Raw genomic sequence first — 56,544 nt, 5'->3', positions numbered from 1 at the left:
AAGGTTGTGTAATACTGGGGCAGTTTCGGAGTTCATTGTCGAAGAGATCAGAAAGTGGTTCAGGAGGGATTATAGATGGAATGATACAATCACCATGGGGTATCCAGAAAGACCGAAATTGAGGATAACAGTTCAACCAAAAAAAGGAAAAGTAACTATTAAATTTAAACAGCGAGATTTTGACCAATTGAGCGTGTTGGCCTTCGCTCTTGATATAACACCAACCACTACTGCAGCTGTACTAATTAGGGTGACGCTAGGAAATAGAAAGTTCATGCAATGGTACTTGTCCACTTATCTTTTGCATTTAGACCAAATGAAGATACGACAGATTTATAGGTTACTCAAATTATAAGGAGATGAATCATGGATATAATTAATTTTGTTGGCTGTGTGGTAAGTGGTGGGATAATTATTTTGTATGTTATGGAGAAAACCGAAAGAGTAGTGTGTATCATAAAGCTGATGTTTGAGGAGCAGATTGACGAGGCTATAACCGTTGTAAAGAAAGTTGTTCCCAAAAAGAAAAAACATGATGAGTTAGAGGTTTAATAAAAATAGACCAGGTGCTCTAAATTTAGCCCTGGCAATTTTTTATATAACTAGTAATTAACTCTTCAACCTTTGTTTTAAGCGCTGGATTAGCATACTGGAGCATTACATCTTCTCCTAAAGTTTTGATTGTTACCTCACTAAAAACTTCATCTATTTTAACCCATTTCACTACACTTATGCCTTTTTGGCTCAACGATCGCTTTTTATTATAGAAATCATTGCGCATGGTTTTTAATAGTCCATCCACAATTGAAATATATATATTAGACATTTTCAATTTTTCAAGTGATGAATAGTCTTGCTGTAATGACCTAATGGCCATATCCAAAATTATATATTCATGTAAAATACTACGCTCCTCAGGTTTAATCATCAATGTCCACCATCTTTGCGTTTTGAATATTGTTAAAAGCAATACGTTTAATTGATAAATCTGTATCCAGTAGCAATTCTTTTTTGTGAGGATCCATTCCAGTTACTAATCCAATTTTGTCATGTAAATGATTGTTGCTCCACAGCGTAAGAGTAATTAGTTTTTTCGATTTAAAAGCACGTTGTATCGTTTGTTCAATCTCCTCTAGTTCCCACTCGGTTAATTCTCGTTTTTTATCATGAAATTGCTCTTCTTTCCACTTTTTAATCTCGACTAGATGTTCCGGTAACATCATAGCTGTCCATTTCATATTTCCACGGTCTTTTATCATATTATCGCCCCCATCAAGAACGTTTGTTTGTGTATATTATAGAACTAACGTTCTGTTTATGGCAATAAAAAAAATGCCCAGGCTCAAAATTAATTGAGTACCTGGGCTTTAATATTATGCTTGAATTGCTTCAGCATACGATAAAATGCCAAGACGTTTCATTTCAGTTATAGCATTATTAGCTACTACCATTGTTGCGTATGTGCCGGTAATAAATCTCCAATTACCTCCATCTTGAACTACTCGCACGTAATCGGCGTTTGCAATTTTATACTTACCTAATGCCTGTTTAGCTGCATTCACTTGAGCCTGAGTTGTATAAGTACCAGATTGAACACGATACAATTTACCGTCATTAATACCCTCAACAGCTTCACCTTTGTCGTTAACAATAAGTTGAACTTTTATTTTGCTATTGCTAGGGACAATAACTGTGCCCTCTAACTTGTAGCCTGAAGGGGCTTTCCAATTAGTAGGGATTTCAAAATGTGGCGCGTCGTAGCTACTGATCGGCCAATATCCTCCCCAAGTGATACCAAGTTTTTTAGCAATTGCTCCTACTTTTGATAAAGTGGCTATATTGTATAAATCCTTTGGAGGTGCTATAGCAATATCCCAAGCTCTACGTGAAGTATGATTGCTAGAAAGCGTCCATGTAACTACTGATCCAGGACGTGTTCGACCTTGTGAATATAAATAATTCTGTCGTTCCTGTGATCTATATGTTTCTGTAATGAAGATATCATCAATCCCAGCTTTTACACACTCCTGAAATAAGAGTCGACATGCTAATTGTGCAGCTGTAGTTAATTCGTTTAAATCTCGACATGTTTCTGTTATGCTTGTCATTTCTTTGCACCGTCCTTTTTATTTTCTAATTCTTTATCAACGTTTTTACCTGCAAATTCATCAAGTACTTCACTAGTTAATCTTTCTTCCGATTGAGTCTCGATAACCTTTAATTTTTCAGCCAACTGCTGAGGTACTAATACGCCTAGTTGTGCCATGTTTTCAATGATACTCAAAGCTTCATTTGCGATATAAAAAAGTACTGTCGCAAATGTGAGTGTGCCACTCAACGACAGTACTTGATCGATTATATTTGCTGTGATGATAACGATTAAAACTAGTAACTTACGAGCGTAGCCAAATAGTGATTTACGACTCCACAGGTTACCGTTATTAACAGCCTTAAAGATTCCTGTTAAAATATCCAATCCCATTAACAAAAGCAATAGGTGTAAGAATTTCACTCCACCAAATAAATATAAATGTGCTACTTCTAAATACTCCAAATCTAAACCTCCCATACTGTACACTCCTCTTGAATTGCATAATAAAAAGCTATGAGAGTAATCAAGAATCAGTAACATATACCGTTACTAGTCTCGATTACTCTCATAGCGCATGACACTCGCATCTCAAATTACTCCATCATATATTCTATAATAGGAATTTTGTCAAAAGTGATTTCTATATCATTATCAATCATATATTTTTTTAGTTCTTCGAATAATTGCACATACTCAAGAATACCTTCTGTCAAGACTATTCCAGAAACACCACCCCTTTCATCTACAGATAGTGAATAAAAATATCGCTGTTCTTCTAACGCTTCGTTATAGTCAGAATATTTTATTTTATCCAAGATCATTAATAAATCAAAATCTACATTAGGTAGTATATTAACTTGATCAACTAATCTATTACAATTGGCTAAAAATGAGAGTAAATATTCTATTACCTTCTCGTCTCGCCAATCATCAAAGAAATATTTAGAATTTCTATCATTGAATAAATCAATTTCGGAGAGCAATTCTTCTAAGTCTTCCTTTGAAAGGGAAACTATTCTATTAATAGTAATATTACTCTTAGGAGATAAAATTAATAATCCTATCAATGGAGCAATCATGTTTACTAGTATTTTATTTAAAGGCTTAGATAAGCGTAACTTCAAAATATCTTGCTTTTCCTTATTCGGTAACCAAATGTCTAGTAAATAAAACAAAAACGCTGCAACGAAGCTAGTTGATAACGTAAATAGTAAAATTCCCGTTTCTTCACCATATTCCCAAAATTCAGGAACGTCGACCAAGATATAATTCACAAGAATAATACATATTATTGAGGTTGCTAATAAATACAGAAGATATTTATTAATGATAATTCTCTCCCTTTATGTCTAATTTATAAAAATCTCTTACTTAATTCGACAAAAGGAAAGGATTACCTTCTATTTTAGACATAAAAAATAACGCTAAGCTTATGCTTGCGTTTCTGTACTCTCAACTGGAATCACACTTATGATAATGTGCTTATTTATGATTGCCCCACCAATATTTACGAAGTTAACTTTTTGTTCATTCAATGTTGCTGTAAATGTTGCTGCATCAAATTCAGCATTTTTTAAATTAATTACATTTCCGTTGTTTAGTTGTACTTGATAATCCATACTTATCAATCTCCATTCCTTATTTTTTTAATTCATTGTTAGATACCCAATATCTGAACCGTTTTTTCTAACAACTAAAGTTTTAGGACTGTTAGTGCTTTGGAAGAAACTAATTCCACCACCGTTATCGAGACCTATTACATTGGCGTTACTAAAATCTACGTTACCCCAAAATTTAGTTTTGGAAGCTTGAATGTCTAAATCACTCCATAAATCAATCGCTAATCCTCCATACCCATCGGAAGATATATAGGACATATCAGCAAATCTTATTATATTTTGACCACTACCCTGGAAAGTTAAGTTTCTGCCTATCGAAACATCTCTAGAAACGTTAATATCTGTAGACCCACTGATACTTCCGTTGACCATCACAGCGCCGTTTAAGTTGATTCTTTGAGCATCGATAGTATACGACCATGCGTCTTGATTTATCTTTGAAACTATTGTATTGCCGTCATAATCAGTGATTGACACCTTTTGACTGATTTGCCATGCCTGTTGTGTAATCGTAGATTCAGCGTTCGCTACTTTTGTATCAAGCCCATGAAGTTGCGCTCCTTGCGAACTTACAGTAGATTGGATTTGATCAGCTCGAATATTGATAGAAGCTACTTCATTCGTGATACGGTTATTTACAGAAAGACTAATATTATCAGCCTTTACATCAATCATTGCAATTGATTTATTTAATTGTTCAACTTCAATCGTTATACGGCTATCCGTTTGAGTAATAGCTGATCTAAATTCCTTTTTACTTTCGTCAATTACTTCTTCTAACTCTTCCTTTGTATCAGCAAGCTCCTCTTCTGAATCGAGTTCACTATCAGACATAGAGCGAGGTAACGAGTTGCCAAGTGTTACTTCAATCGTCTTTAATTCATCTGTGAGTTCATCCACTACACAAATTCGTTTAAGTATCCTAGTTTGTAGCTCTAACCCTTCAATTGGCTCATAAATCAGCCATACTTTTTCGCCTAATGCCTTATCTAACAATTCGAGCGTATCGAGTTCGATGTTTACTTCCGGATAATCAATCAAGGAATCCTTGGCTTTTTTCAACAGGTTATCAGGATTTGTGAAACGTTCATCACTGATTGGATCAGCTACACGAATCCCCCATATCGTGTGATTAGGAGATGTATAAGTAACTGTTAAATCCTCTTTGCCTGTAGCCGTTACTTTGGTGCGAAGATGTGTCGTATCAATCTTTCGACTAAGAGTCTTGATGTTATAGCCATATCGGTACTGTGCTCCGTTATCAGGACCAAGCGACTTACTGAAATGTACTCGCTTATTTGGTAGAATCTCAAACTCGCAGTCAAAAGCATTACATATTTGGTTAACGCATTGGATAATGTTCTTTGAACCAAACTTATCGATTGTTGCTGTTTCAGTAAAATCACATGTTACAGTCCATCCAGTACTAGCAAACAGGTAGTTAACAAACTCTTGACTTGAGTGAGTACCGCCATAAGTCTTGTCTTTAAACTGATAAGCTAAATCAAAGAATGTCGAGATAGCAAGGATTGTTTTACGCCCTGGTTTATCGTCGATGATCTGTTTTACACGAAAATCGTAGTTTGCTGCAGTGACAATTGTTTCTTCTTGAAGAAGGTTAAATCCAGACTCGTTATTTGTTTTATTGACTGTAAATTCAAGTGTTGTATTGCCTAACGTATCCTGTTCAAACAAAGGTGCAGACGTTGTAAAAAATGGCTCTGTGCGTGTACCAGCGTAGTTTGTAACGATTAGCATACCTTATCACCAACTAACTTAATTTTCGGTGCTTTAATTTTAATGCAATGACCGTAATCAATAACTTTTGTTTTACCAAGCTTAGTAGTAATTTTCATTTGATCACATCCTTTCAAGCAAAAGAAAAAAGCATCCTCAAAAAGAGGACACTTCATTAAATATTTGATAGTAAAATTTTTTCTTACTGAACAATATGGAACTATCCTTCATCATCAATATTATATTCTTCATTAGTTAATTCTTTATATTGTTCTGGTGAAATTGCGCTTAATTGAACATATCTTCGTAATTGGTCTTTCCTACACCAATTTTTCTCATATCTTTCTTTCAACGACTCGAATATTGTCATTACTATTTCGCTCCTTCTATTAGTAGCATTCTCAATTCTAAGTCTGTGATTTGTTGACCTTGTTCCATCGATTCAATTTCTCGCTCAGTCATTTGTTGACCTAAAATTTCAGTGTCTGTAGGTTTTATGAATTGACTTTTTATATCAATTAACCCATTAGGCAAAATATCTCCACGGTTGTAGATGTTCTCTTGGTTGTCTACTAAATATTTTTCTTGACCATCTAAATTAATAAACAGTGTGTCAACAACAATGACACCTATTTTATCTTCGTTCCAACCTTCAACATTTCCACCCATAAAATCTATCCTAGATGGCTTTAAGCTAGTTACATTGCCATAAAAATCATGAATTTTATTAGTTTCCTTAAAGTATAAAATAGCTACTGTCATTTACCTACCTCCGTTTATAGTACTTGACTACCGCTTGTTAATGACTGTGGCGTAGTTCCTGTAAGAGTTGTATTGGAAGACTTTCTAAATGTTGAAAAATAACCTTCTAAGCCTATTGCGTTACCTGAACCAGAGACATTTTGAAGCATTACACTTGAGCATTTAGAAGCATATATAGCCGAACCTTTAGCATTTGCTATAACAACACTATTGAACTCAACCAATGTACTTCCATATATAGACACTTTATTAGAATCTGTTGCTTTAGTTATGTCAACATTCAAGAATGTTACATAGTGACAGTTCTGGACGGTTATTCCGTTTTTTATTATTTGTAATCTACTTGAAGCGCTTCTTCCTTGTACAGTAACAGCACTAAAACAGTCCACCACAGTTATACTACCGACACTATCGTCCGTCTCGAATGATAATGTTAAATTTTTCCCTGAAAATCCGTTTATATTTACGTAGTCTCCGTGATAACTACCTGTATTATTTATTGTAATACTTGTATTGAAAGGTAGTGATTTACCTAATGCGCGTAAAGTAAAATCTAAAGTCTTTAGTGGCTGTTGCGCAGAGCCGTCTCTAGACAAATCATCAATTCCGTTTATAGTATCAACACGTACAGAAGAAGCTAAAGCATTACCTTGGAATATATGATATCCGTCTACAGTTGACCATCTAGTCCATTTATTAAAATATGAATCATTGTATAGTCTTGTTAATTTCAACTCAATGCCTAATGAAGCATAACTAAGCTCTTGTTTTTTGAAAAAAGCTCCATCTCCATTTTTAACTGCACTTACTGTAATAAGACCTATTTCTTTCTTAGATATAGTACTGATATCAACAACATCAGGAGGTAGACCTGTACATTTTTCCCACACGAATGTATATGTTCCGTTGTCAGAAAGTGTATCTAAGTTACCTTCGAAGTACTCAGATTTTCCTCCTCCAGTCTCGACAATTTCCCACTGATCTTTGTTGTCTTTTACCGCTAGTTTACCATTGAAATAACGGATTCCATGCGCACCATTTTCGGATAACACCTTTTGTGCCAAATGTTCAGTAACTTCATTTTTTAAATCGCCAACTTCTTGATTGATTTCTGTTAAATCTGCTGGCGGTCCTTGTTCACCTTGTGGCCCCTCTGGCCCTTGTGGTCCTTCAGGTCCCTGAATCTTTCCGACGTTCTCCCAACCAGAGCCATTCCATACATATAGATAGCCATTAATTAGATAAGCATCTCCTAAATGACCATCAGATGGAAGATCACCTTCGCTTGGCAGACTACCGATGATAGTTACTCCTGTACCATCTGATCCCCTTTCACCCTTGTCGCCCTTATCACCTTTAGCTCCTCTTTCAGCTAAAAGTGACCAATAAACATTGCTCTGAGTAGGTAATGTCGGAGGTGTCTTACCAACACTATCTTGTAAAGCAATAAATGAGGAACCATTAAAAACAACCATGTTGTTTTTAAAATACTGAGTTGTGTTTGACCAAACACCTTGATGCTTCATATTGTTAATGAGCGATTGCATTGTATTAATAGCTGTTTGAGCTTGTGTTGTTGCATCCAAGGCACCTTGTCTAGCTGCATTGGCTTCAGTTGTGGCTGTATTTGCTTTTATAATAGCTTCATTTAACTGTTCTAAAGTTTGTGTGACTGTATTTAGAGCTGTTTCCAATGCTTTGTCATTTGCATCAATAGCCTCTTGTACAGCTACGTTTGCGTTGTCTATAGCGTCATTTAATCGCTGTATCAACTCATCAACTTCCGCACCACCAGCTAACACTTTGATTTGCTGTTGAAGATATGAATACCCTGACATAATCCGTTGCCAGTTCTCATTGATCTTTAACCTTTCGACATTGCTAATCGGGTTTTCTGTATTATGCAATTCTAATGCCAATTCCCTCACTCCCTTTCTATTTGTACAGGAATCTAAAATCAAATTCGATAGATTGAATGTTACCGCCTGTTACAGTAAAAATATTGTTTCCTGGAGCAAGCGTTAATAGCTTTTTATTTGTATTCAAAATGGCATTCACCCCGTTTTTATAAGAGTGAATGCCATTCAAAATTAAAGTATCTGAAGTTGATAAAGTACCATTAAACCTAAACACTTCGCCTGTAGTTACATTTTTTATTTCTAAGTAACTAGAGGTTGTTGCCTTAATGGTTATTTTCAGTTCGCTTTCACGTGGATCAACCTTTACATTTCCAAAATTCTTTAATGTGAAACTGTTGGACGTAAATCTGTACTGTAAGTCATCATCCCATGTTAAGCCTTGATTCCATTCCCACTTATTAATGTCCCAAAGCTTTAACTCTTTAAGAGTTGCTGCGCTTTCACCGTATGGAAGCAGATAAGTCTCAAGTTCGACTGTAAATTTCCCTGTGAGCCCTTTCTGTTCAACCTCAGACATATCACTATTGATAACGAAGTATCGTTTGCCATGTAAAAAAGCAACCTCACTAGGCATAAAATCGAGTTCTCTACCCCATTCCTTACCTGGTAGTTCAAACTCATACATAGTGGATTGCTTTGTTGGTATGGCTTTATATAAATAATACGGTTCTAGGTCAGTAAACAAATCAAACGCTCTATGTTCGAGTGTTTCAAAATCTGAATGGTCTTTTGCAATAAACATGAGGTGTAGCTGTATTCTGCGAGTACCATGTTTGATTAGTTCGTTGATAGCTCCGGCCCGTCTTTCGACATCAGCTACATCACGTTTAATATCGATAGGAGAAACTTTAATGTCCTGCGTAATAAAACGCTCAATAGACAAAATAATTTCCTCTCCATTTACTTTTACTAATTTGGCATCCATTCAATTTCACCCTCTCATAGAACGTTTTAAATCTGTTTTTCTTGCAGTGTTTTCATCTACATAGTTTGTTAACAGGCGACCATCAAGCTCCAATGATAAATCTTTATCAGCAATGATTTTAAGTAGTTGAACCACTTTATCAAACATCGATAAATCAAGTACGGACTCATTTGTAATACTTGTGTCGTGTGCGCTACTAATAGCGCTTCTTACAGACAATCCATCAGTTAAGATATCTAAATCAGCTTTAGCTGCATCAGCTAAACTTGCAGCTGCTTGTGCTACTTTTGCACGCATACTTGCAATACCATTTGTAAGGCCCTTACCAAAGAACACACCAAGCTTATCTGCAACTCGCGATGGTGAGTGAATATCCAATGTTTTACGAATCGTTTTTTCAATTTCGCTAGACATAGCTTTTACTTCTGACAACATTGCAGGGACTTCAGATTTCATACCATTGCGTAAGCCTTGGATAACATTTGTACCAATTTGATACATAGAAGAAGTCATGGCATTAAACTCACCTGTCGTGCCTGTTTTAATAGCCTTGATTTGTTTCAACCATTCATCTTTATAAGATTCCAGTTGTTTCTTGGTATCGGTCTTAAGAGCATCAATCTGTTTATTGGTATCCTCTCTTAAATCCACTAACTCTGCCTGAGCTTGGCTTCTTGCAAGGGCTGTTTTCGTTTTCCAGATGTCATTGTAGTAATTTAATTCCGTAGCTGTCATACTGTTTAACGCTTCTATTTCAGCGTACGCACTTGGTCCCATTGCTTGTAATTCAGCAAGTAACCCTTTATCGATACCTTTACTAGCAAGCTCCTGAATATTTCTCGACCAACTAGCCATTACACTTACTTGATCTTGTAAGTTTTTAATAAGTTGCTGACTAGTAATTTCAGCTTTATCACCAATCTCGTCAAAAAGATTTTTCCATGAGTAGATATCTTTTGTCCGATTAGCTACAGCATCTGCATAAGCTTTTTCAAGCTCTTGAATACCATCAAGCTCTTTTTGCTGAGCATCTTTAATTTTCGAGATGTACTCATCATTAAGTGACGTTAACTTTTCATGAATGGCCTGTTTAGTTTCAGCGATTTTATCTTCATAGTAGATACGCTCTTCGCTACCTGCTTTGTATTGTTGTAGGTATTTTTGATAAGCTGCAAGTTCTTGAGTAAGAGACATTTGATTATATTTCTTCTTACGGTCAATATAATCTTTTTCCTTATCAAACTTCTCTTGTGTAAGCTCAGCCATGGCTTTGTTGTAGTTGATTTGAGCTTCAATGCGTTCGTCTGTGCCTTCTTTGAACGCTGTAGCAGCATATCTCCAATACTCAGCTTGTTGTTTCGTAGACCATTTTTCTAAACCGATTTGCTTGTCAGCGAAGTCTTTCAACGCATCGAATGTTTCTTTTTGCGATTTTACTTTGATTTTATCAATTGCTTGAGCTTCTGCTTTAGCAAGTTTTTCTCGATTAGCTTTAGCATCCTCTTGAATCTTAGTTATCTGACGCTCTTGTGCAGCAGTTAACTTTTTGTTTTTATCTGCAGCTTTAGCCTTTATTTCTTTGATTTTGGCATCTGCTTTTTTCGTAGCTTCAGCACGTTTGGCTTCGTAATCCTTCTGGATAGCTAGGATTTCTTTGCTGTTATCTTTTGCTGCATTACTAACAATTCTTTGAGTTTGTTGCATCATATCTTTAGTGATTGATAGATTCTGAGTGAAATCAGGAATAGCACTTCTAACCATCATGTTTGTAGCTTTTTGTACAACATTTGTCGTACTTTCAATACCTTTAGCTACACCAATTGGAATCCACTTAGCGATGGCAATCATTACGCGTGATGGTGAATGGATACCTAAAGCTGACTTAACCCAAGAAGGAATCTTGTCAGTTAAACTACTTAATGCCGACGCAACAGCACCGAATGAATCCGTGATACCTTTGATTAAACCATTTATGATGTCCTTACCTATACTTAATAGGTTAATCCCTTCCAAAAATGATTTCGCAGCATTCCACCCATTCTCGATTGCTGAGCGAACACCATCCATTAAGTTTTCAACTGTACTTTTTATGTTCTCCCAGACTTTAGTAATGGTTGTCTTAATACCATTTACAATCTCTGATACAACATTTTTTATTCCATTCCAAATCGATGATACAACACTCTTGATGCCGTTTAACACACTCGAAATTACACTTTTGATTGCGTTCCATACTGACGAGACGGTACTCTTGGTGCTATTTAAAACCGAAGAAATAACGCTCTTTATACCATTCCAAATTGTAGTAACAACAGATTTTATAGCATTTAGAACTGTCGTAATAACCGATTTGATTGCATTCCAAACTGTTGAAATTGTTGACTTTATAGAATTTGAAACGCTTTGAATCGTTGATTTTATCCCGTTAAAAATTGTTGTTACAACTGTCTTTATCGCATTTAGTGTATTAGTGAAAATACCTTTAATTACATTCCAAACAGTTTGTAAAAGTGTTTTAGCAGTACTACCAAATGCCTTTAACGGACCAAGCAACTTTCCTACAAAGTAAAGGTTAATTACACCCCAAACAGCTTGTACTGCACCACTTAATATTTGCTTAACACCATCCCAAACGCCTTGCCAATCTCCTTGGAATAAAGATGAAAATGTTTTGATGATGCCGAGAATAATATCAATTGCACCTTGAATAACGTTTTTAATAGCTTCCCAAGTTGAAACAATTAACGCCTTAACAACCGGCCATATAAATTGCATGATAGAACCAATTGCTGACATTACTGTTGTAACAACTGTACCGATAGCATTCCAAACAGTTGATGCTGTAGCCATAATGCTTGCTTGGTTTTCATTCCAGAATGCTGTAATTTGCGTCCAGACTGACGTAATTAAGTCACTTACAACAGTTACTGCTGTAGAAATTGCGATTTTAATCGCTTCCCATACAGCTTGTACTTGAGCTCTGAAAGTTTCGTTTGTTTGATACAATCCTGCAAACACAGCAATCAATCCTGCTATAGCTGCAGCAACTAATGCAACAGGGGCAGTAATGAATCCAAATGCTCCGCCCACCGACTCTAACATCGGTGTAATTTTAGCAAGAGTGCCACCAAAATCCGAAATTAAAGATTTAACACCTTTGAAAGATTTCCCCCATATACCAACAACTTTTCCGACACCTTTAAATAAAGTACCGAAGGCAATAATGTTAGGTACGATTGCAAGTAAAGCTCCACCAAACGAAATCAAACCAGCGATAATAATACCAATAGTTCGATCGCCTTCCATCATTGAATTAACAAATTCTAATACCTTATTCGCTACATCAATAATCTTTGCACCAAGGGGAGCCATTCCGATACCAAGGTTAACTAAAAACTCTGTTAGATTTCCGATTAATCTTAAAACACTAGGCGCTGTTTGATGTACATAATCAAGAAACTGTTGGAAACCTTGATTTTGACTTAAAGTCGCTGACCATTCTTTAAATCTAGCCATCATCGAAACTAGACCATCCATCATGTCTGATGAAGATCCTGCAAATGCACTAAAGAAATAAATAACTCCAGCTGTTGCATCTCTGAAAATAGCTCGAACTTTTGGCATATTAGTATTAACATAATCCACGAAAGCTTGGAACTTCGCACTACCACTTAATCCATTTGCCCACTCTGCAAATCTAGCTGTCATTTCCTCAAAGCCTTTTGCAGTACTTGCACTTAATGGAGCAAATGCAGTTAACATGGACAACAAACCTTTAAATACATTTCCAAAGGCACGTCCAAACGTCTCAAGCATTGGAGCTCCAGTTGTATTTAGATATTCTAAAAACTTTTGAACTGGAGGTGTACCTATAGCTGTATTAAGCTGCGTCATCAAGTTAGCAACTGCTTTTGCAGATGAAATAAATAGAGGTTGCAAGGCTTTTAATAAAGTGTTAGAAGCCTTCATAGCCTCACGAAATGCAATCAACACCGGTTTTTCGGTTTCTTTTACAAGTGAACGATATGTTGCTTTTACACTTTCAAAGGCATTCCATGCTTCCTTTTGTAAAGCTGTAAAAGGTTTGCCTGTTTCAGTAAATAAATCTTTTAAGGTTGGAATAGCAACAGCTGCAAAAGCACCAACTGCTGCACCAGCACTCACAAATGCTCCAGCTAATGCAAATGTAGAGCCAGCGACAACACCAATCATTGGACCTAAATTCGCAATAGCTACAGCGACATTAGCTAATAACGGTGATATTGCTGGGAACACAGTCATCATTGTACCCATTACAGTGTGTTGCATTAACTCACCGAAGGCACGAATATTTACTGCAATCCGTTGAATTTTTCTTTGAAAGTCCTCAATACGAGCTTCAATTTTTATCACAACTTTATCTCGTGATAGAGCGAGCATTTTCGCTTTTACTTCAGCAGTTTTACGTTTGAACTGTGCAACATCAGCACCGATGTCAACTCGTACATCATTAGCCGATTTTTTAATTGTGCTCTGTACTTGTTTCATCTTTGCCATGAACTCAGTGATTCGAGCACCAATTTTAGCCGTAAAGTTACCATTCATTTATGCTCACCTCATTCCATAGTTAAATTTCGAGCCCAAACTTTCATATCTGCTTGTGCTTTTTTGTAAAGTGTTGTGTCCATCTCCTTCGATTCTTTCCAGTCCTTATCACCTTCAAGAATACGTTTGCGAGCTTTTTCAGCATCGAATAGATCGGTAATCTTGAGTCGTTTTGCATTCTCTGCTTTACGGTTATACATAGCTTGAATAGCAAGGTTTTCGTAATCACTCACCATTCGCATTTGTGCACCTTTTAAGAGTGCTTTGTACTCATTTGGAGTCCATGACATGATTAACTCAACATCACAAACTCCCAAGTATTCAGCAGCGTTTGATGTGACATCTAGCCACTCTAATCCTTCTACTCGGTTTCTGTCTCCGACTCCAACTCTGCTTTCGTGTCGAGTAACATTTGTACTGCTTTCGCATTCTCTGCTTGTTCTTGCTCTGTACCCATTTCTTTGAACATGTCTAAGTTCTTCCAGAACGTCTTCGCATCTTTTTTGAAAAAACCTGAAGCGTTAATCTCCTGAAATGCTTCTTTAAATAGCTTTTCTGTATCCCCGTCTTCTTCGATACGCTCTTCTAAAGCAGCCTCAATTTGTGCCATTGAAGGACGTTTTTTTAGATGAGCTAAACCACAGTCCCAAAATGCTTTTAATGCATCTAAGTTAAATTGCAATAAACCCTGATAGATTGAGATAAAACCGCCAGTTTCGTTGCCCTCTCTATCTGTTTCGTTATAGTTTTTATCTGCAAGATTCTTGAAAGCGAATCCGTATTTTGCGTCGTGTTGATCTTTGCCAATTGTTAATGTAGCCATATTTTAATAGCCCTCCTAGTAATTTAAATTCAATAGAAAAAAGCACCCATAAAGAGTGCTTTGATTATGAAGTTGTAACAGTTACTGAAACTGTCGCTGTTTTACCACCACTTGCAGACGTAACAGTTATTGTAGCTGAACCCTCAGCAACACCTGTGATAAGCCCTGTAGATGTGACAGTAGCAATTGAATTGTCGCTTGAAGTAAAGGTAACATTTTTATTAGCTGCATCTGCAGGAAGTACTGTAACTGTTAACTGACGTGTACTACCTACTACAACTGATGTAGTTTGTGGTGATACTGATACGTTTGTAACAGCAACCCCAGATGTTTGGTCCTTACCAAATTCACCTGTTTTTTCACCAGGAGCTTCAAATCCGTAAGTAGCAAATTCGATTACTGAATCAGGCAACTTAGGTAACTGCCCTTCTTTAGATTCACCAATTACTTGTAGAGTCCCCGAAATCTCTTGGAAGTTATCTCCCGGATTAGATTTCTCTACAGACTCAACCAGTGTGTAAGCAAAGATTGCATCGTGCACTTCTTCATCAGCTTCATTTTTCACTGTATTCAAGTCGACTTCCCAAACTTTCAGCTGCACTTTTTTACGAATCGCATCTAAGATTGCTTTTTGACCTGGATCGTTTTTATCACCAAACATCGTTACTTCAAACGATTCACTTGATTGACCATAGGCTACGATACGCCCAAATTTCGTTTGTTCATCTACTAGCTCATTCTCCATTGAGTGGCTATTCTCAGTTAAGTGGCCAATAAGAAAGCCATCTTCACCTAATGCATTTGTAGCAAGCTGTACAAGTAAGACTGTATCTTTACCGTTTTGCATATTTGTTTTCCCTCCTAAAATAAAAACAGCCCAAAAGGACTGTTAGATGTTTTGTACTTTGTATTGAATTGTTAAAATGCCATGCTTTACACTTGGGCTATTATCGTCTATCACGCGAGATTCACGTCTTGTGATACTTAATACCTTTACTCCTGGTATCAAGTAATTACGAGCCATTAGAGTGCTCTGGCAAGCCGATAACATCTCATATACCTTACGTTTACCACTGTAATCATCGTTATCCTTCCACCAAGCATGGATTGTAAATGTGATTGTTTCGATATTGCTTGTTTTGGTGTCAAACGGTGATGAATACGGCTTTGAGATTGTTACGTAAGGATATGGCGTGTTTTCATCAACAGCATCATATATACCTAGATCTTCATCATCTTTACGAGTGATGGTTGTTAAGGCCTCACAAGCTGTTAACTTCTGAAAAATCACTTTCTGTAAATCAAAGTAAGGCAAGGCATAATAATTTGTCATAAGCCTAATCGCCTCATTTCTTTCATGAAATAATCTCGACCTGTATCTACAGCAGGACCCCAGAAAGGTTGTGCCTTCATACCTTCAGTAGTAACATAACGACCTAGCTTTGTACTGTAGTAAGTCCATGGTGTTTTACGACCATTTCCTTTCTCCGCATAAATCCCGGTACCGTATTCAACGTATATAGCATAGTGAGCTCCTACTGTAACAACAGCGTTATATTTTCCTATCATTTTCATTTCGATAGAATCTCGTAAACTACCGTCATCAACTGGTGCAAGTGCTTTCGCTTCAGTTTGAATAAGTCTAGCTGTCTCGTAAACTACGTCCGAAACATCATCAAGCAAACCATTTTCAAATTGTTTAGCTGCTTTTAACAGTTGGCGTCCACTAAATGTAATTTTAGCCATTATTCCGTCACCAACTTTAAGGCAACGCGCATAATTTCATGTTGCCCACCTTGATCTTCTGGACGTCCAGCGAAGGCATATATCTCACCTTCATAGCGCAGTCGCATACTAGATGTAAGGTCTGTTCGATATTCGTAGTACATGTAGCGCTCTAACGGATTATCCAATTGCTGTGCGTAATAACGATCCTTGCTCGTTGGTGTGTCTACGAAACATTCTATAGTATCAATAGGAAACCACTTAGTTTCAAACCCTCCGGCACCATCAGATGCCTTACGTTTCTGGACTACTTCAACTTCATGCGGAAATTCATCAACCATACTACCACCTCAATTTCCGATAAGGCTTTAATGGCTTATAAACGGTTGCTGGTATCTCATCTGAGTAAGAATAAGCAACAGTACCCATCGAACGACTTACAAGCCCTATTTTTAATTCGAAGTACTGACATGCCTTTGCGATAAACAGCTTCATAGCACTTTGCTTTTGCCTTTCAGCGTCTTCTGACATGTCAAATATGTTATTGGTCCATGTACAGCCAACGTCGTATAAAACAGGCACTAACGCTGTGTAATGGTCCACACGTTTTGTTGTAGCTTTATCGCCATTTAGAACAATGATTCCGTTGATTTCATCACTTGTCGGTTTCCACACGTTTTACACCTTCCTTTTTTACAGGTTGTTTACGTGTAGGTGTTGCTTTAGGCTTTTCTTTTTCAGGTGTTGGTTGTTCACGATTGTGATAGCGTCGCAATAACATAATCAAGCACCTCCTTATGCACCTGTGAATTTAACGACACCTGCATCATTTTTCAGATTTACAACATAGTGTGAGTTAGCAGCAACTACTACTGTACGCGCCAAAATATCTCCATCACGATTAATTGCAACATCTTTTTTCATCACAATTTCCATTGCCGATGACTGATCTTCTGATTGCTCTGGTTCTTGTGTTGCGTAAACTTGTAAATAACCTTTGCCTTCCGCAACGCGGCGAGAACGTTCAATTGCTTTAACTCCAACTAGTTCCGCAACTTGCCCTGTTGTAATTGCACGTTCTTGCGTAGTTCCTCCAGCAGTTAATAATGAGCCTACTAATTTTGTGTAGTCTTTAGGATTAATAAATAACACTAAATTCAAATCTGATTCAGAGTTGAACAACGCAATCCCTTCTAAAATTTTTGCAACTGTAGTAGGAGATCCAGCAACTGTTTGCTTCGCTGTTTCTAGTGCAACAATATATTCTGTATCTACTTTATCAGCCATTGCTAAAGCTAATTGACGCTCCGCCTCACCTACAGTGCCACCTACGTTTGTAATGATTGCTGTTTCTGTAACTTCAATCGCCTTACCTGTTTCCTTTACAGTCACTTGTGTAGTTGTCATAGACATTTTAGATGTATCCATTGGTACACCTTCTTGTAAATCATCAGCAGGTCCTACATAACCATACTTAGGCCGAGTAATCGTACTACCCGGAACACCTACTAATGTGCGATCAATATCAGCGTAATTACGGAATTTGAGCGCATTTTCTAATTTACCTGAAACAGCTAATGCCATTACTTCAGGATCCACTAAATCAGCAGCCTTCGTTTGTGCGAAATATTGGATATTTAATTCTAATAACAATTTAAATTTCTCCATGTTGTATTCTCCTTTTTTACTGTAGTTCGCTTAATAGCGATGGGTTATCTTGCATGAGTTTTAATCGTTCCTCGTATGGTTTCTTCGCAAAGTCAGCACGAGTTAACGTTTGCGGTTTTGGCGGTGTCCCCGCTGGCGGTGTCTTACCTTTCAGACCATCAGCAACAAATAAAAACGACTTTGATTCTTTTAAAGTCGTTAGTTGGTCATCAAGGCCAGCCTTTACATTACCTTGTTCATCTAATTCAATTTTGGTTTGGTCTAGTTGACTTAGAACAATATCAACATCATGCACCTTACCAGTTAAACCAAGTTTCATAGCGCTGACTAAACGCGTTTTAGCGAGGTCTGCATCATATTGTTCTTTAGCTGTTTGGTTAGCTTGTTGCAGATTAGTAATTTCATTTTGCAAACTTTCATGACCTGCGGCTTTCGGAATTAAATCAGCAATTTGATTATCACGTTCTCCGATTGTTTCGTTAGCTACTCTTAGTTCCTCGATTTTTTCATTAAGACGTGATTTTGGAATCATCTGACCATAACCTTCAATTACTTTATCTGCTTGTTCTTCACTTAAACCTAATGCAATTAAATCTTCTTTTTTCATGTCTAGCTCCTCCTATTTCGTGTTTTACGTGCAACGGCACGGATAGGGTTAGAAACTTGTTCTTTAACGTCTACAAGCTCGAAAAAGACGAAAAAAGGCATAATAAAAAGCCGTATTACTACGACTTTCATTCACCACTAAATTGTTTTCTCCACTCTTCATAACTCATGAACGGCACAGTAACACTTGGCGGTTTAACCTGTTTGTACGCTTTGTTAAAGGCTTGCTTGTAAGTTAGCCCTAAGTCAGACATGTAAGCATCAATCCGAGCAGCTAATTGCTTTTGGTACGTATCGTCCATATAGTCTCGACCTCTTCGATATTCAGGCAACTTGCCATTGACCATATAAATCGTATGACACCGACACTGTATATCCATCGATGCAACGCCCCACAACCTCGGAGCTTTTGATTTCCACTTGCCATAACGGAAGTATCCATCTTCATCGGCTTTCTGACCGTCTAGCTTTCTATGAGACTTGCGAACCCTAGTATCAAGTGATGACATCCATACCTTAGTTAGCCTTGCTGTTTCACTTGCCTGTTCTTCTACAGCTAAATCAGCTTGTGACCTTACTCGACCACCCTCTGTACGAGCAACAAGGATAGCTTTCTTCCTTGTCCATCCCATAGCGTTCTCAATCCTTATAGCCATGTCAGTGTAGCTTTCACCAGCTTGTAAGCTTTGTGCTATCTCGATATTCAAACGCCTAATAATATCGTTCCGATGTACCTCAAATACTTTCGGTAATGTTAGAAACTCAACAGGATTCGTTAACGCTTCCTGAATCACTTCGAGTGATGGTATTTTAAAGCCCATTTCCTCACCTGTAGACTGTTGTAAGAGGTAAGCCGTCATTAAGTACTTCTCGATGTAAAGACGTTCCTCTGATGCTTGTATGAGCTTGATAATCTCTTTGTAATCGGCATTGAGCTGTTGTGCTATCAACTTCATTTCTTGATTGAAGCGATTGTACTTATTAACATCAGTCCAAGTAGCTTGACCGTTCTTACCAAACTTACGATGCATCTCAAACATTTGAGCGATAATAGATTTCAAACGCTTGTTAAAGACTTTCTCAATGTCCTTCTGAGCCTTTGTTTCCATCTCATCTAAGATATTATCAATCTCTTGTTGATTCATGTCTCATCAACTTCTTCTGGATCGTTATTTTTCTTAGGATCAGTCCCATCTTCGTCCAATGGCTCTAAATCTTTACCGTACAACTTAGCATCACTTTCTAATCTTTTAAGCTCCTGTGCTACATCTTTCACCCAAGGATGGTTTTCAAGAATCGTTGTTTGCGAGATCATTCCCATTGATTTTTGTGCCATGTCTATAATTTCTGATTCGTTAGTAAGGAGCAATTTGTTGAATGTGAACGTTACATCTCGATAATCAAATTCACCTTTGTTAGCTTGGTTGCAAAACTCCCCAACAAACCACATGAACTCACGTAATGCTAAAGTAAACTTACGCTCCAAGATGCTTGCTTTCATGTCTAATAACGAATACAAATTATCCAGCGCAACACCACTTGGAGCATTACCAATAATGTCTGGGGATGGATTTACGCCCTGCCCAAACATAAAGATATTCTCCTTTAAGATGTTGCTTTGAGTTTTATAAGCTTCTACAGGCACATCTATTGTGATAGGTTTTACATCATGACCTTCACCAGCCTCTAGGTTTATAGCTTTGTAGCGTCTTAGGTTTGTAACAAATTCACTTAAGCTTTCACCTTCATAGCCGATTAGAGCCAGAATGACTGACTGCATATCATTTAATGTGTTTTGAGCATCACTAACAAGCTCATCATAGGAATCTATTTCTGACTTATAGAAATGTAAATCGCTCAGTCGTTCCTCGTTATTCGCAAACTCAATAAACGGAACCATTCCCCATGACTTACCTTCTAATTCTTCAGTATCTGTAAAATGTGGTCCAGGATTAACCTCTACTTTAGCATCCAAGTGTACTTGGCCATCAATCATTTCGTAGTAGGTAACAGTTTCATCTGTCCATAATTCCAAATTGATGATGTTTTCCTCTAGTTGATAAAACCTTATGGCAGCAATCAATTGTTTTCGTCTGCTGTAGTCATAAATAGGTATAAGGTTCTCAGCGGGAATAACCATGTAATCAAAAGCCCCATCTTCATTCACAAAAGGATGAAGCCACTCTAAACCTTTGTTAGAAGCTCCTTTTATTAGTTCTGTAATGGTATCTTCCCAACGCTCGCCAATGGTTTCAGTTAATAATTCTAATTGGCTATGGTTATCTGAGCGACTACCAAATACCATTGGTTCACCTACGAGATAAGCAGTCTTTTGATCTACTAAAATCTTGTGAAATCCAGAGGCAATCTTTTTGTTAGTTGCATCGTTATCAACTGTTTTCACATCATCTACATACTTGAATATTTGTCTTTCAGTAATTTTAGAATCACCTTTGTAATAGCGTACCCCTTCAACCATCTTAGAAGTATCAAATGCATCATAAAGATCTTTAATTTCCTTTGTAGTCTTAGGAGCGTTATTGTTGATGTGCTCGTTTAATTCCTCTGTGTGCGTCTTATCAAACATTGTTTCACCTTCTTCTATTTCAAGATTCTCATGCCTTTTTTGTTTTTCATATCATCTTCAAATGCATAACGCGTTGCATCAATCGTGTGGTTATCTTTATCTTCTAAGCGAGGTATTGGATTGCCATCTTTGTCCGTTTGATAGTCGATATTTTCAAATTCTCTCGCAATGTTCGGCGTACGCAATGGGTCAATATAAATGGCGTCTAAATCATCTAACCATTCCTCACCATATTCAACGCTGTCCGGCCCTTTCTTTACGGCATAGAGCTTTTTAATATCTAACTCATTTTTTAACTCTGCATTGGATTTCGGCTCAGCACTTTCTGCTGCAATACGGTCATTTTCATAACCCTTGGCATGTAATTTTTTCGATAACTCACGATTACTTATCTTCACTCCGTATACTTCATCAACGGCGTAGATGGAATTTTTCTTTTTATCATAATGCCAACGTACAAATGCTAATGGATCCGTAGCATAACCGTAGTCGATACCGTTTCGGATGTTATCGAACGAAGCAACCATTTCATCAGTAATAGAACCTTTTTCAATTTGTAAGTTATCGAACGGTACAACACCACTGCCTATCGCTTCACCAAGGTATTCCCAACGATAACGTAATTCATTACGCTGTTTAGCAGCCTCAGCTTCCTCGATAAACTGTTTTGAGATAAATGGGTTATCAAGGTAAGTGGACTTATGAACAAACGCGTTATCAGGCTGAAATGAGCTCTCATACTTCTTATTCACCCAAGACTGTTTACGTTTCGGTGGGTTGTATGTGTAAAAGAACTTATAAAAAAGACCATCGCCAAGCTCACCACGTAGTAATGAGTTGGTAATGGTCGTTACTTCTTCTTCACTCTTAAACTCTGCTAATTCCTCTAGCCATGCCAGCGCAAATGGAAAGTTAGCACTCTTTAATGATTTGATACGCGTAGGATCTTGAGCACCACGGAAAATCATGTAGTTGCATCTCGGAATATAAGTTATCCGCATTGGCGACTTATTGATTTTGAACAGGTGTGATACTCCTTGTTCGTTAATAGCCCACTTCATTTGCTCGAATATGGATGTTTCAATTGTATTGTCTACTTTACGTATCCCTACAGCGTTAACAGCGTATCTCATAAGTAATTGTACAATGATATGCGCTACGTCAGATGATTTACCTGAACCACGTCCACCCTTGCAAACAACGTTTAATATATCTGGATTAATCGATGCTCTCCACACTGAATGAAATGCTGACGGTATTAACTCTGATAGCTTTTTAACTGCCATCGCTTTCACCACCTATGTCATCAATAAATTGAACAGCACCTGTAACTTCTGTTTCGACTTTATCGGTCCACAGTTTATAACGTTTACCAAGTAGTTCTGCAGCTCTAATTTTTTCGGTTACAGTGGGTTCAACTTGGTCAACTGATTGTTCACCCATACCCAGACCAACTAATGCAGTACCTCTTTTCTCGCCTCGTAAGATAGCAGTAAGTGTTTCTAATACTTCTTCTTGGCTTGCTATTCGTTTTGATTGTATGTCTTTCATACGATTTTCTATATAAGAGGCAATGTTAGTATTTTTTAGTAATTTGTCTGTATTAGTTGCTGCGTATTTTTTGCTATATCCAGCTTCAATAGCTGCTTGAGTTGCATTCCCTAACTCAATATACAAGTCTGCGAATGCTTGTTGTTTAAGATTTAATTTACGTTCAATCAATGGCATCACCCCATTATGTTAATCACTATATATATTTCACTCTCAAAAGTAAGTACCGTTGCCCTAGCAGTCACAGGGGAGGAATCTGCTCGATACTCACTTTTCAAGGCAAAATAAAAACATCCCGAAGGATGTTTTAGTATAACTCTTTTATTTCCAATGAGATGCTTTTTGCTTTGCGGTTAAGTTCACCTTCATGATTTTCTTTAATTACTTCAAAAGCATCAGCAAAAGAATATTGACTAATTTCTTTTTCAACTACAGAGCCATCACCATAAGTTATAGTTGCTTTGTATAAAGACCCAGCCATTTTTTCATCATCTTGTAACTCATTGATATAACCTTTTTTCATGAATATCACCTCCCACCTAATAATAAATCAGAAGATGAAAAATATGTAATAACTTTTTGCTCTCAAAACCACACCAAACTCTGCCCTCTCAACTCATAGCGTTTTGGCTGTTTGATGCAGTTTTCAAAGCAAAAGAAAAAGCCTCCATCCTAAGATGAAAGCTTTGCTATTGAGGTAATTGTCGAGTTAGCTCACTTGTGAAACCGTGGTAGAGCTGCACCACGTTATATCGTAAAGCAAATTGTGTTTTGTTTATAGTGCATTTCCGTGCACTTGTAGCTCAGTAAGTTTGTTTTAGTAAGTTTGACTGAATTATGGAAAGTGGACGTAGTTCACATAAAAACCACTCCTTCAGCAATTTTTAGCCTTTTATATTAATTAAGATACCTAATCTCTTAAAAAATACGGGCCGGCCGTGTTTGTCTTGCCTCGAACAAGTTTATGAGGCGCTGGTCGGTCGTCGGTCTGTCTTTCCCTAATAATTAGTATTTTAGAAATACCAAGGGAAGAAACAATTACCTGTCCGACCTCCCCTCCATTTTACACTGCTAATTTTTCGTAGGTCAAAATAGTACTTATTTGGCTATTTTGGCTAATTTGGCTAAAGATGATTTGCTTCTTCAATCTCACATAATCCTTTGATGCTGATAGGTGTTCTGCAATTTGTCGGTACGTCATCCCATCTAGTAAGCAATCATAAATCGTTGTAAGTTGTTCATCCTCAATTAAATTGTAAGCTACCTCAAGTGCGTATACATAAGTACGTAGCTTTTCTAATCGTGCTATTTGACCACGCTCGCGTACATCCATTCTTTTAAGTTCTTCAGCACTTCGAATAGAACTTCCTTTCGGCATTGCTGCATCTATTCCATATTGTGCTACACCCCATGAACCCATTGAACTTGATCCACCATATAAGACTCTTTCTAACCGATTGATTTCTTTCTTCCAGAAACGATAGTTTTTCACTAGATAATCAATATCTTCCTCTGACCATACTTCTTTAACTGTTTGCCCTTTTAACATAGGTTTGCCCTCCTAGGTTGTGGTATAATTACTTATCTGACTAGCCTAAAAGGGCATAAACCAATTCTGAGCTGTAGCGTCTGCAAACACTGCGGCTTTTTCTTTTTTATTTACTGCGTAATTTCCTCATATTATTCAGTATTAAGTAAAAACAGCTACCAAAGAAAATCCACCCATGACCAGCATTCCTATGAATGTAAAAAACAAATCTCTTCCAGTCATGTAAACACCTCGTTTTATCATTACAAATGGAATACATATAACTATCAACATAAATAGAAACCAAATGACCATTATTAATTTAGTAATTAATCTCATTCCTCTCCTGTACATTTTCCTCAAAATGTTCAGCAACTAAATTAAGCTACCGTCAATCAACACAAGACCATTTTCGATTGATTCAAATTTAGCTATCGCATCAGCAACTGCATAGCCCTTATTATCACTAGCAAGTAACCACTTCAACAGTGCCTCTGATTTCGAAACTTCTTTCGGATAGCTTTCGATTGCCTCAATCGCTTCTTCGTCATCTCCGCATATCGTTTCAATGTATGTCTGAATAGCAACCTTCCAAGCTGGATCACCTGATAATTTAAATGGGTTGTTTTCAGGACTGAAGTCTTTACGAACTGCAATTAATCCGTAATACTCTGATTTATTAAACTCGAAATACATCACTGGCGAACCTGCATTAATGTAATCATCTATTTTAAAATATTTCTTAACTTCAAATTCAACTTCTCGCTGTTCCATTTCCTTCACCCTTTCTGTACAATATCTTTCAACTAACCACTTTCTGTTTCCCTAACAACCCACCGGCTCGTGGCCCAATCTTACCTGTCATTTCTAAATCCATAACAATCAACGCAGCACTAACCTTACTTGTATTAAGTTTTCGAGCTATTGTGTTGATTGAATGCCCTTGATTCCACATGATTATGAAGGTTCCAATTTGCTGTGTTGTAAAATCAAACTTAACCGTTTCATGAACTTCACCAGTGAATAAAATGTACCTACTATCTACTTTTCTGCCCATTCAATCGTCACCTCGGCTCTAGGATTATCTGAATACCACTTACGAGCAACCAACTCTGTTACTTGGCTATCGTCATGCCACACGACCTTCGAGAGTCCATCCTTTATGCCTTTAGCCAAGTTGTCGATATCTGGCTTCGTCGTCGGTCGTAACTTACCTGCATGTATTAAAGCCATTTTAGGCTTTGTATGATACTTTTTAGGGATTTTTAGATAAACATCTATACTTAACCTTATTTCCTCGGTAATAAGTGATTCTGGCGCATGCTCGGCAGCTACCAATCTCACAAATGATTTATAATCCTTGGATTCTTTTGGATCACGTACAGACACATTATTTCCGAAACTACTAAACTTCGGTCTTTGCTGTGCCTGTACATCACCTGGTATTTCTATTTTGAGTACGTTCATGTTTACCCTCCTAAACAATTTCAAAAAGCGATTCTTGTATATAGCCTCTATCGATGATTTGAGGATTCAACCACAAGCTTTCACATTTCTCTTGTGCTGCCTCAGTAGTGGCCATCTTCGAAATCCTTGTCCATCCTTGCAAAATATCGTTATACATTTCGTTGTTATAGCCACTAATCATGGCGTAGCCTTTGTGGTTCATTAGTGCGTTTAATAACGTTTCGTGCTGCCCATCTGTCATTTCATGTGCATAGTGTCGTTTTGTACGAGTGCTTAATAGATACGGTGGATCACTATAAATCAAGCAATCTTCTTTGTTGTATCGGCCTATTAATGTTGCAGCATCTTGATTTTCGATTTGGACATTCTGTAATCGCTCAGTAGCTTCTAAAACTACAGCTGGTAGCTTGCGCCAATCAGGTAAAGCACTGAATGTTGTTGAGTCTACGTTATGCCGCCATCCTGTACGGTCACTTGTTTTACCTCCACGAGCCATCCAACAACGAACAAGAAATACTCTAGCTCTCTCTAAATCACTTAATTGGCCCTTTAATGTCTCAAATGACTTGTTGTATTCTTGACGTGAATACGGAGTAAGTTGTATATGTTTAGCCAGCTGTTCAGGTTTTTCTCGAATTACTTTGAACAGATTCACGATGTTGCCATCAATATCATTCACTGTCTCGATTTTTGACGGTTGCTTGTTGAATAACACTGCGCCACTACCGAAGTGTGTTTCGAGATATACATTGTGTTCAGGCATTTGGCTAACAATCCAATCGGCCAAGTTCCACTTACTGCCCACGTAATTTAAAATCCTTTTCATTTCTTCACATCCTTAATGTCGTTCTAACAGCAACGTTTATTTGTTATAAACTCACTCGTTCATTTTCAGTATCGAATGTCATTAATATTTGATACGGTCTTGAATGATAAGGAAAATGATTTACTTTACTAGCTACGTTCCAACCTCTTTCCTCATCATCAGCAATCAATCGTTCTAATTCTCGTGATGTCCTAGCCTTGGTGATTTTCTTTAGTGGTACCATTTTCATCACCTCAATTATTTATTTAGAAGGGGAGTTCATCTTCTGAAACTTCTGGTGCCTTTGTATTTGCAAATGGATCTTCATCCACTCTTGTATAATTTAATTGGTTGTTATTACCACCAAAATTGCCCTGTGAACTGCCTTGATACGTTCCACCCGTATTTGTACTAGATTGGTAGCTCGATGTGCCCTGTGAGCCTCCTGTGCTGTTTCTCGGCTCTAAGAATTGGATGCTGTCTGCTACAACATTCGTAAAGTAGATTCTTTGCCCATCTCTCTCATACGAACCAGACTGTAGTTTTCCATCAATTCCAACTAGCGACCCTTTCTTTAGAAAGTTAGCTGCATTCTCTGCCTGTTTACGCCACACTTGAATATTTATAAAATCTGCCTCTCGTTCACCACTCTGATTAGCAAATGCTCTGTTAACCGCTAATGTAAATTGAGCTTTTGCAATTCCTTGAGGTGTATATGATAGGTCAACGTCTTTTGTAAGCCGACCAGTTAAAACAACTCGGTTAATCATTCTGTTTCCTCCATTAGTTCAGGGTTATTGTAGATGTTGCCGATAACAGTGCAATAACCTTGTAATTCGCAAAAGGCACTGAACCCTACTCTTTCTGTATAAATACCGAAAGCTCCGAAATTGAACATTACTAGAGAATTAATGCCAACAAAACAATTTACAATATCACCCTCAAAAATCCCTTTGCCGTGTTTATCCTTTATGCCCGTATATTCACCCATAGATTTCATTTCACAAACAATTGGATGTCCATCTGTATATAACATTGCTTGTTTTTCAATACCTTTTTCGAGCAAATAATCTTCTGTATAGTCAATTTCGAACCATCCATGACCGTAATGCCAATTGTTAGTTTCGTTTGAAAATCCTCTGAATTTTGGCCCTCTCATGCTGACTCCTCCTCATATTCACCTTCATATAGAATGTCAAAAGCCATACTTCCATCTTCGTTTTCTGTTTCTCCCAAAGGCTCTCCGTCCAACATTGCGTAATATCCTGTTGGATAAAGATCTACGCAATCTTTGTGGTATATTTCATCGTTTACAAGAACTACATCATCTTTCCAACTAAATGTTTCTTCACAAGCTTCACATCGTTTTAAATTTTCACTCATGCTGCAATCGCCCCTTCCAATGTTCCGATATAGTAGTCAGTACCTTCCTCACGGTCCTTTAACCCTTTCATAGCGATTAATTGATCTAGTCGCTTATATGCCATTATTTCATTGTGTTTACCACCAAATTCTTTATATTGACCTAGATAAAAAGTGATTTGATCAATTAGGAATTGTTCAGTCATTTGTTTCACCACCTAATGCCTGACAAGCAATTTCATAAGCACGTGTTTCCCAACCTTCCGTACCTTCCATGATAGGTGCTTCAACTTCAGCGATTTTAGCTAATGCTTCACGAAGCTTTTGATTTTCTTCTTCTGCTCGCTTCAACTCAATGAACCTTTCCATTTCTAACTGCATATAAATTTCTCCCATTTTCTTCACCCTCCAATCAAGGGGCTGTGCGCCCCTCTATCTATTTTCAAAAACCTTGCGTAATCGATAGTTCACTTTCATGTCTTTTGGAATAGTTACCGTGAAATCTTGAGCCATTTCAAACAGCCTGCTAGTTAATGCCTCGTCGATATAAAGCATGTCATCTAGTGATAATTCACTGGATATCAACAATGGCTTGTTGTTGAGATAACGATAATTGACCACTTCAAAGATGGATTCAGCCTGCCATGGTTTCACATCAACCTTTCCACCAATCGGCTTGAATAGATCATCGATAAACAGAACATCAATTTCTTTCATTCGGTCCATAATTTCGTTTTTTCGTTCAAAGTTATTGGCAGCAAGATTGTTCATCCCATCCTTGTAAGGGAAATAGAGAACAGGTACTTGCTTTGTGTGAATCAAGTAATTTGAGATAGCCGTTAACAGGTGTGTTTTGCCACAACCAGGTTGTCCAATTAACATGATGCTGTTTTGTCTAAAACCTTTAATCTGCTCAAATGCTGCGTAATACTGATTGGCCTTACTTTTCATTTCCGCGACCTTTGGATGTACACCCTCGGTCGAGAAGTTTTTAAAACTCATCTTCTGAAACTCTTCTGTTATTTCACTAGATTTGATTAAGCGATTGAGTTGACGCATTTTAGCGCATTCACATTGTTGCCATTCATCAGTGTCATACTTCAAAGTTCTTTCTACTAACTGGTCACCATCACGAACTAGCGTGGTTTCACCAGCTTTCTTTCGAACAAGATAACCACCTTCATCCTTACACTTAGGACAGTTATAATCAGGTTCCTCAGCTACTGTAGTCTCCGAACACAATTGGCTTCGAGCTCTTAACTCCTCCAATACTGCTGCCATTCGGTCGCCCATTCTTTCCATCTATCTTCACCTGCCAATCTGCGTATGATTTAACTCCTTTTTCAGTAGACCAATTATGAAGAATACCTTTTACATACTCGACACTTGATTTACCTAAGTCGGCAGTAAGCTTGATAGCTTCGATAATTAGTAAGTAGTCAGGATACAGTTCTAGGAGCATGTCCATTTTTCGATGATCCGTAAAATTACTGATTCGAATTATTGAATCAAATGAATTTTTAATCTCCAAGAACGGATTGACCGACTGACTCTCTTCTCTCTCTTTCAGTACTTGGTTATTATCAGTATTTGGTTTATTCAATACTTGGTTATTATCAGTACTTAGTAGTGGCGGATTTTCCACTAGTGGTTTTTCCATCACCGGGTTTTCCACTGGTGGAATTTCCACTAGTGGCTTTTCCGTTTGTGGAAAAGGTACTTCATGAACTATAGTTTCCCAAGATACAATTCGTTTAGTGTTTTCATCCTTAATTGATTTGCGTTCAACATAACCGTTATCTTTGAGCTCTTTAAATCCACTCTTGAAAGAATCTTTGCCATCTGTTGAATGAGTAATTAATTCGTCCATATAAAACACCCAATCATCTGGCATTGAAAGCATGTATGCCATTATGCCTTTAGCTTTCCAAGATAGCCGGTTGTCATTCAATGCCGTTCGATTCATCACTACATAGTTGCTGTTCTTAGCCACTCGGATGATGCCCATTTGCCCTCACCTCTCCTAAAATGGCAGTGGTGTGCCATTGATAAATAAATCACTGACTTTCTTATCATGAATCGCAGCTTCTACTGCTAGAGATTGTATATCTTTATAAGTCGCATTATTGATGTCTTGAATAAATTTAAAAGCCGTGTTTGTATCTAGTTGCTGAATAGTTTTTTGAGCGATAATTTCGCAGATGATTTCTTTTCGAATTAGTTCAAGTTTTAATTTTAAGGATTTGTTCATACCTCAACCCTCCATATTTTCAATATTCAAATTTTTAATCACAGTTTTATTTACAAAATCCACAAATACTAGGTTTTTCAGTGCCTTTTCGTATGCTTGTTGTAGTTGTTCAAGCATAGTTTTAACCTCCTATAACAGTCCTTGTTCACGCTCACAAACTGCGAAACTACCACTAACTTTGAGCACCCTATAATTCGGATATCTTGTCATGTATTGCAGCACCAGGCGTCTAATTTCATCGTTATCCTTCGCCTGTTGGAATATCCAAGCAGGTAATAAAACTTTTGACGGTACACCGTTCATTCATTAGCACCACCTAATCTAGTAGATACTCAATTTCAAATGTGCCTTCTAACTTCTTTGAAGCCCGGCAATATTCGCACTTATCACATCGATGTGGCTTTTTGCGTCCTTGCTTCGCTGCTATGATGCTTGGTAGCATCGTTTGAACATATTCCTTCTCAAAGTCGAAACGTCCTGAATCGAAATGTAAAACTGCTTTATCTGGCGGCGATTCTTTCGTTACTGCTACAATGTACGGATCGTAGTAACGCCCTGTATTTTGAAATATGATTTCTTGATACACCCACATCTGCAGCACATAATCAAAGGCTTGTACAAATGAAACCCATGTATTATATTTCTCGCTCCAGTAACGTTTTCGAAGCTCCTGGGTGCTTTTTATATCACTGAAAAATCCACGTTCATGATTTATGTTGTCGACTTTGATTTTCCACTCTACACCGAATAATTCACCTGTATAGATGACCTCTTTCTCACCTTGTAGAGCGAACATGCAAAACTTGTCATTTTTAATAGTCTCAATCATGTCATCAGCTTTTTCGTAGTCCTTATACTTGTTACCACGATTGTTGTAAATACTGTGGCGATTTAGTTCTTTAAATTCAGTAAATGCATCATCACTTTCAAACGCTGCATGTAAATAAGAACCAACCATTAATGCTGTAGAGGGAGGACGAGTGAACTCGCCCCTTACCTCTGCAAACGCTCTAGCTTCACACTCCATAGCACTTTTAAACTGTGACACCGACATATAATGTTGGTTGGCCTCATTCGAGTGGTAATTCTGGCTGTTCAATTGGAATGTCGTTTGGTGCATCTTGTTTCACCTCTGTTTTTGGTTCTGCTTGAGCTTTGAAATCATCACCTAAGCCACTAGATTGCTTTTTGGCATCTTCTTTATTAAACCAATCCTCAACCTTACTCAAGCCGTCTCTTAAGCTGTTAAATATGTTTATTAACTCTACATAGTCATATTCAGTAAATGAATTAGCATTATAACCAAACTTTGCTTCTATCATTTCTTGTGTGACACGATGCTCCTCTTTGTATCTAAGCAATGCATTTGCGATACGATCTTTTAATGGACCTTGACTATTACCAGCTAGTGTTTCATGACATTGACCAATTGCTTTATCAATAATGTCACCTGGTATTACACCTAAAATGCATGAACGTAATCGACGTGCTCCATCATTTGCTACTTTTTCATAAATATCACGTGGATCTTCTAACTTTTTGATAGTCCCTTTAGCTTTCATAGAGTGCTTGACGGTAAATACCTTTTCTTGACGGACATTCGTTTCAAGGTCCCAACAGAATGCTTTTGCAACTGATTCACCTTCACGTTGCTCTAGTTCTTGAATGCCGTAGGATAAGTTGCCCCAGTTTTGTGCAATTGCTTCAGCTAATCGAATCGATGGACCTGTTACACGTTGTCCACCACGAGGATATTGATACATAGCAACTTGTGCTAGTGCTGGACGTTTACACGTATCCAATACACGTTGTTCAGCTTGGAATACGTTACGTGGAAACTGTTTTGCCATGAATATTTGTCCTTTAACTTCTTCCATTTCACGAGAGGCACTAGCTTGCGCTAGAGCTCCTCCTTGAAATTGAGGTTGTCCCATTTGAGGATTATGAAACTGTTCTGCTAAGTTACTCATTGAAATTCCTCCTGTAGTGCGCTATAATTGCGCTAAATATTTGATTTGTAAGCCACTCTGCCAAGTGGTTTATTTTTTTGTACAAAATTCCGCATTGTAATGATCCTCAAGATACGTATGAATGTTATCCATATGGACAACATCACCGTTCGAAAACTCCATGTAATCGTCATTGAATACGATTAAACTGCCGTAAACATCTCGAAAATCTCTTTTCATTTCTACATAATGAAATGTTGGTACATTATTTACTGGCTCAATTGTTCCTAAAACCATTGGATTTTCTAAAAGTAAGTTCATGCAATTGCCTCCTTCTGCTTTCGTAATACTTCTGCATAAGATGCTGTTACAAAGCTTGTGAAACGCACATTGTCCTCAACGGCTACTAGTGTATGGATTATTCCAGTAAATTCACTGATGATGTCATACTCAGCAAAACGTTCCTCAAATACTTCCGTGTCTAGGTGGACCGTCTGCATTTTTGGTTTAAATGGTGCGATACTCATGTTCTCACCTTCTTTCTGATGGCATCCCATCAAGCAGCTCATAATGTTTGGCTAACCAGACCAATGATATGAGGAGGATTATGAACTGCTTGACGAGAGCGAGATAACACTCGCAAACGTCTGATTTTGTGGTATAATTGATTTGTATATGTTGTCGCTGTTTAATCTCTCGCTAAGATTAAGCAGCTTTTTTATATTCATCTAGCTTTGTTAACTCACTCTTATCACAAATGAAGTGCAAATAAATTAACCTCTGCTTTAATGTCATGTATTTCCACGCCCTAGGCTTGATTCGCATATTCCTTAATCACCTCACCAAGTAATCCTTTATCCTGCGCATCCTTGATAACCCACATGAAATTTTGTAGATCTTGTAAACGTACTTTTAATCTTTTGATTTCACGAGTCGTTTTATTGATTTTTCGCATACACTCTGCTGATAAGTGATACTCGCCGCGTTTGTTGTGTACTCCAATCGCTACTAATAAATCCTCATTGCAAGCCTCTAACATTGCTATTTTCAGCTTTAATTTTTCTACAATATCCATGTGAAGAACCCTCCAATCATTTGATATACCCTTCCTCTTGTAGATCCTGATAATGACTTGTCCAAACGCCTGTGTAACTAATACCAAGATGGTCTGTAGTTATAGCTATGAAGTTCGCAAGTGCTGTTGCTGCCTCTACAGCTTCCTCAATCATGTCCATCATGTTTTTCTTTTCATAAGGATTGATAGCTTCTTTCGGTTTAGCTAGACTTGTTTGTTTTATAGAAACAATGGCTTCCTCTAGTTCTTCGATTGTCTTATCACGCACACTACAACGATGAAGGTCTACGTTTGGTCCATTTAAGTAAATCGGACCAGTACCTGTATATTGATGTTGTACTGCTAATGCGAACTTTGGATCATCGAATTTATCTACGATGTTTTTACTTATATCCGCTGGAACCTTGGCACGACCATTTTCAACTCTTGATACTGTTTCTCTCACTACCCCTAACTCCATGCTGAGTTGTAATTGTGTTTTCTCACCTCTTAATCCCCTTAATGCTTCACCGACAAGATTTCCGGTAGCAGTCATATTCCCATTCCTTTCCGGTTGAAATTAGTCACATATCACATTAAAGTTAACTTGTATGCAACCATCATTTATATAAATTGTGTGTATAATAATAGTTAAGAGGTAGATTTGCCCCTACCTCTTAGATTTCTACTAGATTGGTAGTTTGATATTTTATTGAGGCCATTTGCCCTGGCCTCTCCTATGCTTTTATAAGTAACGAATGTAAGTACACCTGTCCGTGTGTTATTTTTTATTGCCATTCGTATTCAATGATTTCATCCATTATTGGAATCACTTTTTCAGCTATCCAGTAGCGCTTGCCTTTACCCCGGCGGCGCTCAAATAGTTTTATACGCGGATCTCTAAAGAATGCTTCTTCTAGAGCATCACGCTCCATGCTGTACATCCCAGCTAACTGTTTTACAGTTACTAGCTTTTTTCTTGCAACTACATGTTTTTCGAAAATAGCATCGTATTTCGCATCTAAAGCATCGTTGTCTGTTTTGACTTCGAGTTGTAAAATTGCGTTCATGCAATCACCGCCTTATTTAAAAACTTATTGATGAAATAGGCTTGTCCTTTACCAGTGATTTTCGATGTTCTACTGATGCTTATTTCACCGCTGTTATGATGAATTGGTGTTTCTTTTATTTCAAACAATCCTAGTTCCATTGACTTTTGTGTTGGTGAGTTATAATCAGACCCTTTACGTTTGATTAAGTAACCATTTTCTCTAAACCATTCGAATAGACGTTTTTGCCCAACATCTACACCGTTTTGCTTTAGAATTTTGGCGAACTCACCTATTAATATTGATGTGTGACTTGCTTGTACAGCATCTGCAAACAGTACTTTGGGTTTTTGAGCATCAATAATTAGTTGTTGCTCAACTATTTTTTTCTTGGTATTTTCGATTGTTTTATTCGCAATAAGCAAAGCTTTTGCCATGATAGATGCTTCATCGTCGTTTTCATCAGTTGTGATGTAACCACCGTTGAGGCGAATTTCTTTTAAAATATTTTTAACCTGCTTTTTGAATTGTCTAGCAATATGTTTCCGTGATTGCATTAGCAATTCATACAACCCGTCTTCTGTTAAAAACCATGTTTCTTGTATGCCTCCAAGGGTACGAACATTGTTCTTAACCTTTTCATCTTCATCTACTGAACGGATCATTTTAGATGTGTCACTATGTTCAATCCAATCAGCCACATCTTTCGCTAGAAACAATGGGTTTTCAAATGTCCCATATACTTTGAATTTTTTTGATAACACAACTTGTTCGTGAATAACTTGTAATTGATTCAAGATAAAACCTCCTATGCTAATTGTTTTTTACTCGAAATGTGTAACTTATCTTCAAAAAAAAGTTCATCTAAAGACATATCGAGTAAATTAGCTATTTTTACAGCGTTTTCTAATGATGCTTTTGTTGTACCGTACTCAATATTCGCATATCCAGAAACACTTTTATAACCTAATTTACGTGCCATGTATGTCATTGAAAGACCTTTAGATTTCCTAGCATCACGTAGATTTAGTTTCATACAACCTCACCACCTTTTACTCGTTTCGTGTAACTCTATATCTGTATTATAGTTACTCATTTAGAGTAAGTCAACAGTTTTTTATTCTTTTTGTGTAACTTTTTACATGCAACGTGTAAGAGATGGTAAAATCCAAGCAAGAGGTGAATAAAATGAACAATTTAGGGGATCGCCTTACCTATTTAAGGGAGAAAAAAGGTTGGACTAAAACGTATGTAGCAAAAAAGTTAGGTATAAAAACTATGTCTACTTACGCTAACTGGGAATACAGCCTAAGACAGCCAGATAATGAAATGCTTTTAAAAATCGCTGGTTTATATGAAGTATCTGTTGATTATTTGTTAACTGGAGAATTTGATGAAAATACTACTGGAAAAGAAACAACAACCAAAGAGATAACTTCTAAAGATGAACGTGACATCGCAAAGCGCATGGACGAATTACGTGACGATTTATCATCTGCAACAGGTTTACTATTCAATGGTGAACCAATGTCAGAAGAAGCAAAAGAATCTTTGTTAGAAGCGATGGAGTTCGGTATCAGACTTGCGAAGAAAAATAACAAAAAATTCATTCCTAAAAAATATAGAGATAAAGAAGAATAACCGATTCGAGGGATGCAAATGGATTTTATTCAATCTAAGGTCGATGATTTAAGCAAAAAATACGGTACTAGAAATCCATTTGAGTTAGCAGAGTTTCTGAATATTAACGTAATACATTGGGATTTACATGATGAAATAAATGGCTTTTATCAGTACGAAAAACGGAATCAAATCATTTTTTTAAATAACAATCTTTCAAACGATAATCAATGTATAGTTTGCGCGCACGAACTAGGTCACGCTGTTTTACATAGACGTTCTAGTGTGCCATTTATGCGTGCTAACACTCTTTTTTCTATTGATAAAATAGAAGTAGAAGCAAATAAATTCGCTGCTTATCTATTAATTCCAGACGAAAGTTTGTTTGATTCATATGAACAGACGACAATCTATGATATAGCTACCTTATATAATGTTCCTGTTGAATTAGCAGAACTAAAATTTAAGGGGCTATTTTAATATATAAAAAAAGAACGTATATTCTGTTTATTGAAAGGAGTGGTGCCAAGACAGTAACCCAAAAGTACACCTGTCCGTGTTAAGTTCTTGGGGGAATGTCAAATGAGTTTTAAACCAAAAATGAATAAATCAAAAAAAGATAATGATTTATATTGGTACATTGATGCCGATGGTTCAAAGAAATATGCTTATCGACATCGTTACTATGATGTATTGGGCAAACGTAAAGAAAAAAGTGGTCAAGGTTTCACGACAGAAACTGCTGCTTTCAGAAAGTTATTAGAAGTGAAATCGCAACTATTGAACGGAAATTCTATTCAGGTCGAACATGAAAATATGACTGTTGGTGCTTGGGTAGATATTTGGTACGAATCAAATGAACGTGAATGGGAAATTACTACACGAAAACAACGGATAAACATTATTCGGCACCAGATAAAACCGCTAATCGGAAAATTGAAACTTTCTTCACTGGATAAAGAGACGTATAAACGTAAATTCATTACGCCTTTATTAAAGCAGTATAAACCATCTACTGTGCGACTTTTTCATCGTGTTTTTAAAGTTGCGGTTAATGCTGCAGTAGATGCCGAAATTATTCCTCGTAATCGATTCACTAAAGTTGTTATTAATGACGAGGAACTTGAAAAGCCAAACGTTTTAAATATCCAACAATTAAATCGAATGCTTGAAATTGCAGAATCGGATGAACCACTCACTTCTTATGCAATTATTAGAACTATTGCTTTTACCGGTATTCGTCGAGGTGAAGCTTTAGCGTTGAAGTGGAAAAATGTCGATTTAAATAACGGTACTATCACTATAGAAGGAACTCGTGATAGAAATGGTCATCGAACACCTAAAACTAAGAATAGTTACCGCACTATCGCTATTGACGATCAGTTAATCAAACTTTTGAAAAAGTATCGCTTATGGTGTTTAGAAATCCTTTTAGAGGATGGCGAACAATTACAAAAAGATGACTATGTATTTATTTCTTCACAAACAAGAGAGCCTTATGCAGATAACAGTTTATTTTATGCATTCAAACGTTTATCAGAAAAAATGGGTACTTTAGTAAAACCACACACACTGAGACATACTCATGCCTCTATTTTATTATATAGTGGTGAAGATGTGGCAACCGTTGCTGAACGACTTGGAAATACCCCAAAAGTAATTTGGGAAACGTATGCCCATGTCATTGAAGAGGATAAAAAGAAGGTTACGGATGTGTTTGTTGAAGCTCTAAAAAATGGATGAAATCCACCTTATTTTTGGGGTTTTGGGGGAAGAATTGGGGGAGCGCTTTTAGAAAGTGCCTCTCACCCCTAGAGCCATCTAGGTTTAAGAATTTGTAGAGTACTTCTCTCGTTAATAAAACTTCGTTGCATTTAGCAACATTAAAAGCCTTAGAAACCTTGTTAATTCAAGGATTCCGAGGCTTTTTTCTTTTGCAAAATTAAAAATTTTACTAAAGAACCCCGTTAGCGACAGAAGGATAGACACGGAATTCGTCTGAAAGAAAGATCGTGCATAATCGTTGAAAGATCCATTTTATCGTGCATAATAGTTAAAGGATTCTTTTCGATGTATGGAACACCATACTATCGGAGAAAACATCAAGATCCAGGAGGTATATAATGAAAGATACGCTTGAACTATTTCGTTACCATGTTTGGGCTAATAAAAGAGTTTTTGATCATTTAAGGAAACTTCCTGGTGATCTGTACCGTAAACCACTAAATAGTGTATTTCCTACCATTGGCGATGCATTAGCACATATCTATTCTGTGGATAACACTTGGCTCAGCATAATGTCCCATGAAAGTCCTGAGGACATCTATGCTGCAATGACGAGCTCACTTGAAGAGATAAAAGATGCCACGCTCAACTCATTTGAAGCTCACTTTGCTGAAATTGCAGCTAGATATGAAGAGTTTATCTTAAACCACCAAGATGATTTAGAGGAAATATCTGAGTATCCGCTTAAATTCGGTGAGTTGCGGGCTAATTACAACGATCTCGTTAGGCACGTAGTTAATCACGGTACATATCACCGTGGTAATATTACCGCGATGCTCCGGCAATTGGGTTATTCCGGCGTTTCTACAGACTATGGATTTTACCTTTTTGAACTAAAGCGGTGAGCACTCCTTCTGAAGTATTTTTTAAAGATCGTTTTCGATTTGTTGCCGACAAGGTTTTTTCTAGGGTTCTTGCTTTTATCGGCAATGCTCAATATTATGGGGGTTTCTTCTTACTAGAGAATGGCAATAAAATTTAACATTCTCACAAAATACAAACACTCTCGACTAATCATATAGTTGAAAGTGTTTGTTTTGGCCATAATAAAAAGCAGCGCAGCGAAAGCTACAATTATGCAACGGAAATTGATTCATCGCTAAAACTTCCAAATTTAAACGATAGCTCTTGTAGTTGATTTTGATACAATTTCCCTCTCCAACTTTTTTCGTTTAGTTCGCAATAAAAGCCCTACCATTAGGTAAAGGATTGTAGTAATAATGCCTGCTGTTGGAGAAACAAGAAATTCTTTTCCCTGAGCAATTTTGATATAGCCATCAAGAATAAGTGGATTCACAAGCGCATCTTCTGTCATATGCATAAGGACAAGCGGCCAAATACTTTTTGTCATTAAATAAATTTCTGTATACATTACTGTCCAGCAAATCATCGTCACAATACCTATCAACGCAAATAGCAACCTATCTACAGGGAGTACACTGAAGATATCCCTATCTGATAAGAACACTAAAAAATACGGAATATGCCACGCTCCCCAAACACCACCAACAATAAAATACAACCAAAAATCTTTTACCTTTAACGTCAAAAGTTTACTTGTCAAATAACCTCTCCAAACGGATTCCTCAAAAAAGTTTTTAACAAATTGGATCAGTAAACCACCAACAAAAACTGAAATTAATGCATCTAAATTAAAATCCGAAAAATCCATCCAGCCAAATATATAGCTTACTAACAAAACTATAAAAGTGATGACAGGATAGACTAGGAGCGAGACAATATACCATTTTATGTTGCCTTTCAAGTTTGATAATAAGCCTATATCTCGCCACCCATCTCCTGCAAAGACACGTAACAGTATAGTTGTCAGCAGCGGAAATACTAGCCAAATTCCCATCCCAAGCGTGTCACCTTTAGGCTGTTCAGGGATGAAGCGATCTACAAAAACACCAAGCCAACCACATAGTAAAACAACAACTATAAAGATTATTAAGTTCCGTTTAGTTTTCACTTTCAATCTGCCCCCTGTTTTCAAGGATTGAAATAACCCACATTGAATTGGGACAAGGAGTTTCGGGATGCAGCGCAATATATTGGGCGATTCCTTGTATAGAACACCAAAATGCTACCGCAAGTGACTCAGCATTTCCCTGTTTAATTTCACCTAGTAATTGCCCCTTCTCTATTAATGAAATACTCTTTTTTATTAATTTATCTGCTTCCGTAAGCATTTCTTTTAAATCTTCCGACAAGGAATCAAGATGTTGTGCATTTTCCATTAGCACAAACATTTTTGCAGCAGACGGGTTTGTACGGATCATGTCAAACAAACCCTTAGCAGTCGTTGTAAAAATTGCCAATGGCGATTCATTCATAAAATTAAAATCCATCTTGAGTCTTTCACAGCCTATGCGAATTAACTCCTCATATAGCTTTTCCTTAGAGTCAAAATAATGAAAAAGTAACCCCATGCTCATATCAGCAGCTTTAGCAATATCAGCAACTTTCGTTTCACTATACCCCTTCCGAATAAACAAATCTAATGCAGATTGTAATATTAAAGCTCTTCGTTGTTCTTTTTGTTCATGTCTAATCGACATTTCCCCCACCCTTTCATTGAAAATATTTTCATTGAAATAGTATTCAATAAAATTGCAAGTATGCCCGAAAAGTGCCCAAAAAATAAAAATTTTAATAAGTTTTCATTCCCGTTTGTAAATCTATAAAAAAGGAATCTTTTTCTTTGCGGAAGTCTAAATACAAAATATCGGAATAAAGGAGGAAATAATGGGGGTTTCTGTACTTACTGTGATGGTTTTAATTTATAGTGGGATCTTGATATTTTTCTTAGTACCCTTTAAAATGCATCAAAGCCAGGAAATTAAGCATCCAATTACTTTTAAAGAAAGTCTACTGCATATCACTTTTCATAAAAAGGCTACACTAGCTCTCCTATTATTAGGCTTTTTGCTAGTAGCTATTTGGTTCGGATATGAGCAGGAGGTATATCATTTTAATGCTCACAGTGGTCATCCCCCTATAAGTTTAGATTCAAAAGCAACTTTCTATATGTGCGCATTACTTGGATATACGGTCATTCTTTATTTACTGCTTGCATTATGGCCCTCCTTAAACATTTCAAAAAGAAAAAGAATTTAATTTTAAATATTCAGTAAATTACGTTGATTTTATGTACTTTAAAATAGTAATTACTCAATAAAAAAACAACTTTATCACTACTATTTATTAAAAACAAATTATCAGTTATTTACTATTCAAAGCTTCTTTAAAATAGAACACATTTCCAAAAAATATATTTCATTTTCATAGGAAAACAATTTTCAAACTGTTTTAAAATCAATAATCCTAGACAATACAACCTTCCTTTAGCAAAAAAACAAACTTAACTTTTTTGTAAAATAATAACACGATTAAAATTAACAATTTTAATAAAAATACGAGTTGAACTTTTACAAAGAATAGAATACTATGAATTTCGAAAGGTGGTTCACCATCATTCAAGCAATAACAATTTTTTTAAAGGGGTTGGAAATATGTCAGACGTTCTAAAGCAATTTGTTATGCCGAAAACAAACTTATTTGGACCTGGAGCAATTCAAGAGGTTGGTAAACGCTTAAATGATTTAGAAGTGAAAAAGACATTAATCGTAACAGATGAGGGCTTACACAAACTAGGTCTCTCTGAACAAATTGCTAACATCATTACAGCTGCTGGAATTGATGTAGCAATTTTCCCGAAAGCAGAACCAAATCCAACAGATCAAAACATTGAAGACGGGATTGCAGTGTATCATGCTGAAAACTGTGATTCAATCGTTTCTCTTGGAGGAGGTAGTGCACACGATGCAGCGAAAGGTATCGGACTTATTGCTTCGAATGGTGGACGCATTCATGATTACGAGGGCGTTGACAAATCACAAAACCCATTGGTGCCATTAATCGCTATTAACACAACTGCTGGTACAGCGAGTGAAATGACTCGCTTCACAATTATCACGGATACAGCCCGTAAAGTGAAGATGGCCATTGTGGACAAACATGTTACTCCACTACTATCAATTAATGACCCAGAGCTAATGATTGGCTTACCTCCTGCTCTAACTGCGGCAACTGGTTTAGATGCATTAACACATGCAATCGAATCATTTGTATCGACAAACGCAACACCAATTACTGATGCTTGCGCTGAAAAGGTACTTCAATTAGTTCCTGAATATTTACCACGTGCCTATGCAAACGGTGCAGATTTAGAAGCACGTGAGCAAATGGTTTACGCACAATTTTTAGCAGGCATGGCGTTTAATAATGCATCACTTGGCTATGTACATGCAATTGCACATCAATTAGGTGGCTTCTATAACCTACCACATGGTGTGTGTAATGCTATTTTATTGCCTCACGTTTGCCGCTTTAACTTAACAGCACGTACTGAGCGTTTTGCAAAAATCGCTGAATTATTAGGTGAAAACGTTGAAGGATTAAGTAAACGTGATGCTGCTGAGAGAGCAATTGTAGCAATTGAAAATCTTTCTAAAGATTTGAACATTCCAAGTGGCTTCCGCGAATTAGGTGCGAAGGATGAGGATATTGAAATCTTAGCGAAAAATGCAATGTTAGATGTATGTGCTGCAACAAACCCACGTAAAGCAACTTTAGAAGACATTAAACAAATTATTACAAATGCGATGGGCCCTGTAGCGGAAAAAGAAGAATCACTCGAAGCTATCGCACTTTCTTAATAAGAATCGAAAGGCATGTCTCTTGGCATGTCTTTTTTATGGAGAAAAACATTCTCTCATTGTATGTGATTCCAACACTCGCTATACTTTTCTTAAAAAGAATTGGAGATAAGAAGATGCGTTTAATCTCAATTTGTCCTAGTAACACCGAGCTTGTTGCTTATTTAGGCCTGACTGATCAACTTGTTGGTGTCGATGATTTTTCAGATTGGCCATTAGCAGTAAAAGACTTACCTCAGCTTGGCCCAGATTTATCAATTGATATGGATGCTTTAGAGGCGTTGCAGCCTAATCTTGTACTCGCATCCTTAAGTGTCCCTGGCATGGAAAAAAATATTGAAGCGTTACAAGCTAGAAATATTCCCCACATTGTTTTTAATGCCAATTCATTAGAGGAAATCGCACAAGATCTCCATACTTTGGGTAAAGCTTGTGGAGTTGAAGAGCGTGCAAAAGAAATTTCTAAGGAATATTTACAATGTATCGATCGTCTTCGCACAGTTGCTCAAACAATTCCTAAAAAACCTACTCTCTATTGGGAGTGGTGGCCAAACCCTATCTTTACACCTGGTAAAATTAATTGGCTTACTGAAATTAGTGCCATTGCTGGTGGAGAAAATCTGTTTAAAGATGTAGAACTAGCAAGCGTGCAAACTGATTGGGCTGATGTAGTAAGTCGCGACCCAGACTACATTATGATGGCTTGGGTAGGAGTTGCCTATGAACGTATTCAACCAGCTAATTTATTAAAACGTGCACATGCACAGGAGCTTCAAGCCGTTAAAATGAAACAGCTTCACGTAATGGAGGAATGGCTTTATTGTCGCCCATCACCACGTCTCATAGAGGGTGCATTAAAGCTAGCGAATATGCTTCACCCCAAAGAATATAAGCACGTAAAGCTTCCCAGTTTTTTAATTAGTTAAAACGAAACAATATGTCAGTGGCATTGTCGTACTAAATAAAGTGTGGCTATTCAGCAAAGCGCGGGGTTGATTTCCGTTCCGGCTGGGCACTTTGTTGTTGCTGTCGCTACGCTTTCTCACAGAAAACATCCGCTGCGCTGCAGGGTCTCGGGTCAACAGATGTTTTTTGAGCGAAAGCGTAGTGCTAACGCAGCTTCAGCAAAGTGTTTTTGTCTGTGCGAAAGCGTAGTGCAACGTAGCGACAGCAACAGCACCGATGTTGGTCACGAAGGCGTTATCACAGGATGTGATGGTTTTATCCTTCGTTCCTCTATTGCTAATCCCCAAGGAGTCGCCCAGCCTTCACTCCAATCCACCAATTTATTTAGCGTGTATTTTCTGGCATGTTATTTATAATGATAAAACGCAGCATCAGCGCATGCAAAGCTAAGGTAGCAGCTAAACGTTCGCCCACAGGAGAGTGCATAAAGATTTCCTTGACCATTTTTCAACCAAAAGAAACATCCCCTCAAATTTCGAGGGGATGTTTGACATGTTTGTTCGGATTAAACAAACTTCACCATATGGTATTTTTTCTTACCGCGACGAACAATGCTGAATGCATCTTCTAAACGATCTTTGCCGTCGATTACATATTCTAATTCAGTGACCTTTTCACCGTTCACGCTAATCGCACCATTCGTTACGTCTTCACGAGCTTGACGTTTTGAAGGTGAAATACCGGCTTCCACTAGTAAGTCCACGATGTTTTTATCTTCTTTCGCCAATTCAATAGAAGGAACATCTTTAAACGCATCCTTCATTTCATCAGCAGAAAGTGCTTTTAAGTCACCAGAGAATAAAGCAGCTGTAATACGGATTGCTTGGTCTAATGCTTCTTGACCATGAATTAATCGAGTCATTTCTTCAGCTAGCGCTTTTTGTGCTTTACGTAAATGTGGTTCCTCTTCTACAGATACTGCTAAAGCTTCAATTTCTTCACGAGAAAGGAATGTGAAGATTTTTAAGTATTTTACAACATCAGCATCTGCAGCGTTAATCCAGAATTGGTAGAACTCGTATGGAGATGTTTTCTTACTATCTAACCATACAGCACCGCCTGCTGTTTTACCAAATTTCGTACCGTCTGCTTTCGTTACTAAAGGAATTGTTATACCAAAAGCTTTCGTTTCTTCCTCATGTGTTTTACGAATAACTTCTAAACCTGTAGTAATATTCCCCCACTGGTCAGAGCCACCTACTTGAATTCGACAGTTGTAATGGTTGTATAAATGATTGTAATCAATACCTTGAATTAAAGTATACGCAAACTCAGTAAACGAAATCCCTGTATCAAGGCGTGATGCAATCGTATCCTTTGCTAACATGTAGTTCACGTTAATTAATTTCCCATAATCACGTAAAAATTCAATCGTATTTATATTGCCAATCCAGTCACGGTTATTAACTAACTGAGCACCATTACCATCTTCTGCAAAATCAAAAATACGCTCTAATTGACTACGGATACCTTGAACATTTTTATCAATTTGCTCAACTGTTTGTAATTGGCGTTCTTCAGAGCGACCCGATGGATCTCCAATCATACCAGTCGCACCCCCAACTAATAAAATTGGACGGTGACCTGCTTTTTGGAATCGACGTAGCGTTAAAAGAGGCACAATATGCCCAATATGCATAGAATCCGCAGTTGGATCAACACCACAGTATAAAGAAACGGATTGTTCATCTAATAATTTAGTCATACCTTCAGCATCAGTTTGTTGGTATAACAATCCGCGCCATTCTAAGTCTTGTAATAATTCGTTTGTCATTTTTATTCCTCCTAAGTGTTTAATATTTCGTGTAGGGAGAATTATTTTAGAAACAAAAAAGCCCCTACACGCAAAAACATTGCATGCAGGGACGTTAATAACTAACGCGGTACCACCCGGCTTGAAGATGTCATCCATCTTCCTCTTCATTCAATCGCCTTTATCGCAGGCGCGCACGTCTAAGCTCCAAGCACGTAATTCGTCTCTACATTATGACCAGCTTTCACCAACCGCTGGCTCTCTAAACAGGGAATATAGATACTACTGCAAGCTCTTCATCACTAGAAAACTATAAGCATTATTCTAAACGATTCTTTTTCATTGTCAATAACTATGTTCGACCTAAATCAATATGTGCTATAATAGACAAGATTTTAGGAGGTCGATACATTGAAAGATTGGATTGAGAAAATCAATGCAAAGATCGATGAATTAATTCAGCAAAAATGGATGAAGAAATTACGTATTTCAGGTAGTGTTACCTGGAACTTATTTTTACTATTTTTAGTCTTTGCATTGGTAGGTACTGTATTTGCCGGTTCAGTTGGCGCTGGCTATTTTGCGTCACTTGTAAAAGAAGAGCCACTACGCTCAAAGCAAGAATTACGAAATGAAATTTTCAACTACGATTCAACAAGTGAGATTTATTTTACCAACGATATTTATATCGGAAAATTACGTACAGATTTAGACCGTCGAACAACAACATTAAACAACGTCGCACCTGATGTTATTAATGCAGTATTAGCGACAGAGGATGAGTATTTCCGTGAACATAACGGAATAGTTCCGAAGGCCGTCATCCGCGGACTACTTCAAGACGTAACAAACTCTTCCACACAAACTGGTGGTTCTACATTAACACAGCAGCTTATTAAAAACCAAGTATTAACAAACGAAGTGTCTTATGAACGAAAAGCAAAAGAACTTTTACTTGCTATGCGTATAGAGCACTTTATGTCTAAGGAAGAAATTTTAGAGGCCTATTTAAACATCATTCCTTATGGCCGTAACGCTTCCGGTCGAAATATTGCAGGTGTTGAAACAGCTGCTGAAGGTATTTTCAATGTAAAAGCAAAGGATTTAACGCTTCCTCAAGCAGCGTATATAGCTGGTATTCCTCAAGCACCTTTTACTTACACACCTTTCACAAATACAGGTGTACTTAAAAGTAAAGAAGCTCTTCAACCGGGTATTGATCGTATGAAAACTGTACTTTATCGTATGAAAGACGCAGGTTATATTAATGAAGCTCAATATAAAGAAGCACTTGCGTATGATATTACTGCTGACTTCAGTTCACCAGAGATGCGCGCGGAAGATCGCTACCCATGGCTAACATATGAACTTGAAAGTCGCGCGAAAGATATTATTGCTGAAAAACTAGCAGAAGAAGATGGTATTGATCCAGAACGCTTAAAAAATGAAAAAAAATTAAAAGATAAGTATACGATCCTAGCAGATCGTGATGTCCGCTCAAAAGGTTATCGCATCTATTCAACTATTAATAAGGATATGTACGATGCGATGCAAAAAACAGCGGAAAACTTTAAAAATTACGGTTATACTTACACCGTTAAAGACAAGGATCCTGCAACAGGTGAAGTAGTTGATGTTCAAATGCCTGTACAGGTTGGTAGTGTTTTAATTGAAAATTCTACTGGACGTATTTTAAGTTTTGTCGGTGGTCGTGACTTTGAATTAAAAAGTTATAACTATGCTACACAGGCAAAACGCTCGAATGGCTCGACAATGAAACCACTACTCGTATATGCACCTGCAGTAGAATACGGTGTAATCGGTGCAGGTAGCCCCTTAGTAGACGTAAAATTCTCTGTTGGCGGTTGGAGTCCTAGTAACTATATTACTAGTGATGAACGAGGAATTATCCCTGCTCGTGAAGCATTAGCCGATTCACAAAACTTATCTGCTTTACGTCTATATAATGATATTCTTAACAGACGTCCTGCCGATTATTTAGTAAAAATGGGGATCTCAAGCTTGCAGCCTGATGACTTCACAAACCTTGCAGCAGGGATTGGAGGAGTAAAAGATGGTATTACTGTTGAAGAGAACACTAATGCCTATGCAACCTTCGCAAATGACGGACAATTCATTGACGCTTATATGATTGATAGAATTGAAGATCAAAATGGAAATATCATATATAAACACGAAGTCAAACCTGAACAAGTATTTAGTCCTGAAACTTCTTATATCGTTACAGATATGTTACGAGATGTGTTAACAAAAGGTACTGGTACAGTTGCAAGAAATACGCTGAAATTTTCTGCTGACTTTGCCGCTAAAACAGGTACTTCACAAAATTATAAAGATGTTTGGCTAGTTGGCTATAACCCGAATGTTTCTCTTGGTGTATGGATGGGTTATGATAACAATCAATCACTGTATACATTTAATAATACGTATCAGCAGCCTAGTGTACGAATTAACAAACTATGGGGCACATTAATGAATTCTGTGTATGATGTCGATCCACAATTAATTGCCCCTAAAACTAGATTTAAGCAACCGAAAAACGTTGTCACTGCATCATTCTGTGGTATTTCTGGTTTAGCGCCTTCTGCAGCATGTGCTAATGCTGGTCTCGTGCGCTCGGACTTGTTTAACGCAAAAGTATTTTTACCTTCACAGCCGGATGATAGCTTAGCTTCCGCAAGCGTCGTTACGATTAAAGGTAAAACCTATAATGCACTTCCTAACACACCATCAGAATTTGTAAAACCAGGTGGTGCAGGTATTAATCAAGCATTTATCAAACGAATGCTAGGCAGACTTGGCGGTAACCCAGCCAGCCTATTACCAAAAAATTCGACATTATCGAATTCATCGGTTTCAGGTGTTGATTTCCCGGCAGATAACAATCCGCCAGCAGCAGTAACTGCTTCAATTAATGGTAATACATTATCCTGGACAGGCTCTTCAAATGATGTAGTCGGTTACCGAGTTTATAAAGTAACAAACGGCGGTAGAACGCTTGTCGGATCAGTGCTTGAATCATCACAAAGCATGACTGTAGCAAGTGGGCAAGCCTATGTTGTTGTCGCTGTAGATATTACAGGTTTAACTTCATCGCAATCCAATGTCGTTTCTACTGGTGGTAGCGCGGATGAAAAACAACCTGAAAAAGATAATCAAGAAAAAGATCCACCAACTACCCCACCAACTAACGGGAACGGCTCAAACAACGGAAATGGCTCTAATGGCGGCAATGGGTCCGGAAATAACAGTAACGGCTCGAATAACGGCAATGGGTCCGGAAATAACGGAAACGGCTCGAATAACGGCAATGGATCTGGAAATAACGGAAACGGCTCGAATAACGGCAATGGGTCCGGAAATAACGGAAATGGCTCGAATAACGGCAACGGTTCCGGAAATACCGGGAATGGCTCTAATGGAGGAGATAACGGGAATACAACTCCACCAACTGATCCACCTACCCAGCAATAAACAGGCAGGCATACTACAAAGTGATTGTAGTATGCCTGTTTTTTTGCCATTATAAAGGAGACTACTAATTTGAAGGGGTGGAAATAATATGAACATTTTAGTTTTAGGAGGCACTCGCTTTTTTGGTAAAAAGCTTGTTGAACTCTGTCTTCAAAATGGGCATAGCGTAACTATTTTAACACGTGGACAAAGCGGAAATCCTTTTGGTACAAAGGTGAAGCAGCTAATTGTTAACCGAGATGATGCAGATTCGTTGTCACAGGCACTATCAAGTTCAACATGGGATATTGTCTATGATAATATTTGCTACTCTCCCAATGAAGCATATAAAATATGTGAAATTTTAGAAGGTAAAACGAAAAAGCTCGTTTTTACATCTACTCTATCAACCTACGAAATAGATGGCAATGTCAAAACTGAGGAAGATTTTAATCCATATGATTATGAAGTTCGGATGGGGAACCGTGAAGATTTTTCATATGGTGAAGGTAAGCGTCAAGCGGAGGCAGTTCTTTTCAAAGAGGCTACTTTCCCTGTAGTCGCTGTACGTTTCCCTATTGTCATGGGTGAGAACGACTATACACGCCGTTTACATTTTCATATTGAACGAGTTTTACAGGAACAGCCTATTTCATTACCAAATATCGAAGCAAAGATGAGCTTTATTACGGATGACGAAGCAGCTGCATTTTTATATTTTGCTGGCATTACACCAATTGAAGGACCTTATAACGCAACAGCTGCAGGTGCTATTTCATTAAAAGATTTACTGGGGCTTATTGAAGAAACAACCGGAAAGCACGCAAAAATTTCTCTAGTAGGTGGCGATGAAAAATCACAATCGCCATATGGGGTTCCAGCAGATTGGTATATGTCAACTACAAAGGCAGAAGCTACAGGCTTTACATTTAGTCAACTCCATGATTGGCTCCCTACTCTAGTGAAAACAATAGTAAAAGAGTTACAATAGGTTAGGCAATTAAAAATCTGCTAGACTTCTCACCAAAGGAAGTCTAGCAGATTCATTTTCATCGTATTTAACTGACCAGATACTATAACAGTATCGTTTTTAATATTGCAACTGCTTCATCGATTTCTGCTTTTGAAACGGTTAATGGTGGCAGTAGACGAATAACGTTTGGTCCTGCACCTACTAATAATAAGCCGTTTTCCTCCGCCGCCGCTATATACGAGGCTACCTCAGTATCGCCACAGCCTATGCCAAGAAGTAAGCCCTGGCCCTGTATCGTATACGTAGACGGTAAATTCACTTTTAACTGGTTAACAAAATAAGTAGATAGCTCCTGTACATTTTGTAAAAATGTAGATTCAAAGACATGATCAAGTACGGTTTCAGCAACACTCATCGCAAGCGGGTTCCCACCGAATGTTGTTCCATGCGTCCCAGGACTAAATGTTTCATATAGTTCAGCTGTTCCAAGCATCCCACCGACTGGGAAACCACCTCCTAGCCCTTTTGCCAACGTCACGATATTTGGTTTTAAAATCGTTTGCTCATAAGCATATCTTGTTCCTGCTCGTCCAATCCCTGTTTGAACCTCATCGATAATTAGTAATATGCCTTTATCGTCACAGGCTTTAGCTATTGCTGCTGCGAATTCGGGTGATACGCTGTTAACACCACCCTCACCTTGAATCACTTCTAGCATTATTGCTGCGACAGAATCATCAATCGTTGCTTCAAGTGCTGCCACATCATTAAAAGGAAGAATCGTAAATTTTTCAACAAGTGGTCCGAAGCCATTATGTATCTTGCCCTGACCTGTTGCAGACATCGCTCCAAAAGTTCGCCCATGAAAGGATTTTTCAAAAGTAATAATATGATTTTTCCCTGTATGCTTACGTGCAAGCTTGATGGCCGCTTCATTCGCTTCCGCACCACTATTACAGAAAAATGCATAAGAAAAATGTGTATCGGCTATTAATTTTTGCGCAACTTTTTCCTGACCAGGAATATCAAACAAATTAGAAATATGCCAAAGCTTTTGACTTTGATCATGAATAGCCTTTACAATCGCAGGATGTGCATGACCAAGACTCACTACAGCAATCCCACTTGTAAAATCTAAATATTTTCTCCCGGCAGAATCTTCTACAACAGTTCCTTGCCCTTTGATAATTTGGGCGCGGCGTTTGCCATAGTTTCCAAATAAAGCACTCATTTTATCAACTCCTACTAATTTTGGCTCTAACAATCATCTTCTCTAAACAACTATATTGCTACCTCTATACCATTAGAACGGCCACTCTTATATATGAAGAAAAATGACTGTTACTGAGTGAAGGGAAAAGGGAGACTTTATTCCATTCGTTTTTTTCATCCCCCGGATAAAATCGTTGTACCTACTAGCGATTCCCCAACAATTTGCACAGATGGAATACCTGCACTTAAACATTCAAGGGCTCCTTGAACTTTAGGTATCATACCACCATAAATATGGCCCTCCTCAATCCATTGATTGATGAATGCAGGTGTTACTTTCGATTGATATTCATCGTTAATGCGAATACCACTTACGTCCGTTACAAGTAATAAACTGTCTGCATCTATAGCTAGTGCTATTTCACTTGCTACCGTATCTCCATTAATATTTAATGCCTGACCATGTTCATTTGCTCCAACGCAAGCAATAACCGGAACAATCCCCACACCAATTAATGCTTCTAGCAAAGATGTATTGACGGTTTTTACCTCACCAACAAAACCGTATACATCTTTGTCTAGATAATCCGCTACAATTAGCTGACCATCAAAGCCATTTAAACCTATTGCAGCAATGCCAGCCGTTGTTAATTCATGAACAAGCGCAGGATTGACCTTTCCTATTAACGTTGACTGTACAATATCAATTGCAGCTTCGCTCGTTACTCGAATACCGTTTAAAGCATGTGATTCTATTCCGCACACTGCTAGTTCACGGTTAATAGCTGGGCCACCACCATGGGTAATAATAAGCTCTACTCCACTCTCTTGGAGTTTTTTAAAATTCTCAAAAAAAGACTCATTTAAGCCTTCAAGTGTACTACCACCAAGCTTAATAACCATTCGTTTACGAGCGGTATGAGGCATTGATTTGAACGTAGTCATAAGTTAGATCACATCCCCAAGCATGCCCCTTGCCTACTCCAATACCAAGTGACACATAGATTTTCACTTCATGCATTTTTAAAATTTGAATTAACTCATCTTCTGAAAACGGAACTGGTTCACCGTTTTCAACCATTGTTACACCACCAATTTGAATCGTGATTCTTTCTGGATCAACCGTTGCGCCACTATAGCCTACAGCGGCAATAATACGTCCCCAGTTTGCATCACAGCCAAATACTGCCGTTTTCACAAGCGGTGAACCAACTACTGTTTTAGCAATTTTACGTGCCTCTTCATCTGAAATTGCCCCTTCTACTTCAGCCTCAATTAGCTTCGTCGCACCTTCACCATCTTTGGCAATCATTTTGGCTAAGTCTTGAGCTACTGTTTTCAATGTATAGTAGAAGTTTTGCCAATCTGGATGATTAGGAGTTAAAGCTTCATTACCCGCTAAACCGTTTGCCATCACAACTACTGTGTCATTTGTAGATGTATCCCCATCTACTGTAATTGCATTAAAAGTCAAATTTGTTATATCAGATAATGTAGCCTGTAGTACATCTGATTCAATTTGTGCATCCGTTGTAATAAAACCTAGCATCGTTGCCATATTTGGTTCAATCATACCTGAACCTTTTGCAACCCCAGCGATAATAACCTCTTTACCATCGACAATAGTGCTGTAGCTAGTGTTTTTCATAACTGTATCTGTTGTCATAATTGCTTGTGCAAAATCAATAGCACTTTCTAAACTATCTTTTGGCTCTAATTGATTAATCCCATTTGCCACTGGCTCCATATTCATAATTTCACCGATAACACCCGTTGAGCACACACCTACTAAATTTGCCTCGATACCAAGCTTATCCGCCATGAGGGCTTGCATTGTTTGTGCATCCTTCGCCCCTTGCTTTCCTGTACATGCATTAGCATTTCCAGAGTTGACAATCATCGCCTGCATTTTCTTCGTTGTGTACACAACTTCTTTCGTTACTTTTAAAGGTGCTGCCTGCACAGCGTTTGTTGTAAAGACACCTGCTACACTTGCGGGTACTTCACTAACTAACACAGCTAAGTCTTTTTTCTTATGCTTTAAACCACAATGTAAACCCGCAGCTTTAAAGCCCTTTGGTGAAACAACATTTTTACTTGATAATTTTTTCATAATACTTGCGGATGCTATCAATGTCATAAAATCTTTCCTCCTTGGTTAATTAATTTTCTATTGCATAAGAGTAGCTGACGTTCTGCTTTCTCTAAATAAAAAAGTTAAATAAATAATGGAACGACATCTAATCCTGTCGTTTGTGGTAAATCAAATTGAACGTTCATATTTTGAATGGCTTGCCCTGCAGCCCCTTTGACTAAATTATCGATAACGCCAACAATTGTGGCACGATTCGTACGGTTATCTACCTTCACAAAAATATCGCAATAGTTCGAACCTTTAACGCGATTTGTTCCCAGACTATTTACATCTGTAACAATCCGCACAAACGGATGCTTTTCATAAGCATTCTGTAAACACGCTACTAGCTGCTGCTCTGTAACACCAGACATAACAGGTGCATATGAAGTAGATAAAATCCCTCTAGTCATTGGCACTAAATGAGTATTAAAAGAAATGGTTGTATCAATCCCTGCAAACATTGAAATGGCCTGCTCGATTTCTGGTATATGCTGATGTGTATTCGTTTTATAAATTGAAAAGCTTTCATTTACCTCACTAAAATGTGTTGCTTGTGATGGCTTATTTCCAGCCCCTGAAATTCCACTTTTCGCATCAATCACTAAAAAGCTCGAATCAATCAATCGTTCTTTTAGCAATGGTAACAACGAAAGTAAAACCGCTGTTGGATAGCACCCTGGATTTGCGATAAGAGGAGCATGTTGAACATTATCTGCATTCCATTCAGTTAAGCCATATACACTTTGTTGAATGATTTCCAATGGCGCAGCTTTTTTACCGTACCATGCTTCATAGCTCGCTGGATCTTGTAAACGGAAGTCACCAGACAAGTCTATTAATTTAGGACCTTTCCCCACCAATGGAGGTAATAGTTCACTTGTTACCCCTGAAGGCGTACTTGTAAAAACAACATCAAATTTCTCTAAAGCCCCATAATCAATTTTTTGCAAGGGTGTATCGGCAATATGAACGAGATGACCAAACTTAGAAGAAAAAATTACACCTTCTTCCGAAGATGTAAATAAATCAATCCGCTCCACCGCCTTATGATTATGTAAAAATCGAATAAGCTCTAAGCCACCATATCCGGTTGCACCAACAATTCCTACTTTCAATGCACTCACCTCTGAAATAAGTTAAAATTAGTATACGTCTGCATATTTATTAAGTCAACTGAATTTTTATTTATATTTTAATTTTTCACAATCTTTATTGAGTAATTGATTTTGAGAAAACTTTGAATAACTAAACGCTATTAAACAAAGAGAATAGTTAGAAAAAATAAATGAAATCCCAAAAAGGTTAACCTATTCACTAGTAAGGAATCAGTTTCATCTTCTGCATCTTAATGTATCAATCAATGCTCATCACCATATCGAGGGGGTGATTTCCGTTCCGACTGGATACTTTCTTGGAAGTATCCCTTAAAAGTGATCTGCTTTGCCTTGAAAGTGATCCGCTTTGCCTTGAAACTGATCCGCTTTGCCTCGAAAGTGATCCGCTTTGCTCTGAAAGTGATCCGCTTTGCCTTGAAAGTGATCCGCTTTGCCTTGAAAGTGATCCGCTTTGCCTTGAAAGTGATCCGCTTTGCCTTGAAAGTGATCCGCTTTGCTCTGAAACTGATCCGCTTTGCTCCGAAAGTGATTCGATAATCCAAGGAGTCTCCCAGCCTTCACTCCAATCAACTCATATACATGTCATACGTTTTAACAATGTCATCTCCAGATTTTGATAATAAACCCGAAGTAACGATTCATTCACTGTAAACCCCGTTGTTGCTTTTAAAAAAAGAAAGCAGGAATTTTTCGTCGACCGAATAAATTCCTGCTTCTTATGCTACAAATTAATCTTCCATCGTAGATAAATCACCAGTTGGTAGATCCAACTCCCATGCCTTTAACACACGACGCATAATTTTACCACTACGTGTTTTTGGTAGCTTATCCTTAAATTCGATTTCACGTGGTGCTGCGTGTGCAGATAAACCTTTCTTAACAAAATTACGAATATCCTCAATCAATGCATCAGAAGGCTCAACACCCTCACGTAATGATACAAAGGCTTTAATAATTTCACCTCGTACAGGATCCGGCTTTCCGATCACCCCTGCCTCGACTATATCAGGATGCTCTAGTAACTTACTTTCTACCTCGAAAGGACCTACCCGTTCACCAGCTGTCATAATAACATCATCTACACGCCCTTGGAACCAGAAGTAACCATCATCATCCATATAGGCAGAGTCCCCAGACACATACCATTCACCTTTTAAGAAATAAGATTCATAACGCTCTGGATTCCCCCAAATTTGACGCATCATTGAAGGCCAGCCACGTCGAACCGCTAAATTCCCCATTGTAAAAGGTGGTACTTCATTACCAGCATCATCAACAATCGTCGCATGAATACCTGGTAATGGTTTTCCCATTGACCCTGGCTTAATATCCATAGAAGGATAGTTACAAATCATATGGGCACCAGTTTCCGTCATCCACCATGTATCATGAATACGGTGTCCTAGCTCATCAATCCCCCAACGAATTACCTCTGGATTTAACGGCTCACCTACAGATAAAATGTGGCGTAAAGAAGATAGATCATAATTTTCGAGCATACCACTACCAGCACCCATTAACATTCTGAAAGCAGTTGGTGCACTATACCAAACTGTTACACTATAATCCTCAATTGCTTGGTACCAAGCTTGTGGTGAGAATCTCCCACCAACAATTAGCATTGTGACACCATTTAACCATGGACCAAAAATGCCATATGCTGTACCTGTTACCCATCCTGGATCAGCCGTACACCAGTAAATATCGTCTTCACGCAAATCTAATACCCATTGCGTTGATTGATATTGTTGCAGCATCGCGTTATGAACATGCAATACGCCCTTTGGTGCTCCAGTTGATCCAGAAGTATAATGAAGAATCATACCGTCCTCTCTGTCCACCCATTCAATATCAAATTGAGAAGATGCTTCTTTCAGGCGTCTATTAAAATCTAAAATTTGTGATGTTTCCACTATATTAGATCCTACTAAAAAGACGTGCTGCAAATGCGGTAGCTTTGCTAAAGGTACTCGTTCAAGTAACTCTGGTGTTGTCACTAATACTTTAGCTTCACTATCTGCAAGTCTGTCATAAACAGCACCTTCCATAAACGCTTCGAATAATGGACCTACAATAACACCCATTTTCAATGCTCCTAATAAAGAAAAATAAAGCTCCGGTGAACGCGGCATGAAAATAAATAATCGATCACCTTTTTCTAAATTTGTTGCTGCCTTAAAAACATTTGCTGCTTTATTCGTCTGTTTTTTCATTTCATTGAAAGAATAAGCCTCTTTACGCTTTCCATCATTAAAATAAAGTGCAACTTTGTTTTTTTGATGCGTTTCTGCATGACGATCAATCGCTTCATATGCCATATTCACAAGCCCAGTTTCATACCAACTAAATCCCTTTTCTGTCTCTGTCCAATCATGTGTTGCCGCAGCTTTCTCATAATCAGGCAAATTATATTGCCCCGATAAAGCATTCAACTTCTCCAACATTTTCATCCCCATGAAACTACCCCTCTCTTTGCTATCGCCTTAGTACATTAGTAGGCAAATTTCAAATCGTAATTTCATTATTTTCCCCTTTCAAAATCCGCCACCTTCTCCAAAGACAACTACGTTATGTAGCATTTGTTATACAACAGTTTGAGTAGTGTAAAATTTAAAAATGCTTATTCACACTACATTTATCTGTTGAATAACAGATGCAATATAAATATATTTTACACGAATTCACCAAGAATGTCTTAATATTTTTATTTTTCTAAAAACTCAGG

Annotated in this window: 71 protein-coding genes and 1 other annotated feature (1 of these 72 cut by a window edge); of the genes, 12 read left to right on the top strand and 59 right to left on the bottom strand. The window is 37.6% G+C overall.

The window, feature by feature from the left end; translation table 11 throughout:
- Positions 1–355, top strand: partial view of a hypothetical protein gene (locus ACFVT8_RS00755; RefSeq protein WP_387082390.1) — the 3' portion only. The gene continues 128 nt to the left of window position 1, outside the view; only the last 355 of its 483 coding nucleotides appear in the window; its start codon lies beyond the left edge, outside the window; it ends in the stop codon at positions 353–355.
- An 11-nt stretch (positions 356–366) separates the two neighbouring features.
- Positions 367–552, top strand: coding sequence for a hypothetical protein (locus tag ACFVT8_RS00750; RefSeq protein WP_387082391.1), 186 nt, complete (start codon positions 367–369; stop codon positions 550–552).
- Between the two features lie 25 nt (positions 553–577).
- Here the strand turns inward: ACFVT8_RS00750 and ACFVT8_RS00745 are convergent, their stop codons facing one another.
- The 51 genes from ACFVT8_RS00745 to ACFVT8_RS00495 form a co-directional block, all read right to left on the bottom strand.
- A complete protein-coding gene (locus tag ACFVT8_RS00745) occupies positions 578–928 on the bottom strand; it encodes a YhjD family protein (protein ID WP_387082392.1) in 351 nt (116 codons plus the stop codon).
- The gene (locus ACFVT8_RS00740; RefSeq protein ID WP_387082393.1) at positions 921–1,259 is read right to left on the bottom strand and encodes a YolD-like family protein; all 339 of its coding nucleotides are present in this window, start codon (positions 1,257–1,259) and stop codon (positions 921–923) included. The genes ACFVT8_RS00745 and ACFVT8_RS00740 overlap by 8 nt, the downstream gene beginning before the upstream one ends.
- Positions 1,260–1,373: 114 nt before the next feature.
- The gene (locus ACFVT8_RS00735; protein WP_387082394.1) at positions 1,374–2,108 is read right to left on the bottom strand and encodes a M15 family metallopeptidase; all 735 of its coding nucleotides are present in this window, start codon (positions 2,106–2,108) and stop codon (positions 1,374–1,376) included.
- Complete coding sequence (locus ACFVT8_RS00730; RefSeq protein ID WP_387082395.1) at positions 2,105–2,569, bottom strand: phage holin family protein; 465 nt, start codon at positions 2,567–2,569, stop codon at positions 2,105–2,107. Before ACFVT8_RS00730 ends, ACFVT8_RS00735 begins: the two co-directional genes overlap by 4 nt.
- Before the next feature lie 116 nt (positions 2,570–2,685).
- A complete protein-coding gene (locus ACFVT8_RS00725) occupies positions 2,686–3,354 on the bottom strand; it encodes a hypothetical protein (protein ID WP_387224208.1) in 669 nt (222 codons plus the stop codon).
- A 168-nt stretch (positions 3,355–3,522) separates the two neighbouring features.
- A complete protein-coding gene (locus tag ACFVT8_RS00720) occupies positions 3,523–3,711 on the bottom strand; it encodes a hypothetical protein (RefSeq protein WP_387082397.1) in 189 nt (62 codons plus the stop codon).
- Positions 3,712–3,738: 27 nt separating this feature from the next.
- A complete protein-coding gene (locus ACFVT8_RS00715) occupies positions 3,739–5,469 on the bottom strand; it encodes a phage tail spike protein (protein ID WP_387082398.1) in 1,731 nt (576 codons plus the stop codon).
- A gap of 199 nt (positions 5,470–5,668) precedes the next feature.
- Positions 5,669–5,818, bottom strand: a complete 150-nt coding sequence (locus tag ACFVT8_RS00710; RefSeq protein ID WP_387082399.1) for an XkdX family protein — start codon at positions 5,816–5,818, stop codon at positions 5,669–5,671.
- Positions 5,819–5,820: 2 nt separating this feature from the next.
- Positions 5,821–6,210 (bottom strand): hypothetical protein, encoded by a 390-nt coding sequence (locus ACFVT8_RS00705; RefSeq protein WP_387082400.1) that lies wholly within the window; start codon positions 6,208–6,210, stop codon positions 5,821–5,823.
- Between the two features lie 14 nt (positions 6,211–6,224).
- Positions 6,225–8,129: a hypothetical protein gene (locus ACFVT8_RS00700; RefSeq protein ID WP_387082401.1), complete on the bottom strand. Its 1,905-nt coding sequence runs from the start codon at positions 8,127–8,129 to the stop codon at positions 6,225–6,227.
- 16 nt (positions 8,130–8,145) lie between these two features.
- Positions 8,146–9,054, bottom strand: coding sequence for a phage tail domain-containing protein (locus ACFVT8_RS00695; RefSeq protein WP_387082402.1), 909 nt, complete (start codon positions 9,052–9,054; stop codon positions 8,146–8,148).
- A 6-nt stretch (positions 9,055–9,060) separates the two neighbouring features.
- On the bottom strand, positions 9,061–13,638 hold the full coding sequence (locus ACFVT8_RS00690) for a phage tail protein (protein WP_387082403.1): 4,578 nt from the start codon (positions 13,636–13,638) through the stop codon (positions 9,061–9,063).
- Between the two features lie 11 nt (positions 13,639–13,649).
- Positions 13,650–13,928: a hypothetical protein gene (locus ACFVT8_RS00685; protein WP_387082404.1), complete on the bottom strand. Its 279-nt coding sequence runs from the start codon at positions 13,926–13,928 to the stop codon at positions 13,650–13,652.
- Between the two features lie 71 nt (positions 13,929–13,999).
- Positions 14,000–14,461: a tail assembly chaperone gene (locus tag ACFVT8_RS00680; RefSeq protein WP_387082405.1), complete on the bottom strand. Its 462-nt coding sequence runs from the start codon at positions 14,459–14,461 to the stop codon at positions 14,000–14,002.
- Positions 14,462–14,525: 64 nt separating this feature from the next.
- On the bottom strand, positions 14,526–15,308 hold the full coding sequence (locus ACFVT8_RS00675) for a phage major tail protein, TP901-1 family (RefSeq protein WP_387082406.1): 783 nt from the start codon (positions 15,306–15,308) through the stop codon (positions 14,526–14,528).
- Between the two features lie 42 nt (positions 15,309–15,350).
- Complete coding sequence (locus ACFVT8_RS00670; protein ID WP_387082407.1) at positions 15,351–15,794, bottom strand: DUF3168 domain-containing protein; 444 nt, start codon at positions 15,792–15,794, stop codon at positions 15,351–15,353.
- Positions 15,791–16,207, bottom strand: coding sequence for an HK97-gp10 family putative phage morphogenesis protein (locus tag ACFVT8_RS00665; protein ID WP_387082408.1), 417 nt, complete (start codon positions 16,205–16,207; stop codon positions 15,791–15,793). The genes ACFVT8_RS00670 and ACFVT8_RS00665 overlap by 4 nt, the downstream gene beginning before the upstream one ends.
- The gene (locus tag ACFVT8_RS00660) at positions 16,207–16,527 is read right to left on the bottom strand and encodes a phage head closure protein (RefSeq protein WP_387082409.1); all 321 of its coding nucleotides are present in this window, start codon (positions 16,525–16,527) and stop codon (positions 16,207–16,209) included. Before ACFVT8_RS00660 ends, ACFVT8_RS00665 begins: the two co-directional genes overlap by 1 nt.
- Position 16,528: 1 nt before the next feature.
- A complete protein-coding gene (locus ACFVT8_RS00655; RefSeq protein ID WP_387082410.1) occupies positions 16,529–16,861 on the bottom strand; it encodes a head-tail connector protein in 333 nt (110 codons plus the stop codon).
- Complete coding sequence (locus ACFVT8_RS00650) at positions 16,842–16,967, bottom strand: hypothetical protein (RefSeq protein WP_387082411.1); 126 nt, start codon at positions 16,965–16,967, stop codon at positions 16,842–16,844. The genes ACFVT8_RS00655 and ACFVT8_RS00650 overlap by 20 nt, the downstream gene beginning before the upstream one ends.
- A gap of 14 nt (positions 16,968–16,981) precedes the next feature.
- A complete protein-coding gene (locus ACFVT8_RS00645; protein WP_387082412.1) occupies positions 16,982–17,854 on the bottom strand; it encodes a N4-gp56 family major capsid protein in 873 nt (290 codons plus the stop codon).
- A gap of 16 nt (positions 17,855–17,870) precedes the next feature.
- Complete coding sequence (locus ACFVT8_RS00640) at positions 17,871–18,461, bottom strand: phage scaffolding protein (RefSeq protein WP_387082413.1); 591 nt, start codon at positions 18,459–18,461, stop codon at positions 17,871–17,873.
- Positions 18,462–18,588: 127 nt separating this feature from the next.
- Positions 18,589–19,605, bottom strand: a complete 1,017-nt coding sequence (locus ACFVT8_RS00635; RefSeq protein ID WP_387082414.1) for a phage head morphogenesis protein — start codon at positions 19,603–19,605, stop codon at positions 18,589–18,591.
- Complete coding sequence (locus ACFVT8_RS00630; protein WP_387082415.1) at positions 19,602–21,047, bottom strand: phage portal protein; 1,446 nt, start codon at positions 21,045–21,047, stop codon at positions 19,602–19,604. The genes ACFVT8_RS00635 and ACFVT8_RS00630 overlap by 4 nt, the downstream gene beginning before the upstream one ends.
- 14 nt (positions 21,048–21,061) lie before the next feature.
- Complete coding sequence (locus ACFVT8_RS00625; RefSeq protein WP_387082416.1) at positions 21,062–22,333, bottom strand: PBSX family phage terminase large subunit; 1,272 nt, start codon at positions 22,331–22,333, stop codon at positions 21,062–21,064.
- Positions 22,323–22,769, bottom strand: coding sequence for a terminase small subunit (locus ACFVT8_RS00620; RefSeq protein ID WP_387082417.1), 447 nt, complete (start codon positions 22,767–22,769; stop codon positions 22,323–22,325). The genes ACFVT8_RS00625 and ACFVT8_RS00620 overlap by 11 nt, the downstream gene beginning before the upstream one ends.
- Positions 22,770–22,905: 136 nt before the next feature.
- Positions 22,906–23,121, bottom strand: coding sequence for a hypothetical protein (locus tag ACFVT8_RS00615; protein WP_387082418.1), 216 nt, complete (start codon positions 23,119–23,121; stop codon positions 22,906–22,908).
- Between the two features lie 540 nt (positions 23,122–23,661).
- Entirely contained in the window at positions 23,662–24,147 is a 486-nt protein-coding gene (locus ACFVT8_RS00610) for a sigma-70 family RNA polymerase sigma factor (protein ID WP_387082419.1), read from the bottom strand.
- A 354-nt stretch (positions 24,148–24,501) separates the two neighbouring features.
- Complete coding sequence (locus ACFVT8_RS00605) at positions 24,502–24,900, bottom strand: hypothetical protein (protein ID WP_387082420.1); 399 nt, start codon at positions 24,898–24,900, stop codon at positions 24,502–24,504.
- Positions 24,901–24,928: 28 nt separating this feature from the next.
- Positions 24,929–25,183 carry a hypothetical protein gene (locus ACFVT8_RS00600; protein ID WP_387082421.1) on the bottom strand — a complete coding sequence of 85 codons (255 nt, stop codon included), beginning with the start codon at positions 25,181–25,183 and terminating at the stop codon, positions 24,929–24,931.
- Positions 25,168–25,593: a RusA family crossover junction endodeoxyribonuclease gene (locus ACFVT8_RS00595; protein WP_387082422.1), complete on the bottom strand. Its 426-nt coding sequence runs from the start codon at positions 25,591–25,593 to the stop codon at positions 25,168–25,170. Before ACFVT8_RS00595 ends, ACFVT8_RS00600 begins: the two co-directional genes overlap by 16 nt.
- Positions 25,594–25,603: 10 nt before the next feature.
- On the bottom strand, positions 25,604–26,419 hold the full coding sequence (locus tag ACFVT8_RS00590; RefSeq protein WP_387082423.1) for a DNA adenine methylase: 816 nt from the start codon (positions 26,417–26,419) through the stop codon (positions 25,604–25,606).
- 43 nt (positions 26,420–26,462) lie between these two features.
- The gene (locus tag ACFVT8_RS00585; protein ID WP_387082424.1) at positions 26,463–26,642 is read right to left on the bottom strand and encodes a hypothetical protein; all 180 of its coding nucleotides are present in this window, start codon (positions 26,640–26,642) and stop codon (positions 26,463–26,465) included.
- Positions 26,643–26,664: 22 nt separating this feature from the next.
- Positions 26,665–27,168, bottom strand: coding sequence for a single-stranded DNA-binding protein (gene ssb, locus ACFVT8_RS00580; RefSeq protein ID WP_387082425.1), 504 nt, complete (start codon positions 27,166–27,168; stop codon positions 26,665–26,667).
- Positions 27,165–27,557: a YopX family protein gene (locus ACFVT8_RS00575; protein WP_387082426.1), complete on the bottom strand. Its 393-nt coding sequence runs from the start codon at positions 27,555–27,557 to the stop codon at positions 27,165–27,167. Before ACFVT8_RS00575 ends, ssb begins: the two co-directional genes overlap by 4 nt.
- The gene (locus ACFVT8_RS00570) at positions 27,554–27,781 is read right to left on the bottom strand and encodes a hypothetical protein (protein WP_387082427.1); all 228 of its coding nucleotides are present in this window, start codon (positions 27,779–27,781) and stop codon (positions 27,554–27,556) included. Before ACFVT8_RS00570 ends, ACFVT8_RS00575 begins: the two co-directional genes overlap by 4 nt.
- Positions 27,778–27,966 (bottom strand): hypothetical protein, encoded by a 189-nt coding sequence (locus tag ACFVT8_RS00565; protein WP_387082428.1) that lies wholly within the window; start codon positions 27,964–27,966, stop codon positions 27,778–27,780. Before ACFVT8_RS00565 ends, ACFVT8_RS00570 begins: the two co-directional genes overlap by 4 nt.
- Entirely contained in the window at positions 27,959–28,156 is a 198-nt protein-coding gene (locus ACFVT8_RS00560) for a hypothetical protein (RefSeq protein WP_387082429.1), read from the bottom strand. The genes ACFVT8_RS00565 and ACFVT8_RS00560 overlap by 8 nt, the downstream gene beginning before the upstream one ends.
- Before the next feature lie 36 nt (positions 28,157–28,192).
- Positions 28,193–29,053, bottom strand: coding sequence for a DnaA ATPase domain-containing protein (locus ACFVT8_RS00555; protein ID WP_387082430.1), 861 nt, complete (start codon positions 29,051–29,053; stop codon positions 28,193–28,195).
- Positions 28,977–29,768 carry a DnaD domain protein gene (locus ACFVT8_RS00550; protein ID WP_387082431.1) on the bottom strand — a complete coding sequence of 264 codons (792 nt, stop codon included), beginning with the start codon at positions 29,766–29,768 and terminating at the stop codon, positions 28,977–28,979. Before ACFVT8_RS00550 ends, ACFVT8_RS00555 begins: the two co-directional genes overlap by 77 nt.
- 15 nt (positions 29,769–29,783) lie before the next feature.
- Complete coding sequence (locus ACFVT8_RS00545; protein ID WP_387082432.1) at positions 29,784–30,011, bottom strand: hypothetical protein; 228 nt, start codon at positions 30,009–30,011, stop codon at positions 29,784–29,786.
- A 129-nt stretch (positions 30,012–30,140) separates the two neighbouring features.
- A complete protein-coding gene (locus tag ACFVT8_RS00540) occupies positions 30,141–30,314 on the bottom strand; it encodes a hypothetical protein (protein WP_387082433.1) in 174 nt (57 codons plus the stop codon).
- 13 nt (positions 30,315–30,327) lie between these two features.
- A complete protein-coding gene (locus ACFVT8_RS00535) occupies positions 30,328–31,131 on the bottom strand; it encodes a PD-(D/E)XK nuclease-like domain-containing protein (RefSeq protein ID WP_387082434.1) in 804 nt (267 codons plus the stop codon).
- Positions 31,082–31,981, bottom strand: coding sequence for a hypothetical protein (locus ACFVT8_RS00530; RefSeq protein WP_387082435.1), 900 nt, complete (start codon positions 31,979–31,981; stop codon positions 31,082–31,084). Before ACFVT8_RS00530 ends, ACFVT8_RS00535 begins: the two co-directional genes overlap by 50 nt.
- A gap of 69 nt (positions 31,982–32,050) precedes the next feature.
- Positions 32,051–32,281, bottom strand: coding sequence for a YqaI family protein (locus tag ACFVT8_RS00525; protein ID WP_387082436.1), 231 nt, complete (start codon positions 32,279–32,281; stop codon positions 32,051–32,053).
- Positions 32,278–32,487, bottom strand: a complete 210-nt coding sequence (locus tag ACFVT8_RS00520; RefSeq protein ID WP_387082437.1) for a hypothetical protein — start codon at positions 32,485–32,487, stop codon at positions 32,278–32,280. Before ACFVT8_RS00520 ends, ACFVT8_RS00525 begins: the two co-directional genes overlap by 4 nt.
- A 281-nt stretch (positions 32,488–32,768) precedes the next feature.
- Positions 32,769–33,035, bottom strand: a complete 267-nt coding sequence (locus ACFVT8_RS00515) for a hypothetical protein (RefSeq protein ID WP_387082438.1) — start codon at positions 33,033–33,035, stop codon at positions 32,769–32,771.
- A 16-nt stretch (positions 33,036–33,051) separates the two neighbouring features.
- Positions 33,052–33,570 (bottom strand): helix-turn-helix domain-containing protein, encoded by a 519-nt coding sequence (locus ACFVT8_RS00510; RefSeq protein ID WP_387082439.1) that lies wholly within the window; start codon positions 33,568–33,570, stop codon positions 33,052–33,054.
- A 232-nt stretch (positions 33,571–33,802) separates the two neighbouring features.
- On the bottom strand, positions 33,803–34,084 hold the full coding sequence (locus ACFVT8_RS00505; RefSeq protein ID WP_387082440.1) for a hypothetical protein: 282 nt from the start codon (positions 34,082–34,084) through the stop codon (positions 33,803–33,805).
- A complete protein-coding gene (locus ACFVT8_RS00500) occupies positions 34,081–34,860 on the bottom strand; it encodes a phage antirepressor KilAC domain-containing protein (RefSeq protein WP_387082441.1) in 780 nt (259 codons plus the stop codon). The genes ACFVT8_RS00505 and ACFVT8_RS00500 overlap by 4 nt, the downstream gene beginning before the upstream one ends.
- An 11-nt stretch (positions 34,861–34,871) precedes the next feature.
- Complete coding sequence (locus ACFVT8_RS00495) at positions 34,872–35,099, bottom strand: helix-turn-helix transcriptional regulator (protein WP_387082442.1); 228 nt, start codon at positions 35,097–35,099, stop codon at positions 34,872–34,874.
- Positions 35,100–35,251: 152 nt separating this feature from the next.
- On the opposite strand from ACFVT8_RS00495, the gene ACFVT8_RS00490 reads away from it, so the two are divergent.
- The 4 genes from ACFVT8_RS00490 to ACFVT8_RS00475 all read left to right on the top strand — a co-directional run bounded on the left by ACFVT8_RS00490 (position 35,252) and on the right by ACFVT8_RS00475 (position 38,313).
- Positions 35,252–35,704, top strand: coding sequence for a helix-turn-helix domain-containing protein (locus ACFVT8_RS00490; protein ID WP_387082443.1), 453 nt, complete (start codon positions 35,252–35,254; stop codon positions 35,702–35,704).
- An 18-nt stretch (positions 35,705–35,722) separates the two neighbouring features.
- Entirely contained in the window at positions 35,723–36,163 is a 441-nt protein-coding gene (locus tag ACFVT8_RS00485; protein ID WP_387082444.1) for an ImmA/IrrE family metallo-endopeptidase, read from the top strand.
- Positions 36,164–36,265: 102 nt separating this feature from the next.
- Positions 36,266–37,426, top strand: coding sequence for a tyrosine-type recombinase/integrase (locus ACFVT8_RS00480; protein ID WP_387082445.1), 1,161 nt, complete (start codon positions 36,266–36,268; stop codon positions 37,424–37,426).
- 380 nt (positions 37,427–37,806) lie between these two features.
- A complete protein-coding gene (locus ACFVT8_RS00475) occupies positions 37,807–38,313 on the top strand; it encodes a DinB family protein (protein ID WP_387082446.1) in 507 nt (168 codons plus the stop codon).
- Between the two features lie 269 nt (positions 38,314–38,582).
- Here the strand turns inward: ACFVT8_RS00475 and ACFVT8_RS00470 are convergent, their stop codons facing one another.
- Complete coding sequence (locus ACFVT8_RS00470) at positions 38,583–39,440, bottom strand: CPBP family glutamic-type intramembrane protease (RefSeq protein WP_387082447.1); 858 nt, start codon at positions 39,438–39,440, stop codon at positions 38,583–38,585.
- Complete coding sequence (locus ACFVT8_RS00465; RefSeq protein WP_387082448.1) at positions 39,430–40,029, bottom strand: TetR/AcrR family transcriptional regulator; 600 nt, start codon at positions 40,027–40,029, stop codon at positions 39,430–39,432. Before ACFVT8_RS00465 ends, ACFVT8_RS00470 begins: the two co-directional genes overlap by 11 nt.
- Before the next feature lie 187 nt (positions 40,030–40,216).
- Between ACFVT8_RS00465 and ACFVT8_RS00460 the strand changes: the two genes are divergently transcribed.
- From ACFVT8_RS00460 to ACFVT8_RS00450, 3 genes are all read left to right on the top strand, one after another.
- Positions 40,217–40,588, top strand: a complete 372-nt coding sequence (locus ACFVT8_RS00460) for a hypothetical protein (RefSeq protein WP_387082449.1) — start codon at positions 40,217–40,219, stop codon at positions 40,586–40,588.
- Positions 40,589–40,983: 395 nt separating this feature from the next.
- Positions 40,984–42,189, top strand: a complete 1,206-nt coding sequence (locus ACFVT8_RS00455; RefSeq protein WP_387082450.1) for an iron-containing alcohol dehydrogenase — start codon at positions 40,984–40,986, stop codon at positions 42,187–42,189.
- 116 nt (positions 42,190–42,305) lie between these two features.
- Entirely contained in the window at positions 42,306–43,115 is an 810-nt protein-coding gene (locus ACFVT8_RS00450; RefSeq protein ID WP_387082451.1) for a cobalamin-binding protein, read from the top strand.
- Positions 43,116–43,660: 545 nt separating this feature from the next.
- On the opposite strand, the gene tyrS is transcribed toward ACFVT8_RS00450, so the two are convergent.
- On the bottom strand, positions 43,661–44,929 hold the full coding sequence (gene tyrS / locus ACFVT8_RS00445) for a tyrosine--tRNA ligase (protein WP_370075755.1): 1,269 nt from the start codon (positions 44,927–44,929) through the stop codon (positions 43,661–43,663).
- A gap of 84 nt (positions 44,930–45,013) precedes the next feature.
- Positions 45,014–45,217 (bottom strand) — a binding site (T-box leader).
- A gap of 102 nt (positions 45,218–45,319) precedes the next feature.
- Here tyrS and ACFVT8_RS00440 point away from each other — a divergent pair.
- Positions 45,320–48,403, top strand: a complete 3,084-nt coding sequence (locus tag ACFVT8_RS00440) for a transglycosylase domain-containing protein (RefSeq protein WP_387082452.1) — start codon at positions 45,320–45,322, stop codon at positions 48,401–48,403.
- Positions 48,404–48,491: 88 nt separating this feature from the next.
- Entirely contained in the window at positions 48,492–49,373 is an 882-nt protein-coding gene (locus ACFVT8_RS00435) for an NAD-dependent epimerase/dehydratase family protein (protein WP_387082453.1), read from the top strand.
- A gap of 82 nt (positions 49,374–49,455) precedes the next feature.
- Here ACFVT8_RS00435 and ACFVT8_RS00430 read toward each other — a convergent pair whose 3' ends face one another.
- The 4 genes from ACFVT8_RS00430 to argC all read right to left on the bottom strand — a co-directional run bounded on the left by ACFVT8_RS00430 (position 49,456) and on the right by argC (position 53,819).
- Entirely contained in the window at positions 49,456–50,586 is a 1,131-nt protein-coding gene (locus ACFVT8_RS00430; RefSeq protein WP_387082454.1) for an acetylornithine transaminase, read from the bottom strand.
- A 155-nt stretch (positions 50,587–50,741) separates the two neighbouring features.
- Positions 50,742–51,512 carry an acetylglutamate kinase gene (gene argB, locus ACFVT8_RS00425; RefSeq protein ID WP_387082455.1) on the bottom strand — a complete coding sequence of 257 codons (771 nt, stop codon included), beginning with the start codon at positions 51,510–51,512 and terminating at the stop codon, positions 50,742–50,744.
- Complete coding sequence (argJ, locus tag ACFVT8_RS00420) at positions 51,475–52,707, bottom strand: bifunctional glutamate N-acetyltransferase/amino-acid acetyltransferase ArgJ (protein ID WP_387082456.1); 1,233 nt, start codon at positions 52,705–52,707, stop codon at positions 51,475–51,477. Before argJ ends, argB begins: the two co-directional genes overlap by 38 nt.
- A gap of 77 nt (positions 52,708–52,784) precedes the next feature.
- On the bottom strand, positions 52,785–53,819 hold the full coding sequence (argC, locus tag ACFVT8_RS00415) for an N-acetyl-gamma-glutamyl-phosphate reductase (protein ID WP_387082457.1): 1,035 nt from the start codon (positions 53,817–53,819) through the stop codon (positions 52,785–52,787).
- 330 nt (positions 53,820–54,149) lie between these two features.
- Here argC and ACFVT8_RS00410 point away from each other — a divergent pair, with 330 nt between their 5' ends.
- Positions 54,150–54,356 (top strand): hypothetical protein, encoded by a 207-nt coding sequence (locus tag ACFVT8_RS00410; RefSeq protein ID WP_387082458.1) that lies wholly within the window; start codon positions 54,150–54,152, stop codon positions 54,354–54,356.
- A 191-nt stretch (positions 54,357–54,547) separates the two neighbouring features.
- Here the strand turns inward: ACFVT8_RS00410 and acsA are convergent, their stop codons facing one another.
- On the bottom strand, positions 54,548–56,275 hold the full coding sequence (gene acsA, locus ACFVT8_RS00405; protein WP_387082459.1) for an acetate--CoA ligase: 1,728 nt from the start codon (positions 56,273–56,275) through the stop codon (positions 54,548–54,550).
- Positions 56,276–56,544: the final 269 nt, after the last annotated feature.

It is taken from the genome of Lysinibacillus sp. NPDC058147 (assembly GCF_042884205.1).
GTDB lineage: Bacteria > Bacillota > Bacilli > Bacillales_A > Planococcaceae > Lysinibacillus.
Note: the sequence above shows the minus strand (reverse complement) of the source record. Positions and strands in the feature narration are given on the sequence as shown.

Bases quoted from the DNA above. Each gene is read 5' to 3' on its own strand.
- ACFVT8_RS00550 (WP_387082431.1), bottom strand. From the start codon at position 29,768: ATGGGCATCATCCGAGTGGCTAAGAACAGCAACTATGTAGTGATGAAT.
- ACFVT8_RS00645 (WP_387082412.1), bottom strand. From the start codon at position 17,854: ATGGAGAAATTTAAATTGTTATTAGAATTAAATATCCAATATTTCGCA.
- ACFVT8_RS00530 (WP_387082435.1), bottom strand. From the start codon at position 31,981: ATGAGTAACTTAGCAGAACAGTTTCATAATCCTCAAATGGGACAACCT.
- ACFVT8_RS00505 (WP_387082440.1), bottom strand. From the start codon at position 34,084: ATGAACGCAATTTTACAACTCGAAGTCAAAACAGACAACGATGCTTTA.
- tyrS (WP_370075755.1), bottom strand. From the start codon at position 44,929: ATGACAAACGAATTATTACAAGACTTAGAATGGCGCGGATTGTTATAC.
- ACFVT8_RS00595 (WP_387082422.1), bottom strand. From the start codon at position 25,593: ATGAACGTACTCAAAATAGAAATACCAGGTGATGTACAGGCACAGCAA.
- ACFVT8_RS00710 (WP_387082399.1), bottom strand. From the start codon at position 5,818: ATGACAATATTCGAGTCGTTGAAAGAAAGATATGAGAAAAATTGGTGT.
- ACFVT8_RS00435 (WP_387082453.1), top strand. From the start codon at position 48,492: ATGAACATTTTAGTTTTAGGAGGCACTCGCTTTTTTGGTAAAAAGCTT.
- ACFVT8_RS00570 (WP_387082427.1), bottom strand. From the start codon at position 27,781: ATGAGTGAAAATTTAAAACGATGTGAAGCTTGTGAAGAAACATTTAGT.
- ACFVT8_RS00745 (WP_387082392.1), bottom strand. From the start codon at position 928: ATGATTAAACCTGAGGAGCGTAGTATTTTACATGAATATATAATTTTG.
- ACFVT8_RS00455 (WP_387082450.1), top strand. From the start codon at position 40,984: ATGTCAGACGTTCTAAAGCAATTTGTTATGCCGAAAACAAACTTATTT.
- ACFVT8_RS00540 (WP_387082433.1), bottom strand. From the start codon at position 30,314: ATGAACGGTGTACCGTCAAAAGTTTTATTACCTGCTTGGATATTCCAA.
- ACFVT8_RS00650 (WP_387082411.1), bottom strand. From the start codon at position 16,967: ATGTTATTGCGACGCTATCACAATCGTGAACAACCAACACCTGAAAAA.
- ACFVT8_RS00515 (WP_387082438.1), bottom strand. From the start codon at position 33,035: ATGGATATTGTAGAAAAATTAAAGCTGAAAATAGCAATGTTAGAGGCT.
- ACFVT8_RS00565 (WP_387082428.1), bottom strand. From the start codon at position 27,966: ATGACTGAACAATTCCTAATTGATCAAATCACTTTTTATCTAGGTCAA.
- argJ (WP_387082456.1), bottom strand. From the start codon at position 52,707: ATGACATTGATAGCATCCGCAAGTATTATGAAAAAATTATCAAGTAAA.
- ACFVT8_RS00590 (WP_387082423.1), bottom strand. From the start codon at position 26,419: ATGAAAAGGATTTTAAATTACGTGGGCAGTAAGTGGAACTTGGCCGAT.
- ACFVT8_RS00635 (WP_387082414.1), bottom strand. From the start codon at position 19,605: ATGAATCAACAAGAGATTGATAATATCTTAGATGAGATGGAAACAAAG.
- ACFVT8_RS00610 (WP_387082419.1), bottom strand. From the start codon at position 24,147: ATGTTAAAAGGGCAAACAGTTAAAGAAGTATGGTCAGAGGAAGATATT.
- ACFVT8_RS00625 (WP_387082416.1), bottom strand. From the start codon at position 22,333: ATGGCAGTTAAAAAGCTATCAGAGTTAATACCGTCAGCATTTCATTCA.
- ACFVT8_RS00450 (WP_387082451.1), top strand. From the start codon at position 42,306: ATGCGTTTAATCTCAATTTGTCCTAGTAACACCGAGCTTGTTGCTTAT.
- ACFVT8_RS00750 (WP_387082391.1), top strand. From the start codon at position 367: ATGGATATAATTAATTTTGTTGGCTGTGTGGTAAGTGGTGGGATAATT.
- ACFVT8_RS00660 (WP_387082409.1), bottom strand. From the start codon at position 16,527: ATGGTTGATGAATTTCCGCATGAAGTTGAAGTAGTCCAGAAACGTAAG.
- ACFVT8_RS00640 (WP_387082413.1), bottom strand. From the start codon at position 18,461: ATGAAAAAAGAAGATTTAATTGCATTAGGTTTAAGTGAAGAACAAGCA.
- ACFVT8_RS00670 (WP_387082407.1), bottom strand. From the start codon at position 15,794: ATGACAAATTATTATGCCTTGCCTTACTTTGATTTACAGAAAGTGATT.
- ACFVT8_RS00630 (WP_387082415.1), bottom strand. From the start codon at position 21,047: ATGTTTGATAAGACGCACACAGAGGAATTAAACGAGCACATCAACAAT.
- argB (WP_387082455.1), bottom strand. From the start codon at position 51,512: ATGACTACGTTCAAATCAATGCCTCATACCGCTCGTAAACGAATGGTT.
- ACFVT8_RS00735 (WP_387082394.1), bottom strand. From the start codon at position 2,108: ATGACAAGCATAACAGAAACATGTCGAGATTTAAACGAATTAACTACA.
- ACFVT8_RS00430 (WP_387082454.1), bottom strand. From the start codon at position 50,586: ATGAGTGCTTTATTTGGAAACTATGGCAAACGCCGCGCCCAAATTATC.
- ACFVT8_RS00465 (WP_387082448.1), bottom strand. From the start codon at position 40,029: ATGTCGATTAGACATGAACAAAAAGAACAACGAAGAGCTTTAATATTA.
- ACFVT8_RS00480 (WP_387082445.1), top strand. From the start codon at position 36,266: ATGAGTTTTAAACCAAAAATGAATAAATCAAAAAAAGATAATGATTTA.
- ssb (WP_387082425.1), bottom strand. From the start codon at position 27,168: ATGATTAACCGAGTTGTTTTAACTGGTCGGCTTACAAAAGACGTTGAC.
- ACFVT8_RS00675 (WP_387082406.1), bottom strand. From the start codon at position 15,308: ATGCAAAACGGTAAAGATACAGTCTTACTTGTACAGCTTGCTACAAAT.
- ACFVT8_RS00695 (WP_387082402.1), bottom strand. From the start codon at position 9,054: ATGGATGCCAAATTAGTAAAAGTAAATGGAGAGGAAATTATTTTGTCT.
- ACFVT8_RS00495 (WP_387082442.1), bottom strand. From the start codon at position 35,099: ATGAAACTAAATCTACGTGATGCTAGGAAATCTAAAGGTCTTTCAATG.
- ACFVT8_RS00680 (WP_387082405.1), bottom strand. From the start codon at position 14,461: ATGGCTACATTAACAATTGGCAAAGATCAACACGACGCAAAATACGGA.
- ACFVT8_RS00490 (WP_387082443.1), top strand. From the start codon at position 35,252: ATGAACAATTTAGGGGATCGCCTTACCTATTTAAGGGAGAAAAAAGGT.
- ACFVT8_RS00475 (WP_387082446.1), top strand. From the start codon at position 37,807: ATGAAAGATACGCTTGAACTATTTCGTTACCATGTTTGGGCTAATAAA.
- ACFVT8_RS00510 (WP_387082439.1), bottom strand. From the start codon at position 33,570: ATGACTGCTACCGGAAATCTTGTCGGTGAAGCATTAAGGGGATTAAGA.
- ACFVT8_RS00685 (WP_387082404.1), bottom strand. From the start codon at position 13,928: ATGTCATGGACTCCAAATGAGTACAAAGCACTCTTAAAAGGTGCACAA.
- ACFVT8_RS00665 (WP_387082408.1), bottom strand. From the start codon at position 16,207: ATGGCTAAAATTACATTTAGTGGACGCCAACTGTTAAAAGCAGCTAAA.
- ACFVT8_RS00485 (WP_387082444.1), top strand. From the start codon at position 35,723: ATGGATTTTATTCAATCTAAGGTCGATGATTTAAGCAAAAAATACGGT.
- ACFVT8_RS00605 (WP_387082420.1), bottom strand. From the start codon at position 24,900: ATGGAACAGCGAGAAGTTGAATTTGAAGTTAAGAAATATTTTAAAATA.
- ACFVT8_RS00460 (WP_387082449.1), top strand. From the start codon at position 40,217: ATGGGGGTTTCTGTACTTACTGTGATGGTTTTAATTTATAGTGGGATC.
- ACFVT8_RS00520 (WP_387082437.1), bottom strand. From the start codon at position 32,487: ATGAGTATCGCACCATTTAAACCAAAAATGCAGACGGTCCACCTAGAC.
- ACFVT8_RS00535 (WP_387082434.1), bottom strand. From the start codon at position 31,131: ATGCACCAAACGACATTCCAATTGAACAGCCAGAATTACCACTCGAAT.
- ACFVT8_RS00730 (WP_387082395.1), bottom strand. From the start codon at position 2,569: ATGGGAGGTTTAGATTTGGAGTATTTAGAAGTAGCACATTTATATTTA.
- ACFVT8_RS00575 (WP_387082426.1), bottom strand. From the start codon at position 27,557: ATGAGAGGGCCAAAATTCAGAGGATTTTCAAACGAAACTAACAATTGG.
- ACFVT8_RS00555 (WP_387082430.1), bottom strand. From the start codon at position 29,053: ATGGGCGACCGAATGGCAGCAGTATTGGAGGAGTTAAGAGCTCGAAGC.
- ACFVT8_RS00600 (WP_387082421.1), bottom strand. From the start codon at position 25,183: ATGGGCAGAAAAGTAGATAGTAGGTACATTTTATTCACTGGTGAAGTT.
- ACFVT8_RS00740 (WP_387082393.1), bottom strand. From the start codon at position 1,259: ATGATAAAAGACCGTGGAAATATGAAATGGACAGCTATGATGTTACCG.
- ACFVT8_RS00560 (WP_387082429.1), bottom strand. From the start codon at position 28,156: ATGGGAGAAATTTATATGCAGTTAGAAATGGAAAGGTTCATTGAGTTG.
- ACFVT8_RS00525 (WP_387082436.1), bottom strand. From the start codon at position 32,281: ATGAACTTACTTTTAGAAAATCCAATGGTTTTAGGAACAATTGAGCCA.
- ACFVT8_RS00715 (WP_387082398.1), bottom strand. From the start codon at position 5,469: ATGCTAATCGTTACAAACTACGCTGGTACACGCACAGAGCCATTTTTT.
- ACFVT8_RS00585 (WP_387082424.1), bottom strand. From the start codon at position 26,642: ATGGTACCACTAAAGAAAATCACCAAGGCTAGGACATCACGAGAATTA.
- ACFVT8_RS00690 (WP_387082403.1), bottom strand. From the start codon at position 13,638: ATGAATGGTAACTTTACGGCTAAAATTGGTGCTCGAATCACTGAGTTC.
- ACFVT8_RS00705 (WP_387082400.1), bottom strand. From the start codon at position 6,210: ATGACAGTAGCTATTTTATACTTTAAGGAAACTAATAAAATTCATGAT.
- ACFVT8_RS00545 (WP_387082432.1), bottom strand. From the start codon at position 30,011: ATGAACAAATCCTTAAAATTAAAACTTGAACTAATTCGAAAAGAAATC.
- acsA (WP_387082459.1), bottom strand. From the start codon at position 56,275: ATGGGGATGAAAATGTTGGAGAAGTTGAATGCTTTATCGGGGCAATAT.
- ACFVT8_RS00720 (WP_387082397.1), bottom strand. From the start codon at position 3,711: ATGGATTATCAAGTACAACTAAACAACGGAAATGTAATTAATTTAAAA.
- ACFVT8_RS00615 (WP_387082418.1), bottom strand. From the start codon at position 23,121: ATGAAAAAAGGTTATATCAATGAGTTACAAGATGATGAAAAAATGGCT.